51 protein-coding genes are annotated in these 53,906 nt (G+C 43.6%); 31 read left to right on the forward strand and 20 right to left on the reverse strand.

The features are described from left to right. Positions 1-41: 41 nt before the first annotated feature. Entirely contained in the window at positions 42-2,657 is a 2,616-nt protein-coding gene (gene acnD / locus LOZ91_RS13305; RefSeq protein WP_244783384.1) for a Fe/S-dependent 2-methylisocitrate dehydratase AcnD, read from the reverse strand. Between the two features lie 783 nt (positions 2,658-3,440). Here acnD and LOZ91_RS13310 point away from each other — a divergent pair. Together LOZ91_RS13310 and LOZ91_RS13315 are read left to right on the forward strand one after the other, a co-directional pair. Further along, the gene (locus tag LOZ91_RS13310; RefSeq protein WP_244783385.1) at positions 3,441-5,558 is read left to right on the forward strand and encodes a multicopper oxidase family protein; all 2,118 of its coding nucleotides are present in this window, start codon (positions 3,441-3,443) and stop codon (positions 5,556-5,558) included. Between the two features lie 116 nt (positions 5,559-5,674). Beyond that, positions 5,675-6,400, forward strand: coding sequence for a folate-binding Fe/S cluster repair protein (locus LOZ91_RS13315; RefSeq protein WP_100357960.1), 726 nt, complete (start codon positions 5,675-5,677; stop codon positions 6,398-6,400). A gap of 52 nt (positions 6,401-6,452) precedes the next feature. Here the strand turns inward: LOZ91_RS13315 and LOZ91_RS13320 are convergent, their stop codons facing one another. After that, positions 6,453-6,698, reverse strand: a complete 246-nt coding sequence (locus tag LOZ91_RS13320; RefSeq protein ID WP_074383483.1) for a hypothetical protein — start codon at positions 6,696-6,698, stop codon at positions 6,453-6,455. 427 nt (positions 6,699-7,125) lie between these two features. Here LOZ91_RS13320 and LOZ91_RS13325 point away from each other — a divergent pair, with 427 nt between their 5' ends. Continuing rightward, positions 7,126-7,923 carry a tetratricopeptide repeat protein gene (locus LOZ91_RS13325; protein ID WP_244783386.1) on the forward strand — a complete coding sequence of 266 codons (798 nt, stop codon included), beginning with the start codon at positions 7,126-7,128 and terminating at the stop codon, positions 7,921-7,923. A gap of 259 nt (positions 7,924-8,182) precedes the next feature. On the opposite strand, the gene LOZ91_RS13330 is transcribed toward LOZ91_RS13325, so the two are convergent. The 3 genes from LOZ91_RS13330 to LOZ91_RS13340 form a co-directional block, all read right to left on the reverse strand. Continuing rightward, positions 8,183-9,109 carry an AEC family transporter gene (locus LOZ91_RS13330; RefSeq protein WP_244783388.1) on the reverse strand — a complete coding sequence of 309 codons (927 nt, stop codon included), beginning with the start codon at positions 9,107-9,109 and terminating at the stop codon, positions 8,183-8,185. A gap of 62 nt (positions 9,110-9,171) precedes the next feature. Next, positions 9,172-10,281: an NADH:flavin oxidoreductase/NADH oxidase gene (locus LOZ91_RS13335; protein WP_244783389.1), complete on the reverse strand. Its 1,110-nt coding sequence runs from the start codon at positions 10,279-10,281 to the stop codon at positions 9,172-9,174. Positions 10,282-10,374: 93 nt separating this feature from the next. Then, entirely contained in the window at positions 10,375-11,640 is a 1,266-nt protein-coding gene (locus LOZ91_RS13340) for a carbohydrate porin (protein WP_244783391.1), read from the reverse strand. A gap of 397 nt (positions 11,641-12,037) precedes the next feature. On the opposite strand from LOZ91_RS13340, the gene mutM reads away from it, so the two are divergent. Both mutM and LOZ91_RS13350 read left to right on the forward strand, forming a co-directional pair. Next, entirely contained in the window at positions 12,038-12,898 is an 861-nt protein-coding gene (gene mutM, locus LOZ91_RS13345) for a bifunctional DNA-formamidopyrimidine glycosylase/DNA-(apurinic or apyrimidinic site) lyase (protein WP_244783393.1), read from the forward strand. Then, a complete protein-coding gene (locus LOZ91_RS13350) occupies positions 12,895-13,179 on the forward strand; it encodes a peptidylprolyl isomerase (RefSeq protein WP_004281718.1) in 285 nt (94 codons plus the stop codon). The genes mutM and LOZ91_RS13350 overlap by 4 nt, the downstream gene beginning before the upstream one ends. A gap of 100 nt (positions 13,180-13,279) precedes the next feature. On the opposite strand, the gene mscL is transcribed toward LOZ91_RS13350, so the two are convergent. Next, the gene (gene mscL, locus LOZ91_RS13355) at positions 13,280-13,720 is read right to left on the reverse strand and encodes a large conductance mechanosensitive channel protein MscL (RefSeq protein ID WP_074383487.1); all 441 of its coding nucleotides are present in this window, start codon (positions 13,718-13,720) and stop codon (positions 13,280-13,282) included. Between the two features lie 184 nt (positions 13,721-13,904). Then, positions 13,905-15,743, reverse strand: a complete 1,839-nt coding sequence (gene typA, locus LOZ91_RS13360; RefSeq protein ID WP_005097994.1) for a translational GTPase TypA — start codon at positions 15,741-15,743, stop codon at positions 13,905-13,907. A 174-nt stretch (positions 15,744-15,917) separates the two neighbouring features. Between typA and LOZ91_RS13365 the strand changes: the two genes are divergently transcribed. From LOZ91_RS13365 to LOZ91_RS13375, 3 genes are all read left to right on the forward strand, one after another. After that, positions 15,918-17,288 (forward strand): uracil-xanthine permease family protein, encoded by a 1,371-nt coding sequence (locus LOZ91_RS13365; RefSeq protein WP_005097996.1) that lies wholly within the window; start codon positions 15,918-15,920, stop codon positions 17,286-17,288. 66 nt (positions 17,289-17,354) lie between these two features. After that, the gene (locus LOZ91_RS13370) at positions 17,355-18,389 is read left to right on the forward strand and encodes a methyltransferase (RefSeq protein WP_074383488.1); all 1,035 of its coding nucleotides are present in this window, start codon (positions 17,355-17,357) and stop codon (positions 18,387-18,389) included. Beyond that, positions 18,389-19,852 (forward strand): amino acid permease, encoded by a 1,464-nt coding sequence (locus LOZ91_RS13375; RefSeq protein WP_005097999.1) that lies wholly within the window; start codon positions 18,389-18,391, stop codon positions 19,850-19,852. Before LOZ91_RS13370 ends, LOZ91_RS13375 begins: the two co-directional genes overlap by 1 nt. 52 nt (positions 19,853-19,904) lie before the next feature. Here LOZ91_RS13375 and LOZ91_RS13380 read toward each other — a convergent pair whose 3' ends face one another. Continuing rightward, on the reverse strand, positions 19,905-20,438 hold the full coding sequence (locus LOZ91_RS13380; RefSeq protein WP_074383489.1) for a peptidase C39: 534 nt from the start codon (positions 20,436-20,438) through the stop codon (positions 19,905-19,907). Positions 20,439-20,540: 102 nt separating this feature from the next. Further along, on the reverse strand, positions 20,541-21,599 hold the full coding sequence (gene omp38, locus LOZ91_RS13385) for an outer membrane protein Omp38 (RefSeq protein WP_244783394.1): 1,059 nt from the start codon (positions 21,597-21,599) through the stop codon (positions 20,541-20,543). 375 nt (positions 21,600-21,974) lie between these two features. Here omp38 and LOZ91_RS13390 point away from each other — a divergent pair, with 375 nt between their 5' ends. Then, a complete protein-coding gene (locus LOZ91_RS13390; protein ID WP_244783400.1) occupies positions 21,975-22,496 on the forward strand; it encodes a GspH/FimT family pseudopilin in 522 nt (173 codons plus the stop codon). Positions 22,497-22,606: 110 nt separating this feature from the next. Further along, the gene (locus tag LOZ91_RS13395) at positions 22,607-23,782 is read left to right on the forward strand and encodes a thiolase family protein (RefSeq protein ID WP_005098003.1); all 1,176 of its coding nucleotides are present in this window, start codon (positions 22,607-22,609) and stop codon (positions 23,780-23,782) included. 174 nt (positions 23,783-23,956) lie between these two features. Here the strand turns inward: LOZ91_RS13395 and LOZ91_RS13400 are convergent, their stop codons facing one another. The 4 genes from LOZ91_RS13400 to LOZ91_RS13415 form a co-directional block, all read right to left on the reverse strand. Further along, on the reverse strand, positions 23,957-24,943 hold the full coding sequence (locus tag LOZ91_RS13400; protein WP_005098004.1) for a diaminopimelate dehydrogenase: 987 nt from the start codon (positions 24,941-24,943) through the stop codon (positions 23,957-23,959). 287 nt (positions 24,944-25,230) lie between these two features. Then, positions 25,231-25,716 carry a DUF934 domain-containing protein gene (locus LOZ91_RS13405; protein ID WP_005098005.1) on the reverse strand — a complete coding sequence of 162 codons (486 nt, stop codon included), beginning with the start codon at positions 25,714-25,716 and terminating at the stop codon, positions 25,231-25,233. Further along, positions 25,709-27,352, reverse strand: coding sequence for a nitrite/sulfite reductase (locus LOZ91_RS13410; RefSeq protein ID WP_005098006.1), 1,644 nt, complete (start codon positions 27,350-27,352; stop codon positions 25,709-25,711). The genes LOZ91_RS13405 and LOZ91_RS13410 overlap by 8 nt, the downstream gene beginning before the upstream one ends. A 257-nt stretch (positions 27,353-27,609) precedes the next feature. Beyond that, positions 27,610-28,731: a CaiB/BaiF CoA-transferase family protein gene (locus LOZ91_RS13415; RefSeq protein ID WP_100354973.1), complete on the reverse strand. Its 1,122-nt coding sequence runs from the start codon at positions 28,729-28,731 to the stop codon at positions 27,610-27,612. A gap of 213 nt (positions 28,732-28,944) precedes the next feature. Between LOZ91_RS13415 and LOZ91_RS13420 the strand changes: the two genes are divergently transcribed. The 4 genes from LOZ91_RS13420 to LOZ91_RS13435 all read left to right on the forward strand — a co-directional run bounded on the left by LOZ91_RS13420 (position 28,945) and on the right by LOZ91_RS13435 (position 34,265). Next, on the forward strand, positions 28,945-29,955 hold the full coding sequence (locus LOZ91_RS13420; protein WP_005169495.1) for an AraC family transcriptional regulator: 1,011 nt from the start codon (positions 28,945-28,947) through the stop codon (positions 29,953-29,955). A 170-nt stretch (positions 29,956-30,125) separates the two neighbouring features. Further along, complete coding sequence (locus LOZ91_RS13425) at positions 30,126-31,331, forward strand: acetyl-CoA C-acetyltransferase (protein ID WP_244783401.1); 1,206 nt, start codon at positions 30,126-30,128, stop codon at positions 31,329-31,331. Between the two features lie 296 nt (positions 31,332-31,627). Beyond that, entirely contained in the window at positions 31,628-33,763 is a 2,136-nt protein-coding gene (locus tag LOZ91_RS13430) for a 3-hydroxyacyl-CoA dehydrogenase NAD-binding domain-containing protein (protein ID WP_244783402.1), read from the forward strand. Between the two features lie 160 nt (positions 33,764-33,923). Beyond that, positions 33,924-34,265, forward strand: a complete 342-nt coding sequence (locus tag LOZ91_RS13435; protein WP_034608399.1) for a hypothetical protein — start codon at positions 33,924-33,926, stop codon at positions 34,263-34,265. A 70-nt stretch (positions 34,266-34,335) separates the two neighbouring features. Here LOZ91_RS13435 and LOZ91_RS13440 read toward each other — a convergent pair whose 3' ends face one another. Together LOZ91_RS13440 and LOZ91_RS13445 are read right to left on the reverse strand one after the other, a co-directional pair. Further along, entirely contained in the window at positions 34,336-34,767 is a 432-nt protein-coding gene (locus LOZ91_RS13440; protein WP_100354772.1) for a GNAT family N-acetyltransferase, read from the reverse strand. Further along, positions 34,761-35,984: an SAM-dependent methyltransferase gene (locus LOZ91_RS13445; protein WP_244783403.1), complete on the reverse strand. Its 1,224-nt coding sequence runs from the start codon at positions 35,982-35,984 to the stop codon at positions 34,761-34,763. The genes LOZ91_RS13440 and LOZ91_RS13445 overlap by 7 nt, the downstream gene beginning before the upstream one ends. A gap of 103 nt (positions 35,985-36,087) precedes the next feature. Between LOZ91_RS13445 and LOZ91_RS13450 the strand changes: the two genes are divergently transcribed. The 3 genes from LOZ91_RS13450 to LOZ91_RS13460 all read left to right on the forward strand — a co-directional run bounded on the left by LOZ91_RS13450 (position 36,088) and on the right by LOZ91_RS13460 (position 38,714). Further along, positions 36,088-36,732 (forward strand): hemolysin III family protein, encoded by a 645-nt coding sequence (locus tag LOZ91_RS13450; RefSeq protein WP_074383498.1) that lies wholly within the window; start codon positions 36,088-36,090, stop codon positions 36,730-36,732. A 142-nt stretch (positions 36,733-36,874) separates the two neighbouring features. Further along, a complete protein-coding gene (locus LOZ91_RS13455; protein WP_074383499.1) occupies positions 36,875-38,182 on the forward strand; it encodes an MFS transporter in 1,308 nt (435 codons plus the stop codon). 130 nt (positions 38,183-38,312) lie between these two features. Then, a complete protein-coding gene (locus tag LOZ91_RS13460; protein WP_100357973.1) occupies positions 38,313-38,714 on the forward strand; it encodes a hypothetical protein in 402 nt (133 codons plus the stop codon). Between the two features lie 24 nt (positions 38,715-38,738). Here the strand turns inward: LOZ91_RS13460 and LOZ91_RS13465 are convergent, their stop codons facing one another. After that, on the reverse strand, positions 38,739-39,749 hold the full coding sequence (locus LOZ91_RS13465; RefSeq protein ID WP_159138925.1) for a metallophosphoesterase: 1,011 nt from the start codon (positions 39,747-39,749) through the stop codon (positions 38,739-38,741). A 101-nt stretch (positions 39,750-39,850) separates the two neighbouring features. Here LOZ91_RS13465 and LOZ91_RS13470 point away from each other — a divergent pair, with 101 nt between their 5' ends. Next, entirely contained in the window at positions 39,851-41,485 is a 1,635-nt protein-coding gene (locus LOZ91_RS13470; RefSeq protein ID WP_100535391.1) for a phospholipase D family protein, read from the forward strand. 294 nt (positions 41,486-41,779) lie between these two features. Here the strand turns inward: LOZ91_RS13470 and LOZ91_RS13475 are convergent, their stop codons facing one another. Further along, complete coding sequence (locus LOZ91_RS13475) at positions 41,780-42,586, reverse strand: lysophospholipid acyltransferase family protein (RefSeq protein WP_244783404.1); 807 nt, start codon at positions 42,584-42,586, stop codon at positions 41,780-41,782. 189 nt (positions 42,587-42,775) lie between these two features. Between LOZ91_RS13475 and LOZ91_RS14615 the strand changes: the two genes are divergently transcribed. The 8 genes from LOZ91_RS14615 (at position 42,776) to LOZ91_RS13510 (ending at position 47,688) form a co-directional block, all read left to right on the forward strand. Continuing rightward, on the forward strand, positions 42,776-42,907 hold the full coding sequence (locus tag LOZ91_RS14615) for a hypothetical protein (RefSeq protein WP_005098021.1): 132 nt from the start codon (positions 42,776-42,778) through the stop codon (positions 42,905-42,907). 77 nt (positions 42,908-42,984) lie between these two features. Then, complete coding sequence (gene hflX / locus LOZ91_RS13480) at positions 42,985-44,325, forward strand: ribosome rescue GTPase HflX (RefSeq protein ID WP_005098022.1); 1,341 nt, start codon at positions 42,985-42,987, stop codon at positions 44,323-44,325. A 35-nt stretch (positions 44,326-44,360) separates the two neighbouring features. Continuing rightward, on the forward strand, positions 44,361-44,732 hold the full coding sequence (locus LOZ91_RS13485) for a hypothetical protein (RefSeq protein WP_005098027.1): 372 nt from the start codon (positions 44,361-44,363) through the stop codon (positions 44,730-44,732). Between the two features lie 9 nt (positions 44,733-44,741). Further along, the gene (locus tag LOZ91_RS13490) at positions 44,742-45,416 is read left to right on the forward strand and encodes an LrgB family protein (RefSeq protein ID WP_005098028.1); all 675 of its coding nucleotides are present in this window, start codon (positions 44,742-44,744) and stop codon (positions 45,414-45,416) included. 86 nt (positions 45,417-45,502) lie between these two features. Then, positions 45,503-45,949: a DUF2147 domain-containing protein gene (locus LOZ91_RS13495; protein WP_005098029.1), complete on the forward strand. Its 447-nt coding sequence runs from the start codon at positions 45,503-45,505 to the stop codon at positions 45,947-45,949. Between the two features lie 183 nt (positions 45,950-46,132). Further along, positions 46,133-46,582, forward strand: a complete 450-nt coding sequence (locus tag LOZ91_RS13500; protein WP_005098031.1) for a DUF2147 domain-containing protein — start codon at positions 46,133-46,135, stop codon at positions 46,580-46,582. 61 nt (positions 46,583-46,643) lie between these two features. Further along, entirely contained in the window at positions 46,644-47,093 is a 450-nt protein-coding gene (locus LOZ91_RS13505) for a DUF2147 domain-containing protein (RefSeq protein WP_005098033.1), read from the forward strand. Between the two features lie 148 nt (positions 47,094-47,241). Continuing rightward, the gene (locus LOZ91_RS13510; RefSeq protein WP_005098035.1) at positions 47,242-47,688 is read left to right on the forward strand and encodes a DUF2147 domain-containing protein; all 447 of its coding nucleotides are present in this window, start codon (positions 47,242-47,244) and stop codon (positions 47,686-47,688) included. A gap of 52 nt (positions 47,689-47,740) precedes the next feature. Here the strand turns inward: LOZ91_RS13510 and LOZ91_RS13515 are convergent, their stop codons facing one another. From LOZ91_RS13515 to pdxA, 3 genes are read right to left on the reverse strand one after another with little or no spacing between them, the layout of a single operon-like run. After that, positions 47,741-48,586 carry a symmetrical bis(5'-nucleosyl)-tetraphosphatase gene (locus LOZ91_RS13515; protein WP_005169457.1) on the reverse strand — a complete coding sequence of 282 codons (846 nt, stop codon included), beginning with the start codon at positions 48,584-48,586 and terminating at the stop codon, positions 47,741-47,743. A gap of 6 nt (positions 48,587-48,592) precedes the next feature. After that, positions 48,593-49,405: a 16S rRNA (adenine(1518)-N(6)/adenine(1519)-N(6))-dimethyltransferase RsmA gene (gene rsmA / locus LOZ91_RS13520; RefSeq protein ID WP_005169455.1), complete on the reverse strand. Its 813-nt coding sequence runs from the start codon at positions 49,403-49,405 to the stop codon at positions 48,593-48,595. A 33-nt stretch (positions 49,406-49,438) separates the two neighbouring features. Next, a complete protein-coding gene (pdxA, locus tag LOZ91_RS13525; protein ID WP_180083418.1) occupies positions 49,439-50,407 on the reverse strand; it encodes a 4-hydroxythreonine-4-phosphate dehydrogenase PdxA in 969 nt (322 codons plus the stop codon). A 305-nt stretch (positions 50,408-50,712) separates the two neighbouring features. Between pdxA and rplM the strand changes: the two genes are divergently transcribed. The 5 genes from rplM (at position 50,713) to LOZ91_RS13550 (ending at position 53,637) form a co-directional block, all read left to right on the forward strand. Next, entirely contained in the window at positions 50,713-51,141 is a 429-nt protein-coding gene (gene rplM / locus LOZ91_RS13530; protein ID WP_004281682.1) for a 50S ribosomal protein L13, read from the forward strand. A 13-nt stretch (positions 51,142-51,154) separates the two neighbouring features. Beyond that, positions 51,155-51,541, forward strand: coding sequence for a 30S ribosomal protein S9 (gene rpsI / locus LOZ91_RS13535; protein WP_005007735.1), 387 nt, complete (start codon positions 51,155-51,157; stop codon positions 51,539-51,541). 337 nt (positions 51,542-51,878) lie between these two features. Next, on the forward strand, positions 51,879-52,532 hold the full coding sequence (locus tag LOZ91_RS13540; RefSeq protein WP_244783405.1) for a glutathione S-transferase N-terminal domain-containing protein: 654 nt from the start codon (positions 51,879-51,881) through the stop codon (positions 52,530-52,532). Positions 52,533-52,541: 9 nt separating this feature from the next. Further along, positions 52,542-52,970, forward strand: coding sequence for a ClpXP protease specificity-enhancing factor (locus LOZ91_RS13545; RefSeq protein ID WP_005098047.1), 429 nt, complete (start codon positions 52,542-52,544; stop codon positions 52,968-52,970). Between the two features lie 19 nt (positions 52,971-52,989). Next, the gene (locus LOZ91_RS13550) at positions 52,990-53,637 is read left to right on the forward strand and encodes a hypothetical protein (protein WP_005169443.1); all 648 of its coding nucleotides are present in this window, start codon (positions 52,990-52,992) and stop codon (positions 53,635-53,637) included. The last annotated feature ends 269 nt before the right edge of the window (positions 53,638-53,906 follow it).

Below are 53,906 nucleotides of genomic sequence, written 5' to 3' on the forward strand. Positions count from 1 at the left end.
GGGAGTTCCCCTCTTTATTAAAGAGGGGTTAGGGGAGATTCTTAAACATTCCCTTCTAAAAAGTCCTGTGCAAAGCGTTGCAACACCCCACCCGCTTCATACACATGCACTTCTTCTTCAGTATCCAGACGGCAAGTCACAGGCACTTCAATAATCTGGTTCTTACCATCATCGGTTGAACGCTCAATCACCAAAGTCAAAGTCGAACGTGGCGCGATATTACCAATCACACTATACAGCTCCGTACCATCAAGACCTAAAGTCTTACGATCCGTACCCGGCTTAAACTCAAGCGGCAATACCCCCATACCGACCAAGTTGGTACGGTGGATACGCTCAAAACCTTCTGCGACAATCGCTTCTACACCCGCCAGACGCACACCTTTCGCCGCCCAGTCACGACTCGAACCCTGACCATAGTCTTTACCTGCAATAATGATCAACGGCTGTTTACGGTTCATGTAGGTTTCAATCGCTTCCCACATCCGCATCACTTCGCCTTCAGGCTCCACACGTGCTTTCGAACCCTGCTTGATGCTGCCGTCTGAACGCACCACCATTTCATTAAACAGTTTCGGGTTGGCAAATGTTGCACGTTGTGTGGTCAGGTGATCACCACGATGCGTTGCATAAGAGTTAAAGTCTTCCTCAGGCACGCCCATTTTTTTCAGGTATTCGCCTGAAGCACTGTCGAGCACAATCGCATTGGATGGTGACAAATGATCGGTGGTGATGTTATCACCCAAGATCGCCAGTGGACGCATATTGGCTAAGGTACGTGGTGCAGCGAGAGCACCTTCCCAATACGGCGGACGGCGGATATAGGTACTTTGCGGACGCCAGTCATATAGCGGGCTTGCTGCCTTTTCATTCACACCCAAATCAAACATCGGAATATAGATTTGACGGAACTGTTCCGGCTTCACTGCTTCTTTCACCAGTGCATCAATTTCTTCATCCGATGGCCAGATGTCTTTTAGATAAATCGGGTTGCCATCTTTGTCATTACCAAGTGAATCCGTTTCGATATCAAAACGAATCGTACCGGCAATCGCATACGCCACCACCAGTGGTGGAGATGCCAGAAAAGCCTGCTTCGCATAAGGATGGATACGGCCATCGAAATTACGGTTGCCCGACAATACCGCTGTGGCATACAGGTCACGGTCAATAATTTCTTGCTGAATTTTTGGATCTAGTGCGCCCGACATGCCGTTACAAGTGGTGCAGGCATAAGCCACGATCCCAAAACCCAGTTTTTCTAAATCTTTGAGTACGCCAGCTTCTTCAAGATATAACGCTGCTGCTTTAGAACCCGGTGCAAAAGAAGATTTCACCCAAGGCTTACGGACTAAACCGAGTTCATTGGCCTTACGCGCCAGCAAACCTGCCGCCACGGTATTTCGCGGGTTTGAGGTATTGGTACAAGACGTAATCGCCGCGATAATCACCGCGCCATCTGGCATTAAACCTTCAGCTTCTTGCGCACGTGCAGCCTCTAGATCACCGGCAATGCCTTTTTCTTTTAAGTCAGATGTCGAGACACGAGCATGTGGATTGGATGGGCCAGCAATGTTACGGGTTACTGTTGAAAGATCAAAACGCAATACACGTGGATATTCTGCCTGAGTCATATCCGATGCCCACAGACCAATCTCTTTGGCATAAGTTTCAACCAGTTTGACTTGCTCTGCTTCACGACCAGTCAAAGTCAGATAATCAATGGTGTTCTGATCGATATAGAACATCGCAGCGGTTGCACCGTATTCCGGAGTCATGTTGGAAATCGTGGCACGATCACCCACTGACATGCTGTCGGCACCTTCACCGAAGAATTCTAAGTATGCCCCGACCACACGTTCTTTACGCAGGAATTCTGTCAGTGCGAGCACAATATCGGTTGCGGTAATGCCCGGCTGACGCTGACCAACAAACTCCACCCCAATAATATCTGGCAGACGCATCCAAGACGCACGCCCCAGCATCACGTTTTCGGCTTCGAGTCCACCAACACCAATCGAGATCACACCAAGCGCATCAGTATGTGGGGTATGTGAATCTGTACCGACACAGGTGTCCGGGAATGCCAGGCCATCACGGTTTTGAATCACCGGAGACATTTTCTCCAGGTTGATCTGGTGCATGATGCCATTACCGGCAGGAATCACATCGACATTTTCAAACGCGGTTTTGGTCCATTCAATAAAATGAAAACGGTCTTCATTACGACGGTCTTCAATCGCGCGGTTTTTCTCAAAAGCATCCGGATCAAAACCACCAAATTCCACTGCCAATGAATGATCGACAATCAGCTGGGTCGGTACCACTGGATTGACTTTAGCCGGGTCACCGCCCTGTTCTGCAATTGCATCACGTAAGCCGGCAAGATCGACCAAAGCCGTTTGTCCCAAGATGTCGTGACAGACCACACGTGCCGGATACCATGGAAAATCATGTTCCTGTTTACGCTCAATCAGCTGTCGCAAAGACTGTTCTAAAATGGCAGGATCACAACGACGAACCAGCTGCTCAGCAAGCACTTTGGAGGTATAAGGAAGTTTGGCATATGCGCCTGGCTGAATATCTTCTACGGCCTGACGCACGTCATAATATTCCAGCTGGGTGGATTGCAGCGGTTTACGGTAGTTGTTGTTCATAGCTTGCCTGCCCTCGTTTATTACTCTTTTTTGCACATCAAAATTTATTGATGACTTGTTTTTAATCAAGGCATTGTACGCTGCCGAAAGTCCATTTCCCAAATCTTATAATTTTCAATAGTTTAATTATAGAAATCGGTCTATTTTAATAAATTTGTTATCTGGCCTTTAGAATTTTGGCTCTAAACTTCTATTTTTTTGAAAAATCGTAGAAAATTCATCTCATTCTTTAGTATGAGACACTCACAACAGCATAAAAAACAATCAACATATAGGCGCAATAAACAGGCTTTATTCATATTCATGCAACTTTTATGAGCTGTATTTTAAGCAGCGAATAGACCCTATAACCGATTAAAAGCCAACTATTAAAAGCCAAATAAGTCTCTTCTCTTACATTTAGGTCTTTATATGCAAGCGGCTTGTTGATAAAAACTGGATATTAAGCATATCTTCAAAACATCCTTATACAATAATTCCGAAAATCATCGTATTTCAGCGATAGAACCATTTAAAAGCTGTGTCCTGATTCAATTCCATAATTTTCGTAAGACTTTCTTACAAATTTTACAACTATTTTAATATGTATAAATATTATCGAATAATTAAAGATTTACATAAAAATTAGCACATTCAACACCAAAGAAAAAATACTTTAGACATACCGTTTATCTGCCTCCCCCTAATTTGGTGATAACAGTTTTTCTCTCAATTAAGTAAATCTAAACAGTAATTACTTCACAACAACAATACTCATCACAAAAGTAGATAAAGGTGATTACGATGTTACAGCTTGCGATTATCGGTGTCATAGCAGCGGTCATAGCCGTACTGGCATCAAACTGGAATGGAGCTAAAAATCCTCCTAACCCCTATAACCCTTCAAATCCAAATAATCCTCCTAACCCCTATAACCCAAACAACCCGACTCAGCCACCACCTGCCCCAACTGCACCGGATTCTCTGATCAGTAATCCGCCATTGCTACAGAAAAATGCCAAAGGCAAATACGAACTGATCATCGCGTATAAAACGGATAAGTTGTATAACCCCAGAAAAGGAACATGGGATCAACTGGTGCTCCGTGGCTATGTGACCAAGCCCAGTTTATTTAATAAGAAAAAAGCAGGTGAATATGTCGAAGACCGGCTGGTCGGGCCCCAGATTCGGGTCAAACAGGGAGAAACCTTTTCTGTGCATTTGAATAACCAACTGCCCACGGAGTCCACAGCAACCTGCCCAGAACATATTCTCGATGCGAATGACCCACATTGTTTTAATACCACCAATCTGCACACTCATGGCCTCTGGGTCAGCCCGCAAGGCAATAGCGACAATGTTTTCCTGAAGTTCAAACCACAGGAAAAATTTGACTATCAATTCAAAATGGAACCAAATCATCCTGCGGGTACTTACTGGTATCACGCTCATCTACATGGTTCAACGGCTATTCAGGTCTCTAGCGGCATGGCTGGCCCATTAATCGTAGAAGGCAACCGTATTCCTCAAGTCAGGAATGGCAAAATCACATCGACGGGAGACATGGATATTCTGTGGAAAGATAAAGGCAAGAACAGCTATTCTAATGAAAATATCCTCCTGTTTCAGCAAATTCAGTATCGATGCACTCACCCGGCAGGTACAACCAATCTCAATAATTGTGATGCTGGTGAAGTCGGTATGCTGGAAGATTATCAAGGCCTGAATGCCTTTAATTCATGGGGAGCAAATCATTATTACACCTCGATTAATGGTAAAGTACATGGCGAGATTCAAGTTGAGCAAAACCAGTTTAAGCGCTGGCGTATGATTCATGGTGGTGTTCGCGACACCCTTGGTCTTATTATTAAGGAACTGCCAAAATCACAAAAATTTACCGCTGAACAAACCATTAAAGCTTGTTCTGAATTTCAGGAAGAAGACAAAAAAGCAGATTTTGATCAGCTCACCAGCTTGCCGGTCTATACCATTGCTCAGGATGGTTTAACCATGGATCATGTGCAGACACGTAGAATCTCGATATTTCAACCCGGTTACCGTCACGATGCGATGGTCGCCTTCCCAAGCACGAATAGATACTGTATTTTTGACACCAACTTGAACATTGATGATGAAATCAATACCATCCCTACATCCGGACAAATTACCCCTCAACTCGCTCCGGGTAATACGTTAAATGCCCAACTACTGGGATGGGTGAATGTCAAAGCGAGTAAATTAAAAGCGCAAACGCCAGCCCAGTTTTTACAAACTCAGGCACAGAAAATTGGCTTAAACAAAGAAATTCAGACCCAGCTCTCACAGTTAAAGCTTTCTGCCTTTATCGACCATCCATCGCTGATGACCACTGAAATTGAAAATCGCTTAAAAAACCGTCCACCACAACGCTCAACCTTCGATGCCAGCTTTGGTCCAAATGGTAAGTTTGGCTACCGTTACAGTGATATTGAGGGAATCTATAGTTTTGGTGACCTCTTTACTGGCGCGGATGCAGTAGAAGGTGCATATGTACGGAAACTGGAATTTGGGCAAATTGATGAATGGATTCTTAGCAGTAATAACCTGAATCATCCTTATCATATCCATGTGAACCCCTTCCAGATTGTAAAAGTACTGGATCCAACGGGTAAGGATGTCAGCGATATTCCGCTGGCAGTAGATCCAAATCCTAATCTGGAAGATATTCAATACCGCGGCTTAAAAGGACAGTTTAAAGATACAATCTTTGTTAAACAGGGGTATCAGGTAATTGTCCGCAGCCATTACAAGAAATTTGAAGGTGATTTTGTACAGCATTGTCATATTCTCGATCATGAAGATCAGGGCATGATGGAATATGTTCGGATTTGTGGCGGTAAATTCCCTTGTGATTCGCCATTACCGGCTAGCCATCACCACTAAATATTATCATTCCATAAAAGCCGATGATTTAGATTGTTGGCTTTTTTGTTTGCCTCTATTTGATGCTTGCTGCACAATAACTGCATTGATTTATAGTATTCAAACTGGGGCTTATCATGGCAACGTCTCCTGCTTTTACATTGTTTAGTCTGAATGGTGTTGATGCACAAAAATTCCTTCAAGGTCAGGTGACTTTGAATACTGAAACATTGGCTGAAAACCAGACACGTTATACCGCGATCTGTAGCTTGAAAGGCCGTATTCAATTTGGCTTATGGCTTAAAAAGCTCAGTCCGGAAAGCTTTGAAATTGTAAGTACTGACGATCAGGCCACTGAACTGGCGAATCATATTAAAAAATTTGGTGCCTTTTCAAAAATGAAACTGGAACTGGTCGGTGCGGTTTATCCTGTGATCAATGATATTCATACTGACTTTGTTGCGACTGAAACCGATGTGGCGACCTGGGAGCAGCAAGCCATTGAATCAGGTCAGGCCTGGATTCAGGCGGCCACTGCGACCCTGTTTCAACCACAGGAATTGCGCTTACATCAACGTGAAAGCATTCACTATGACAAAGGTTGTTACTTAGGTCAGGAAGTCATTGCACGCTTATGGTTTAAAGCCAAGCCAAAACATTGGCTGCATCTGATTCAAGCGACGGGTGAAGCACCTGTAGTCGGCACTCAGCTCAACAACAATGTTGAAGTCGTGAATAGCATCAGTCTGAAGGATGGCTATAAAGCCTTGGTCGTAGCCAAACCTGACGCATTGGCCGAGTTGGGTCTAGAGGTTCTGAAACTTCCTGAAGCTTTGAGCGGTGATGTAGCACGTCCGCAATAATTCCGGTTTAGGCCCTAAAAAAGCCAAGACTTAACTCTTGGCTTTTTTTGTTTTAGAAACCATGAAACAGCTTATTCATATCTTTCACCACATAATCTTTGAAGTGATAAGCACGAGCATGTTTGGCATCAAATTTTGTGGTTAATTCACCTTTTTGAAAGGTGTAGACCCGGTCTTCCTGACTAATCAAAAATTCTGCACCGAGCTTCATCAGCAGTGCGTCAATCTTGTCTTCATCCGCAATCGTGTCATCTACGTTAATTCTGTCATAGTGGCGTTTAATCGTTTTGACAAACATGGCTCAATCCTGGGAGGCTGATTTAAACCGAGATTTAACCAGAGAAGTTCCTTTAAGCAAAGTAATCCTTTCAATATCTGAATGATTGATAGGAAAGTTATCCAGATCAGTGATCTGGTTAAATCGGTATATCCTGATTTGATGATTTATTTTGAGTAAATCCCTTTCATAACTCAAGAAATGATAATTTTATTCATATTTAAATAGAGGTTGAACGTCCCTTCTCCCTCCGGGAGGAGGAGCATGCTGCGCAAGTCTCCGACAAGAAGATAGAATTTCATTTATAATAATTAAAAAATGATTTATGAAAGAACTCTAATGACAAATTGTATATTTACAAAGCACAAAATCCTTTTATGATGTAAGTGAAAATGATTAAAACCGCACCAAGGACTTAGGTGCCAGCAATAATAAGGTTATAGAAACCATGAAAAAGTTAATACTCGCTACCGTTCTTGCAGTTTCTGCGCAATTCACTCTGGCAAATACTGTAAAAGATCAGGCCGACCCCCAGTTTGTAAAAATTGAAGCCATGGTGAAAGCCAATAATTTCAAAGGCGCCTATGACGCTTTAAATCAATTGGCTAGTCAGGGAAATGCCCAAGCCATATATAACTTAGGCTATTTAACCCAGACCGGCCAGGGCACTGCCAAAGACGAGAAAAAAGCCATCCAGCTCTATGAACAGGCAGCCAGCAAAGGTTACCCTGTGGCCAATTATGTACTGGGCAAAAATTATGCGGCGGGTACATTAGGACTAAAGCAGGATTTAAGCAAAGCCAAACAGTATCTGGAACATGCCTCAGCAGCCAACTTTGATGATGCCAGTGTAGATCTAGCTGTGCTGTTATTTGCTGAAAATACCCCTGCCTCAAATAAAATCGGACTACAAAAGCTGCAACCATTAATCACAAAAGGTAATATGCAAGCGATTCACGCCAAAGCCTTATATGACATCAGCTCTGGTTTTAAAAACAAAGATGAAAAACCGATTCAGCAAGGTTTAAGCAGTATTCAGGATCTGGCTAAAAAAGGCTATATCCCTGCCCTGATGGCAGTCGGCAATATGTTTGCCAATGGCAGTATCATGCAGCAAAACTTGCCTGAAGCGAAAAAAATCTTTGCTGCATTGGCACAGCAAAATATTCCGCAGGCTAAAGAGTCTTTGGCAGCAGTAGACAAAATGATGGCGGAGCAGAAAAAAATACCTGCCAAAAAGAGTTAATTTGGTTTCGCCCCAATGAGAAGCGGAGCTTCGCAAGAAAGGTATCTTGCGGAGCCATACTCTCATCGCAAAACTCGTCAGCCAGCATCCACTGGTAAATTTGTCGCAAAAACAATCATTTTTAATCTTGCGGTGCAATACACCGCATTCCTCAAACAGTTGCGGCTGACTTTTCTACCTGTAAAATATAATCATGAATTTAAAAAAGAAAATGCCAATATGGGGCTTTTTATAAGGAGAGAATCAATCCTGGAATGAGCTATCCCCACCACAAGGCAATTAGGCCGCTGGTCACGATAAAACCAGTGATGGTGCTCATCAGCAGTGGTGTTAAGGCTCGATCATTTAAACCATAGGCCTGTCCCAACATACCGAAGATTGTTGGCATCGGTAAGGCAGCAATCAAAGTACCCGCATGAACCATTTCCTGACTTAAACTGGTCAATTGACTGAGGCCAAGATACATCAGCAGCGGCATCATAATGTTGTTAGAAAACACCAGATAGAAACTTTGCAGATTAACGTATTTCAGGCTCATTCCCACAATACCGCCACCAATTGCAAACAAGGCCAATGGCGATGCTGTCTGCCCGATCAAGGCAAAAACCTGATCGATATAGAGCGGAATTTTAATCTGGAAAATCGCACAGGCCATACCCAGTACGACCCCCATAAATAAGGGGTTTGTTACTAAAGTCAGCACCACACTTTTAAAAATGGAGCCAAGATTTTCCTGATGCTGTGTTCCCAGCGCAGCCATGACCAGTACCAAAGGAATCAGCAACATACTTTCAATGATGACCACCAGAGAAGTATAAGTCATGGCCTGCTGCCCGATTAACAGACTAAGCACGGCCGTACCAATAAGTCCGGTATTCGACATCGCGGCGCCCAGCGACAATACTGCACTCTGCGAATGCGTATTCTGAAAATAACGGCGCATCATCCAGAAACCGCTACCATAGAGCAGTAAAGTTACGCTGCTATACACCGCAAAGTATTCAAAATACCAGATTTCATGCAGGTCTTTAGAGGCGAGAGACTGGAAAAACAGCAGAGGCAACGCCACTTTAATGACAAAAGCACCGACTGTACCCACTTGCTCTTTGTCTAACACTTGACTTTTTACAGTCAGATAACCCAGTGCCAACAATAAAAAAATGGGCACAATGACCGCAAAAATCATAATGCAGCGTCCTCATTTGCAATGAGTGACTATTATACGACCTTCCTGCTTAGAAAAGATTGTTAAAAAGGCTCAAATAGATGGTTTAGACCATGCGGGGCACTGCGAAGATATTGGGGTGGAATCTTTAGTTTTTCTTCAAGTGCCGCAGCTGCATGCCAAGGCCAATGTGGATCGTAGAGAATCGCCCGTGCAATAGCGATAGCATCAGCCTGCCCTTTTTGCAGAATATGTTCTGCCTGTTCTGCTTCGGTAATTAAACCTACAGCAATCACCGGAATATTGACGGCTTTTTTGATGGTATCTGCAAAAGGTACTTGATAGTTCGGTTTCACATCAATGTTCTGTTTGACATGTAAACCGGCACTGGAAATATGAATATAAGCTGCACCCACCGCTTCGAGGGCTTTAGAGAGTTCAACCGAAGAATCAATATTCCAGCTATCCTCATGCTCCATCCAGTCACTTGCTGAAATACGCACTCCGATTGGATAATCTTCCGGAACTGCTGCCTTCATCGCTTGCAATACTTCCAGCGTCAGGCGAATCCGGTTTTCCAGTGAACCACCATATTTATCCTCACGTTTATTGGAAAGTGGCGACATAAACTGATGTAACAGATAACCATGTGCTGCATGTAGTTCAATCAGGTCAAAGCCTGCATCAACTGCGCGTTTGGCACTTTCTGCAAAGTTTGCAATGACCTGATCAATCTCTGCCTGATTCAGCGCTTTAGGAGGATGTTCGTCTGTCTGAAAAGGAAGATCACTGGCAGAAACAGTTTGCCAGCCATGTGCCTCATCCGGTTTAAACTGGCCTCTACCTGCCCATGGTTTATCTGTAGAGGCTTTACGTCCGGCATGTGCAAGCTGAATAGCAAATGGCATTGGCGATATAGATTTAACTTTGGCCAATAATGCTTTGATCTGGGCAGCTTGCTGATCATTCCACAATCCCAGGTCTGCATAACTGATACGACCTTCTGGTTGTACGGCAGTCGCCTCGACAATACAGAGTCCGGCGCCAGAGAGCGCATAATTCGCCCATTGCTGCTCATGCCAATACGTGATTTCACCCTCATCTGTGGCTGAATATTGACACATGGGTGCAATAATAATTTTATTGCTGAGTGATAATGAACCAAACTTTAGCGGTTGAAATAATAATGTCACGTGGCAATCCCTCTTTATTCATGTGAAGTATGATCGGGCAATAAAAAACAGGCTTTAAAAAGCCTGTTTAGTTATAACGTGAACGATCACTTTTTAGAAGATGATGCGGCTGGTTAAACCAAGTAGCAGTGCATTATCTACGTTGTTGGTTGCCCCTGGATTGACTACATATTGCAGGTTTGGACGTAGCATCAGCCACTTTGTTGCATTATAGCTATAGTTGAGTTCGATATTGTATTCTGCATCGGTATTGAAAGCTGGACGCGACTCTGCAAAGCGATTATTCACGTGCACACGGTTAACTGCCAGACCCAAAATATCATTCGGTTGACTGTCGAGCAGGCCAATATATTTCACCCCAAGCTGTTGTGAATGATCGACTTTATTGGTTACACGGTCATGCCAGGTGAAATTGGCAAATGAATGCAGGCCCTGACGCCCCTGACCTGTTGAAGTTAATTGCTGTTCGATGGCCAACCAGCCTGCAAAGGTACGATCTTCAGCTTGGCCAGTGACAATATCTTTTTGATTGATTGGATCATCCGCAGTATTGTACATCCCACCCACACGGTAGCTACCCGGCAAGTTATTGATGAGTGATTTGGGTGTCCATACAATTTCTGCTGGAATGGTCACGCCATCGGCATGCTTAGTATCCAAACTCCAGCCTTGACCTTCTTTAGCACCATTGCCATTGTCCGGATTAAACTCATAAACACCGACTTGTACTGCAAGTTCAGGGTTTAGCTGCTGCTTTATACGCGCACCCCATTGTGATACTGGCGTATTCATCCAGATATTGCCTTGCCATTTACCCATCTGCGCAGCACAAAATGCTGTACTGGCAAAGTCACAGGCCATCACATTAAAGTCCATGCCCAGACCCAAACGGCCAGCCTTAATACTCAGTCCTTGCTCTTTATAATTCTTTTCAATCGAAAGTTCACTCAGACGGCTATCCTGATTGCCACGCCCAAACGTACCTTGTGCATTGGCCATCTGTGGCGCTGATGGATCTTGCAAATCACGGATAGACGTACTTTGGCCTTGGCGCGCACTCATTGCAGCACGTACCGTGACACCGTTCCATCCTGCCAGTTTTTCCAGGTCCAGTTGAGTTCCCAACCATAACTGGGCAGAAGTTAATGGATCTGCGCCTGCATTCCGGCCACCATCCGCAAGATAGGCTGTATCAGTTAGCAGATTGGCTTCAAATTTAATCCCTTGCTGAGCCAGTTCTGTACGTTGACCATTCCAACCCCCTAGTAAATATTGACCTTGCGGATCAAATGCAGATTCTGCCTGCGCGGTTGTCATGGCAGCCATTAATGGCAATAAAGCGAAACCTAAATATTTCATGTAAAACCTAAACATTCGGAGAGAAAAACAAGCAAGGTTTTTAAAATTGCTATTAGGTGCATGAATTTACATAACTTTTCCTATAAATTCTTATTATTTTTTTTATTATTGATTAAACTTTTAGTTATGCCTTAATACAAAAAATATAATTTTATTTCAAAATAGTTAAATTATTTATATGTTTTTCAAAAACTTAGGATTTATTTATTTTTTCATTCCTTTTATTTCTTTAATTTTTGGTCTAAACATGCAAAAAAACAGCTTATTCTTTAAGCTCTTACACCTCCAATAAACATGAAATCCCCAGTCATTTTCTAATGGTTGCATCCCCATTAAGACTTGTAATCTCCGTAAATTCGCCCAATATTAGCTGCATCTCCCTCGCCTCTGATGTGTTATGCCTGAATTACCAGAAGTAGAAACCACCAAAACCAGTTTATTACCCTTGTTAGAACAACGTGTAAAACGGGTTGAAATCCGTCAGTCAAGTTTGCGCTGGCCCATTCCCGAAAATATACAAAAGCTGGTCGGGCAGAAATTACTCAACCTGTCGCGCCGTTCCAAATATATTCTGGCTGAGTTTGAGCACGACACCATGCTCTGGCATTTAGGCATGTCTGGCAGCTTTCGTTTGTGTGAAACAACTGAAGAATTACGCAAACATGATCATCTGATTATTCAGTTTGATGATATTGAATTGCGTTATCATGATCCGCGTCGTTTTGGCTGTATTTTATGGCTGGATGCGCAGTCACAAAGCAAACTGATTGATACGCTGGGACCAGAACCCCTGAGTGAAAATTTTAATTCTCAGTATTTATTTGAAAAATTGAAAAATAAAAATGTTGGCACCAAAGTTGCGATTATGGATAACCATGTGGTGGTAGGTGTCGGCAATATTTATGCAACCGAAAGTCTGTTCAATATGGGCATTCATCCAGCACAACCCGCCTCGACTTTAAGCTTGGCACAGATCGAAAAATTAGTGCTGGAAATCAAGCGCATATTAAAACAGGCCATTGATTTAGGCGGGTCGACATTACGGGATTACACCAACGCCATGGGGGAAAATGGCTATTTTCAGCAAACGCTGCTGGCCTATGGTCGTGCCGGGGAAATGTGCGTGAACTGTGAGACCACGCTTGAAAATATTAAACTGGGACAACGTGCTTCTGTGTTCTGTCCAGAATGTCAGCCTTTGAAAAAGATACAACTCCCTGTCAAAAAACTGGCAACTGTACGAGGGGAAAAGTCATGAAAACAGCCATTGTGCGTCATATTCTGGTTAAAGATAAAGAAACTGCCGAGCAGCTTAAAAAGAAGATTTTGAGTGGCGCTGACTTTAATAAAATCGCCAAACAATATTCAACCTGTAATTCTGCCAAGCGTGGCGGAGAACTGGGCGAAGTAAAAAAAGGCCAACTGGTGCCTGTCATTGATAAGCTGGTGTTTACGGCTGCTGAACGGGTCTTACATGGTCCGGTCAAAAGCCAGTTTGGTTTTCATTTGGTAGAAATTAAGTTCCGGATGGATTTTTAATCTTATAAATCTCTCCCCACCTCCCTTTAACAAAAGGGGGGATTTAGGAGGATTAAAAAAACGGCACAAGAGGCGCCGTTTTTTATTTGTGTCAGAACGCTTATGCTTCAGGACGTTTTTTCAATTCATCACGAATTTCACGCAATAATTCGATATCTTCAGGGGTGGCTTCAGGTGCAGGTGCTTCTTCTGCCTGTTTACGACGAAGTTTATTCATCATTTTCACCAGTAAGAATACCACCCATGCCAACAACAGGAAATTAATCAGAATCGTTAGGAAGTTACCATAAGCAAATACATTCAGGCCTTCAGCCTGTGCATTTGTCAAAGAAGTGACATTATTAGGATTATCACCCAGTACCAGGAACCAGTTAGAATAGTCAACATCACCACCTAAAATCCAGCTAACGATTGGCATGATGATATCTTTTACAAAAGAATCAATAATTTTACCAAATGCTCCACCAATAATAACACCGACCGCGAGGTCCATCACATTGCCTTTGACAGCAAACTCTTTAAATTCTTGAATAATACTCATTTTTTCTCCAATAATTCATTTTAAAGTTTGTGATGAATTATACATTAATTATAAGTGATTTCATTTTCACATAAGGTGATGTTTTTTATAAGATTTATCGTTCTAGTTAAAATTTTAATACAAAAAAAGCCGCAATCTTTGAAAAGATTGCGGCTTTAGGAATCTTAGATCAATAATCTACAGATTATTTACCTGAACGGTTACGTTTACGTTCGTTTTCAGTCAAATAACGCTTACGGATACGGATTGACTTCGGTGTTACTTCAACTAGTTCGTCATCTTCAATGAATTCAAGCGCTTGTTCAAGCGTATATTCAACTGCAGGAACAAGTGTTAATGCTTCATCAGTACCAGATGCACGTACGTTGGTTAACTGTTTTGCCTTAGTCGGGTTCACAGTCATGTCGTCAGAACGTGAGTTAATACCAATAATCATACCTTCGTAAACTTCTAACTGAGGCTTAGCGAATAGACGACCACGGTCTTGTAATGTGAACAATGCATAGCCCAGGCAAGTACCTTGAACCATAGAGATCAACACACCGTTTTGACGTTTCGCAACTTGGCCTTGTTTCATTGGACCATAATGCGAGAAGCTTGATGTCATGATACCCGTACCTGAAGTCATCGTCATGAATTCAGAACGGAAACCGATCAGGCCACGTGAAGGAACAGTTGCTTCAATACGGATACGGCCTTTACCGTCAACTTCCATATTGGTCATCTCGCCTTTACGGCTGCCCATTTGCTCCATTACAGAACCTTGGTGCTGTTCTTCAACGTCAAACGTCACGTTTTCGTACGGTTCTTGCATTTGACCGTCAATTTCTTTCAAGATGACTTGCGGACGAGATACACCCATCTCGAAGCCTTCACGGCGCATGTTCTCAATTAAAACTGAAAGGTGAAGTTCACCACGGCCAGACACTTTGAAACGGTCAGGACTGTCAGTGTCTTCAACACGTAATGCGACGTTGTGGATCAATTCGCGATCTAGACGCTCACGAATGTTACGTGAAGTTACGAATTTACCTTCTTTACCAGCAAACGGTGAGTTGTTTACCTGGAATGTCATTGTGACTGTAGGTTCATCTACAGAAAGCGGTGGAAGCGCTTCAACAGCTTTCGGATCACAAATCGTGTCAGAAATGTTCAATGCATCAATACCCGTTACGCAAACGATATCACCTGCATTGGCTTCTTCGATGTCCACACGGTCTAAACCATGATAACCCATGATTTTTAAGATACGACCGTTACGTGTTTTGCCTTCTTTATCGATTACAGTCACTTGTGTGTTCAATTTAACTGAACCACGTTGAATACGACCAACACCGATAACGCCTACGAAGCTGTTATAGTCAAGTGAAGACACTTGCATTTGGAATGGACCATCAACGTCAACTGCTGGCGGTTCAACGATGTCTACAATTGTTTGGAACAATGGCGTCATGTCGTCAGCAAGTTCTTCTGGAGAAGGACCCGCCACACCACGAAGACCAGATGCATAAACGACCGGGAAGTCTAACTGTTCGTCAGAACCACCCAAGTTATCGAACAAATCGAATACCTGGTCAATCACCCAGTCTGGACGTGCGCTTGGCTTATCAACTTTGTTAATAATTACGATTGGCTTCAAACCACGTGCGAACGCTTTTTGCGTTACGAAACGTGTTTGTGGCATCGGGCCTTCTTGTGAATCGACAAGAAGAAGTACGCAGTCAACCATCGACATTACACGTTCAACTTCACCACCGAAGTCGGCGTGTCCCGGGGTGTCCACGATGTTAATGCGATATTCAGTATTGGTACGTGCATCCGTCCATTTAATTGCAGTGTTTTTTGCAAGAATGGTAATACCACGTTCACTTTCGATAGCGCCAGAATCCATGACACGCTCAATCTCACCCGCGCGATCACCGAGAGCACCTGATTGTTGCAAAAGTTTGTCTACAAGAGTGGTTTTACCATGATCGACGTGCGCAATAATGGCGATGTTACGGAGAGTTTTAATATCTGACATGTAAATTCAATGCGTATGTAATTTGAGGGCAAATTATACAGAAAAATACAAAACTTTTATAGTCACTGTTACCACACTCCTCAACTTTTTTTAAGGAGATGGGCTTTTTTTGATTTTGTAAAGGCGTGTAACTCGATTAGAATAGCGCCACCCTGCCTTAATTTGCATTGACACATGTCTGATTTTAATCAATCTCCTCCTCCTAAAGATCAACTCGACCTGGTATATGGTCTGGATGATCGTCCAAAACCATTTATTGCTTTTTTAGCTGCATTCCAACATTTATTGGCAATTATTGTCCCGATCGTGACCCCTGGCTTGCTAATTTGTCTGGCACTGGGGGTATCCAAAGAAGACACCAACATGATTTTGTCCATGTCCCTGGTGATCTCAGGTATCGCGACTTTTTTACAGTCTAAAAAAGTCGGACCTTTTGGTGCCGGTCTGTTGATTGTTCAGGGAACCAGCTTTAACTTTATCGGCCCAATTATTGGTATTGGTTCAGCCATGGTTGCTGCCGGTACGCCAGTTGAGTCAGTCATGGCAGCAATTTTTGGTGTGGTGATTGCAGGTGCATTTATTGAAATGGGCGTGTCCCAGATTCTGCCTTGGATAAAAAAACTGATTACCCCTTTGGTGACCGGGATTGTCGTCCTTCTGATTGGTTTAACCTTAATTAAAGAAGGTCTAATCAGTATGGGCGGTGGTTATCAGGCCATGAGCGATAAAACTTTTGCCAATGCAGACAACCTGATCATGTCCTGCACAGTCTTGGCGCTGATCATTATCCTGAACCGTATCCGGATTACCTGGGTAAAAAGTTCTGCCATTTTGATTGCTTTGGTTTGTGGTTATATCCTGGCCGGCTTTATGGGCCATCTGGATTTTTCTGGCTTAAAAGATGCCCCACTGGTACAGATTCCAACTCCAATGCATTTCGGTTTAAGCTTCTCCTGGAGCCTGTTTATTCCGATGGCATTCATTTATCTGGTGACCTCTTTAGAAGCGATTGGCGATATCACGGCGACCTCAAAGCTTTCTAACCAGCCAGTCGATGGGCCAAAATGGATGCAACGCATTAAAGGCGGTGTATTGGTTAACGGTGCCAATTCATTCCTTGCCGGTATTTTTAACACCTTCCCAAGTTCGGTATTTGCACAAAATAACGGTGTGATTCAGTTGACGGGTGTAGCGAGCCGTTATGTCGGCATCTGGATTGCTGCTTTACTGATCATTCTGGGTTTGCTGCCTGCGGTTGCCGGGATTATCCAGGCGGTTCCGCAAGCGGTACTGGGTGGTGCAGTGATGGTGATGTTTGGTGCAGTAGCAGCTTCCGGCATTAATATTCTGTCTGGCGTACATCTGGATCGCCGTGCCCTGCTGATTATTGCGATTTCACTGGCACTGGGTTTAGGTGTTGCACAAGTTCCACAAATTCTTGAGCATCTTCCTGAGTTATTCCGTAATATCTTTAGCTCAGGCGTTGCCACTGGCGGTATTGCTGCCCTTATTCTGAATGTTGTACTTCCTGAAACAAAGAAGTAATTTCATGTCCAAAGAACACTGTCTAGGTCAGACTTAGGCAGTGTTCTTTATATTGGAGAGATACCTATGGATCCTAAAAGCGAAGTTTTATTAAGACAATATGATTTTTTGTCGGGTCGCATCTTACTCATTAATGCACCGACAGATGATCTACTCGCTGAATTCGATGCCTCTATCAATCCCGCTGTCTGGACATGGAATTTTAATGATTTTCAATATTTCCAGTCGCAACAAGCAGATGTCCACTTTGGCGCAGAGATGCCTGAAGCTGAGTTTGATCAGGCGGTTATTTTTGTACCCAAGTCTAAAGAACTGCTCAATTATTTACTGCATAATGTGGCAGCACAACTTAAACCGGGCAGCAGTATTTTCCTGGTTGGTGAAAAGAAAGGCGGGATAGAGCGTGCAGCCAAACAGTTGCAGCCTTATGGTAAAACCCTCAAACTGGATAGCGCACGTCATTGCCAGCTTTGGCAACTGGTTCTAGACCACACGGTCGAGAAAAAATCACTTGCAGACTGGGCACAGCGTTATAGCGTCTCGACCCCGAATGGTGACCTGAATATTTGTGCCCTGCCGGGCGTGTTTAGTCAAAACCGTTTAGATATTGGGACTGCCACCTTATTACCTTATTTGTCACAAGTTACCTCGGGTAAAATCGCTGACTTTGGTTGTGGCGCAGGTGTGATTAGTGCGTATCTGGCAAAGTTGAATCCGAAAAACCGGATTTTCGCCATGGATGTGGATGCCTTTGCGCTGGCCTCCACCCAAATGACCTTTGATGAAAACCAGCTTAGCCCTGAACAGATCGAAATTAAAGCGGTCACTGGCATTGCTGATGCACCCTTGTTCTTGCATGCCATTGTCAGTAATCCGCCTTTTCATATGGGAATCGAGACCGATTACACGGCCAGCGAAACCTTGTGTAAAACTTCGCGTCGTCATTTAAAATCAGGTGGCGAGCTTTGGATCGTGGCCAACCGTTTCTTAAACTACCCGACCCTGATTGAACAAAACTTTGGTCGCTGCACAGTGAAAGCGGATCAACAAGGCTTTAAAGTGCTGTTCGCTAGCACACAAAAAAATGTTAAGGAATCGTGATGAGCGAAACGCAAAATACGATGCAGCTGCAGCGTAAGCTGGGTGCTCGTCATCTGAATATGATCGCCATTGGCGGATCCATCGGTACAGGTCTATTCCTGGCCTCGGGTGCGACCATTGCCAATGCCGGGCCAGGCGGAGCACTACTTGCTTATGCACTGATTGGTGTCATGATTTATTTCTTGATGACCAGTTTGGGCGAACTCGCTACGCATAATCCTACCTCGGGTGCATTTTTCACTTATGGCACTAAATATGTCGAGGGCGGTTTTGGTTTCGCTTTGGGCTGGAACTACTGGTACAACTGGGCCATTACCGTAGCTTTTGAGCTGGTTGCCGTTCAGTTCATCATGAAATTCTGGTTTCCCGATATTCCTGGTGTTTATTGGAGTGCAATTTTCCTGGCCATTATTTTTGGGATTAATGCCCTGACAGTTAAAGGCTTTGGTGAATCTGAATTCTTCTTCTCTCTGGTGAAAGTTGTCGCGATTATTGCCTTTATCATTATCGGTATCTGGATGATCGTGAAGATTATGCTGACCCCAGGCGCAGAAGCATTTGCCAACTGGAGTATTGGTGACGCACCTTTTGTCGGTGGTTTCCAAGCCTTAATTGGCGTGGCGATGATTGCCGGATTCTCCTTTCAGGGAACCGAAATGGTCGGGGTGGCTGCGGGCGAATCGAAAGATCCAAAGAAAACCATTCCGGTGGCAATCAAGCAGATTTTCTGGCGTATCCTGTTATTTTATATCGTGTGTATTTTCATTATCGGCACATTAATTGCCTACAATGACCCACGCTTATTACAGGCGGCTGCGACCGACAATATTGCGCTTTCTCCTTTTACCCTGCTCTATGAAAAGGCCGGCTTTGCCTTTGCTGCGAGCATTATGAATGCGGTGATTTTGACAGCCATTCTGTCTGCGGGTAACTCAGGCATGTATTCATCTACACGCATGCTATTTGATATGGCACGTAAAGGTAGTGCGCCAAAACTGTTTGGCCGTCTGGATCCACGTGGTGTACCGATGAATGCCCTGTATGCCACCACTGCGATCGCAGCACTGTGTTTCCTGACCACCTTCTTCGGTGAACAGGAAGTCTTTAACTGGCTACTCAATATGTCGGGCATGTGCGGCTTTATTGTCTGGCTCGGGATTGCGATTTCACACTATCGCTTCCGCAAAGGTTACTTGGCTCAAGGCTACAAACTGGAAGATCTGGCTTATCGCGCCAAGTTCTTCCCCTTTGCTCCTTGGTTTGCTTTTATTCTCTGTGCGATTGTCGTCCTTGGTCAAAACTATCAGGATGTTCTGGCAGGTCAATGGATGGGGGTTCTCTCGACCTATATCAGTATTCCATTGTTCTTGGCAATCTGGTTCGGATACAAATGGAAGAAAAAATCCAAACTGGTGTCTTATCAAGAGATGGATGTACAACCTATGAAACTTGATCAGGAATAAACCATCATAAATTAAAAAATCAGTCTACGGGCTGATTTTTTAATTTCTTAGATTAGTTATGCCGCATGACAAAATTACGGTCATCAATCACAATCACTTGCTGACAGATCCCCTCTGCCTGACGCTGCTGCTCGAATACATCTGCCGGCATCGCATCAAAACTGTCAAAGAAACTGATCTCATGTTCATCTATTGCATAGATCAATGAATGATTACCGACCCCTTCTAAGGTATCGTAGAAAACAATCACGAAACGGCCTGCTTCCACCTGCTGCTGGATTTCTGCATAAGAGATCACACGCTCTTCAACAGGTATTTTAAGTGTCTGTGCTTGTTGATAAAAATCAAGCTCGACTGGCTGTTTATCTGCATCATATTCGCTAAAAAAAGCAACATCCAGTCCCAGCGTCTGCAAAGCCACTGCAAGGGCAATAGTTGAAGTTCCCATTTCCGGATTGTGACGACAGAGCTGAACCAAGTCCGGAATATGCAGGTCAATTCCATAATGATGGAAAATCATCCAGATCGAGAAAATTCCACTATTGGCTTCCAGATTCTGTAAATCTTCAGGAATTTCAACACCCATGTTATCACTCAATTACATCTTTAATGACTCAGTGTAGTCAAAATTCAAATATAAAAAAAGCGGCTCATAGGAGCCGCTTTTTTTTAACAATTCAATAATTAATTATTGAGCTTGTTGTTGACCTTCAACTAGTACAGTACGGCTACCAGTGATCGTCGCGAATACACGACGGTTCATAGCACGACCTTCTTTAGTGTTGTTGTCAGCAATCGGTTGATCCCAAGCGAAACCTTGAGTAGACAAGCGAGATGCATCTACGTTGTATTCATTCACAAGTGAAGATTTAACAGAGTTAGCACGAGCCAGAGACAAACGTTCGTTTAGTGCACGTGGACCAGTGTTATCAGTGTGACCTTCGATGCGAGCAGTAGCGTTTGGATATTCAACTAGCTTCTCAGCAACTTTCGCGATTTCAGGTTTGTATTGATCTTTGATGTTTGATTTGTTGGTATCAAAGAACACACGAAGTTCCATGTTCAGGTCTTCAGTCAACTCTTGTGGAGCTGGAGCAACCGGAGTTACAGGCTCAACTGGAGCAACTTCTACTACTGGAGCAGCTGGTTTCAGACGGCCACCTAGAACTACGTTAAGACCAGCAAGCGCTGTATAGTTCCAGAATTTTTCGTCAAAGTGGTAAGTACCACGAGCTTCAGTACGTAGTGCCAAGGCATCGTTGATGTGCCAGAATGCACCGACACCTGCGTTACCTAGAGTACCTTCTTCTTCATTACCACGAGTACCGCGATCTACACCTTCAAATTCGTATTTGTAGTGACCCGCACCCAAAAGCATATATGGCTTTACTTTGCTGTCATAGTTACCAGTGAATACATCAGAAGTTGCATAGAAGTTACCTGCAATATTCTGACCTTTGTATTCTGCACCAGGAGCTGCATAATCTACATCGCCTTTAACCTGGCTATATTCAGCTTCAAAACCTAACCATGGAGTTAATTCAACACCAATCGCAGCACCAACGAATAAATCGTCTTGCATTTCACCTTGATTAGAAACTAATAACTCACCATCGTTACCGCCATTGTTGTGCTGAGTGTCTTGGAATGTATAACCTAACATCAACGGAGTAACAGTTACGCCTGCATTTGCAGCAGCAAAAGGTGCAGCTACAAGCATAGCTAAAGCAATACGACTCATTTTCATGGATTTATCCTCCAGAGATAACAATTGTTGTTCAAGCTCAAGCCCGTAATAGGCCATCCTGAGATAGGCTTTTTATTACCCCAGTTTTATTCTTAAGCTATTCACATGGCATCATACAAACACTTTATTATTTTTCCAAGTGCTTGATTAATTTAATCAAGTAAATTATTGACAAAATTACTTACAATTTCCGTTGTAATTCAGTAATTTTTTACTCAATTTTTTATTCTGAATGACCTATTGTGATTGCCAATTATTTTTTAATCGCTTTCTTGAAATTTGAGCAACAACCAAATTACACACTCAACAAAGCATAAAAAACGCATAATTAATAACATGTTTCTTATAAAAATAATATATAAATCAGGTAACTCTATGTATAAAAAAATAACAAGAGCGTTCACTATTGTTGAGTTAATTATCTGTATTGCAGTGATTGCAATTTTAGCCAGTATTGCTTTACCTTACTTTCATGAGTATCGTTCCAAACAGGAAGCCAAACAGATTCCTATCAAATTATCTGCGCTTAACCGTTATGCACGTAGTCAGGCTGCCGTGTTTCACCAGAATATTGTGATCTGTCCCAGTCAGGATTCACTCAGCTGTCACCCCAATCAATGGAATAAAAATATACTGGTCTTTATTGATAAAAATAAAAACCGGCAAGTCGATGCAGGCGAACAAATTTTACACATTGATGCTCTAAATCTTAAATATGGCAACCTGAGTTGGCGAGGCGCATTAAGTTCACCAAGTGTCACTTATCAGGCACATACCGCCCTTCCGATTGGTTCGAATGGTAGTTTCTATTATTGTTCTGCTCAACTTTCCAGCCAGCAGCGTATTGTACTGAGTAAAATGGGACATATCCGGGTAGAAAGTCTCCCTTCTTGCTAACAGAACTATGCAGTTTATGATTGACTGCGATTAGCGCTTCAATCCTGAGTTTTTTTCAATATACTGCTTATGTTTGAAAAATTGATTAAAACTCATACGGAGATATAACAATGACTGATATCGTAATTGTCAATGGTGCACGCACAGCCATGGGTGGCTTTCAGGGTAGCCTTGCCAGTGTAACTGCACCTGAACTGGGTGCGGCTTCAATAAAAGAAGCGATTGCTCGCGCAGGCTTACAAGCAGCAGATATTGAAGAAGTCATTATGGGTTGTGTCCTTCCTGCGGGTTTGAAACAAGGTCCTGCCCGTCAAGCGATGCGTCAAGCCGGCCTTCTGGATTCAACGGGTGCTGTGACCATTAACAAACTCTGTGGTTCTGGCATGAAAGCGGTGATGCAAGCAGCCGATATGATTAAAGCCGGTTCTGCAAATATTGTGGTTGCAGGGGGGATGGAATCAATGACCAACGCGCCTTATGTATTGCCGAAAGCGCGCGGCGGCTTCCGCATGGGACATGGCGAAATTAAAGATCATATGTTCCTAGATGGTCTTGAAGATGCTGAGACAGGTCGTTTGATGGGTTCATTTGCCCAAGATATGGCAAATACCAAAGGCTATACTCGCGAACAGATGGATGATTTCGCCATTCGCTCATTGAAACGTGCACAAACTGCTGTGAATGAAGGCTATTTTTCTGATGAAATCGTAGCAGTTACGGTAAAAACACGCAAAGGTGATGTGGTTGTTGATAAAGATGAACAACCCTTCAATGCCAATATTGATAAAATTCCAACCCTGCGTCCAGCCTTTGCCAAAGACGGCACCATTACCGCTGCCAATGCCAGCTCAATTTCTGATGGTGCATCAGCTCTGGTGATTAGCTCAGCGGATCATGCCGCAGCAAAAGGTTTAAATCCTTTGGCCAAAATTGTTGCCTATGCTTCAAATTCACAGCATCCTTCTGAATTTACCATAGCGCCAGTGGGTGCAATTCAAAAGGTTCTCGATAAAGCAGGTTGGAATGCTCAAGATGTCGACCTCTGGGAAATCAATGAAGCCTTTGCCATGGTGACCATGTGTCCAATGGATGAATTCAAGCTTGATCCTGAAAAAGTCAATATTAATGGCGGTGCCTGTGCCCTGGGTCATCCTGTCGGTTCAACCGGTTCACGTATTATCCTGACTTTGATTCATGCGCTGAAACGTACCGGTGGTAAACGTGGTATTGCTGCACTTTGTATCGGTGGCGGTGAAGCGACTGCTGTGGCGATTGAGTTGCTTTAATTAAAAGCCTCCCTTTTAAAAAAGAGATTTAGAGGGATTTTATAAATCCTTCCCTCTTGCGGAACATCGTTCCTCATCCTTTAATAAAGGAGGGGGAATTTTAGAAATCAAAAAGCCTCCAATTGGAGGCTTTTTATCGTCAAATATTCAAAGCTGTACTTTAAATGATAAGACTTAAAGAATTTCTTTACGAAGTTGCTCAGGTGATTTCATTGACAACAAGCCCGGTGCCACATCAAATGCTGTTTTTGCACCATACTGCTGCATTTGATTTAAACGATAAGTTGCACGTGCATAAGCAACTAAAACGCTGGCTGTAAATTCTGGATTACTTTCTAGTTTTAATGAAAACTCAAGCACTTGTTTATGTGCATCACTGGTGTTTCCACTACGAATCACAAAACCACCATGCGGCATACGCTGGTGATCTTGTGCTAAAGTTGCTTCATCAATGAAATTCACAGTCGTGTCATAGTCGGCAAAATAATCCGGCATGGTCACAATCGCTTGCTTAACTGCTTCTGCATCTGCACCCTCTGCAAGCACCACATAACACTCACGGGTATGTTTTTCTTTGGTCGTTAATACTGGACGAACACCACTACGTACTTTCTCAATTGCTTCTGTTGAAGGAATGGTATATTGCACCCCTGCTTTCACACCTTCTACACGACGAATGGCATCTGAATGACCCTGGCTTAAGCCTTTGCCCCAGAAAGTATAGGTTTCACCGTCTGGCAGTAAAGCTTCACCAAATAAGCGATTGATCGAGAACATGCCTGGATCCCAACCAATGGAGATCATCGCAGTTTTCTTGCTGGCTGTTGCAGGTGCATCGACCGCTGCATAATATTCAGGAATACGTGCGTGGGTGTCAAAACTATCGACAATATTAAACTGGCTGGCCAAGATCGGACCTTGTTGCGGTAAGTCGTCTTTTGAACCGCCACATAAAATCAGCACATCAATTTTATCTTGGAAATCTGTCAGTGAGTCCATATGGAACACTTGGGTTGCTGCGAAACAAGGAGATACCGTTTCAGGCGCACGACGGGTAAAAATACCCACAAGTTGTAAATCTGGATTCTTTTGAATGGCGGTTTCAACGCCACGACCCAAGTTGCCATAACCAGCAATACCAATACGGATAGAATTTTGCATAAAGACAAGTCACTTCATCATGAAAAAATTAAAAAAATAAATCAGATGACGATCCCATTAAAATCGCCCTCTTGATTGATTTTGCATACTCGAAAATTAGCACTCTGCTCGCGTTACTCTCAGCATAAAGATACTTATGCTACAGCAATTCGCAGCAATTTAAAGCATTCAGGATAGTATAGAAACAATCATATCTATCGTCCAAAGCAAACAAAAAGCCTGCATTGCAGGCTTTTTGTTTATAAGAAAAACAGACTTATTTACAGACAAGCTTTTTAACTTTCAGGTTAGGCACCTGTTTGATAATTTGCCTGATTCACCGCGGTCGATGCTTGGTACGGATTTTTAAAATCATTTAAACCGGCAGCCGCCTCCTGAATGTCTTTACCTTCTTTAATCACGAAAGTATCGAAACCAGAACGCTTCATGTAGTTCAACACATCTTTGAATACATCACCAGTGGCACGAAGTTCGCCTTGGAAACCTTGACGGCGTAAAAGTGCCGCAAATGAATAGCCACGGCCATCATTAAAACCGGCGAATTCAATAAAGATTGCATCTAATTGAGCTAGCGGAAATTCATTGCTTTCAGGTGAAGCATCAACGGTTAAGTACAATGCTTTTTTACCTGAAACATGGCGAAGCTGATCTAACTGATCTACCGTCAGAACCACATCACCTTGTGGTAAAACACCCTCTTCACCGATGAGCTGGTAAGTATTTTCTGTCACTGTGCCATCTTTAGAGAGCACTGCGAGTGCGGTATTAAGCATATGCACGCTCCTTGAATGGTTGGATGCCAACACGGCGATAAGTATCGATAAACTCTTCAGCGTCCTGACGTAGATCAAGATAGGTATTTAGAATTTCTTCTACAATATCCGGCACCACATCTGCTGCAAATGACGGCCCAAGAATATCGCCAATTGAGGCATCATGGTCTGCATTACCGCCAAGCGTGATCTGGTAGAATTCAGCGCCTTTTTTATCAACACCCAAGATCCCGATATTACCGACATGATGATGACCACAGGCATTCATACAACCTGAGATGTTCAAGTCCAGTTTACCCAAGTTGTAAATGGTATCCAGATCATCAAAACGGCGTGAAATCGCTTCAGAAATCGGAATCGATTTTGCATTGGCCAATGAACAGAAATCACCGCCCGGGCAGCAGATGATGTCGGTCAAGAAACCGATATGCGCGCGTGCCAGATTGTTTTGTTCAAGGGTTTGCCATACAGCAAACAAATCTTTTTGCGGCACATCGACCAGCGAGATATTTTGTTCATGCGTGGTACGTAATTCACCGAAAGTGTACTGATCGGCAAGGTCTGCAATCAGGTTCATTTCTTCAGTGCTGACATCACCCGGTGCAATGCCGGCACGTTTCAGTGAAATCGTCACAATACGATAACCTTTCACTTTATGGGCATTGGTATTGATATTGAACCACTGTTTGAATTTTGGATATTGCGCAAACAATTCAGTAAAATCTTCATCTGCATAATCTTGATAATCAAATGGGGTGAAGTTTTCATCCATTTTTGCCAAGGTGTCTGCATCGATTTTCAAAGTCTTAACAGTATGCGCAAATTCAGCTTCAACTTTCTCAGCAAATACCGCTGGCGTTAAAGCTTTGACCAAAATTTTGATACGGGCTTTATATTTGTTGTCGCGACGACCATGCAAGTTATACACACGAAGCACTGCTTCAAGATAAGCAATCAAGTCTTCACGTGGCAGGAACTCACGGATAAAGCTGCCAATCACTGGAGTACGGCCAAGACCACCACCCACTTTGATTTTATAGCCCATTTCGCCGGCTTCATTACGCACAATATATACACCGATATCGTGAAATGCAGTGGCTGCACGGTCGGTTTCTTCAAGCGCAGAGACTGCAATCTTGAACTTACGTGGCAAGAAAGCAAATTCCGGATGGAAAGTTGACCATTGACGGATCAATTCACAGGTCGGACGCGGATCGGCAATTTCACCAGCCACTACACCGGCATACTGATCCGTCGTGGTATTACGGATACAGTTGCCTGAGGTCTGAATCGCATGCATTTGCACGGTCGCCAGTTCAGCCAGCATATCAGGTACGTTTTCCAGTGCCGGCCAGTTAAACTGGATGTTTTGACGGGTCGAAATATGCGCGTAACCACGGTCATATTCTTTAGCCAAATCAGCCACTTTACGCAGTTGCTTTGAATTCATCAAACCATAAGGCACTGCAATACGTAACATCGGTGCATAACGCTGTACATACAGACCATTTTGCAGACGAAGCGGACGATACTCATCTTCGGTGAGTTTACCGGCTAAATAACGTTCCGTTTGATCACGGAACTGTGCAACACGTTCATTAATCAGTTGCTGATCGAAATCAGTATATAAATACATGGCGTACAGCTGCTAGTAGTTTCTATTATATCGAACGCAAGGATAGCGAGATTAAACCTATCAATAAAATGCTTTTTATACATATTTCATAGCTGTTTTATTGATAAGCCTGCCAAAGTTTCACTGATATCACGGTTTAGCGCATTTAGTGTAGTTTTAAAGCAATAATGCTTTAATTCATCAATCATTAGCAGTTATTTTCATATAGTGATATTTCAATCTTTTACCCTTTTTTGTCTTTTAAATAATTAAAAATATTACCATTTTTCACTCTCACCCAAAAACTGACCGACAAAATCATAACGTATCTTTGAACGTGAAAATTTAATCGGACAGGCCAGTTGTGCTTCGGTCTGCTGACTATCGGGTTTTAATGGAACCTGTACTAGCCATTCTCGCTGTTGCGCTAAATCAGAATGTAAAGCTTCTTCAAGTTTTAGCACCGGCTCGACACAGACATCCAGCGCTGCGAATAGTGTTTGCCATTCCGCTAATGGTTTTGACTTTATTCTATTTTGAATTGCCTGTTTCACCGCAGCACGATCTTCTGGAGCAAAAGAATTGCCTTTTTCTAGAATAATCGGCAGTTCTAAAGCCTGTGCCAATCCCTGCATAAATTGAGGTTCCAGACTGCCAATCGACAGATAACGTCCATCCTGTGTTGCATAATAGTCATAGAAAGTCCCGCCATTCAGATAGCCAGACTCAGGTCGTTGATGCTGATTGCCAGCCAGACTGGCGGATGCGGCCAGATTATTCATGGTGACCACACAATCGGTCATGGAAATATCAATATATTGACCTTTACCGCTGCGCTGGCGTTCGATCACTGCCGCCAGAATTGCAATCACGGCATGCATAGAACCACCGGCTACATCGGCAACCTGAATGCCTAAAGCAGGTGGCCCACTTTCGATCCGGCCACTGTGTCCAGCAATACCGGACAAGGCCAGATAGTTAATATCATGTCCTGCTTTCGCTTTGTAAGTACCGGTTTGGCCATAGCCAGTGATGGAACAGTAAATTAATTTGGGGTTAATTTCGCTTAAGGTTGAGTAGTCCAGCCCAAGCCTTTGCATCACGCCGGGACGGAATTGCTCAATCACAATGTCATAATCTGCAACCTTGGATTTGACCAATTCGATATTGGTCGGATCTTTCAAATCCAGTGCTACCGATTGCTTGTTTCGGTTCAGATAACTCTGTGAAGTGGCCTGTCCATTGGCAAAGGGGGGCATTAATCGCAACAGGTCCGGGCGGGTCGGTGATTCAATATGCACAACCTCGGCGCCGAGATCAGCCAGATATAATGTCGCGAATGGGCCTGGTAATAATGTAGAAAAGTCTAGAATTTTCAATCCTTTTAAGGTATATGACATTGGAATATTTACTCTACTTATATTGCTTTTTTCAGCATCATAGAAACATAAATGCATAAAAACAATGTCATGTTCAGCCATTTACCTTGATAGTTTCGGCAATCTAATATGTAAGAAAATGGCAAAGGTGTTCTTGTAAATTGCCATTGTTTTATTATTTTTCGTCATTTAGGTCAAATATTAGTGAACATTAAAGAGACTGAAGGATTAAACATGAGTCGTGATACGATCAGTATCCATTTCGTCAATGCAGCCTTATCTGGCGTCAAGCGTCTAGGCATGGATGTCGATACTTTATTGTCTCACGTCGGAATTGAAGCAGAACTGCTGCATCAACCCAAAGCCCGTATTTCACCTGAACAATATACCCGCTTTATTAAAATGTTATGGATGGTGACTCAGGACGAGCATGTTGGCTTTGACAAACAGCAACGCCGATTGGGCACTTTTGCCATCATGTGTCAGCTCATCATTCATGCCAAAACCTTAGGTGATGCACTGGAACTTTCTTCGCAGTTCTATAAACTCTTCGGTGATGACTGGTCGGTGACCCTGGAACGTGACAAACACGAAGCACGTCTGGTGCCCCTCATTCCAAATGCGATGGATCCGGATCATTTTATTACCGAAAGTATGCTGATGATCTGGCATGGTCTGGCATCTTGGCTGATTGAACGTCGTTTACCGCTGGAACGTGTGCATTTTAGCTATCCACGTCCAGCCCATGCTGACGAATATGATGCCCTGTTCTTTGCGCCGGTAATGCAGTTCGACATGCCACGCACCGAAATCACTTTTGCTGCGGACTATCTGGACCTACCGATCCGTCAGAATGAAGAAACCTTAGAGGAATTCTTGAAAGCTGCGCCTGCTCAGCTCTTGGTGAAGTTTAAAAATACCAACTCGCTGACCTCAAGAATCCGTGATGTATTGAAGAGCCAGATTGGCGAAGAAATGCCGACATTGAATGATGTCGCGTCAATGCTGTATTTATCTCCTCAAACCTTGCGCCGCCGTCTGGCAGCCGAAGGTAAAAGCTATCAAGGTGTGAAAGATGCCTTGCGCCGTGATGCCGCGATTCATCTGTTATTGAATCCAGATCTAACCCTCGAAGATGTCGCGCAGCAGGTCGGTTTCAGTGAAACCAGTACCTTCCATCGTGCCTTCAAGAAATGGACCGGTGTAACCCCAGGTCTATATCGCCAGTTGCATGGTTATCATTAATTAAAATTCTCGATATCCTCTTCTCCAGCCCAGGTTTCCAGACCTGGGCTTTTTTTATTGGCAAAAATCATCAAATGATCTGGTCCGTTCTCGTCATTGCACTTCAAAATTTAAGTATTACACTCGAGTCATTAGAATAATTTTCAGCAAATTAATAAAAGGGACATGCTATGAGCGAGGCATATATTATCGACGCCATTCGCACGCCACGCGGAAAAGGTAAAAAAGATGGATCTTTACATCAAGTCAAACCCATTTCATTACTGACTGGCTTACTTAACGAACTTCAGGCACGTCATCAATTTGATACATCAAAAGTCGATGATATTGTGCTGGGTTGTGTCACTCCGATTGGTGATCAAGGCGCCGATATTGCCAAAACCGCGGCGATCGCAGCGGGTTGGGACAATGATGTCGCCGGTGTACAAATCAACCGTTTCTGTGCTTCCGGTCTGGAAGCTGTCAATCTGGCTGCACAAAAAATCCGTTCTGGCTGGGAAGATCTGGTCGTTGCAGGCGGCGTCGAATCCATGTCCCGCGTAGCGATGGGTTCCGATGGCGGTCCTTGGGCACTGGATCCTGAAACCAATATGGCCTGTGATTTTATTCCGCAAGGTATTGGCGCGGACTTGATTGCCACGATTGACGGTTATAGCCGCACCGACGTAGACCAGTTTGCCGAGCAATCCCAGAAGAAAGCCGCTGCCGCACAAGCCAATGGTTATTTCAACGCTTCTGTTATCCCGGTCAAAGACAAGGCCGGTGTGGTGATTCTGGACAAAGACGAATTTATCAAACCGACCACAACTGCTGAAGGCTTAGGCAAACTCAATCCTAGTTTCGCGACCATGGGACAGATGGGCTTTGATGCCATCGCCCTACAAAAATATCCTGAAGTTGGCACGGTGAATCATGTGCATCATGCCGGGAATTCTTCCGGAATCGTCGATGGTGCAGCCGTAGTTCTCATCGCATCAGAACAAGCGATCAAAGAACAAGGTTTAAAACCGCGTGCCAAAGTACTGGCCACGGCGCTGGTCGGGGCTGATCCTACCATTATGCTGACCGGCCCTGCCCCGGCAGCACGTAAAGCTTTGGCTAAAGCTGGCTTGACGATTGATGATATTGACCTGTTTGAAGTCAATGAAGCTTTTGCTGCGGTGGTGATGCGATTTATTAGCGAACTCAATGTTGATCCAGCGAAAGTGAATGTGAATGGTGGTGCAATCGCTATGGGTCATCCATTGGGCGCAACAGGCGCGATGATTCTGGGAACTTTACTGGATGAGTTAGAACGCCAAGGCAAAAAACGTGGACTAGCCACACTGTGTGTCGGTGGCGGTATGGGCATCGCCACCATTATTGAATTGGTTTAACTCAAATATTTAAAGTGTTTGATTCACGTTTTAGTCATATGCAACCTGAGCAAAACCAAAGCACTGCTTTGGTTTTAGCGCAAGATCATTGTTTTACAAAATTAATAGATTTTGCGTATGACAATGGTTTTGCCTACTTTTGCTAAATGAGAAATACATTTCGTAAGGCAGGTCGAACTGAAGCTTAAACCAAGAATTTAGATGAATTTGGAAAGGCTCCGGAATAAGGAAAATTTCTAAAATCTAATCAGGATATTAATTCCAAATTCATCCCATTATGATCTGGATAAAAATTTATGAGCGCAATTCAATATCAAAAAACTGAAGATAATATCGTCATTCTGACCTTTGATTCTCCAAACCAGTCTGCCAATACCATGAATGCAGATTTTCGTAGCGCTTTGGCTGAAACCGTAGAAAAACTCAAAGCTGATGAAAATATTACTGGCATCATTTTCCGGTCTGCGAAAAAAACCTTCTTTGCCGGTGGCGATCTGGATGAACTGATTCAAGCTACACCTGAACATGCGACTGAATTCTTCAACATGATTGAAGAGATGAAAGCACAGATGCGTTATATCGAAACCCGCGGCATTCCGGTTGTGGCTGCACTAAATGGCACAGCACTGGGCGGTGGCTGGGAGATTGCTCTGTGTGCCCATCATCGTATTGCCTTGAATGACCCTAAAAGCAAGTTTGGCCTGCCTGAAGTCACACTGGGTTTACTACCCGGTGGCGGTGGTATTGTCCGTAGCGTGCGCCTGCTCGGCCTGCAAAATGCCTTTCCCTTGTTGATGGAAGGCAAACAGTTGGGTGTAGAGAAAGCCCGATCTTTAGGGCTGATTCACGATGTGGCAGACAATACCGATGAACTCTTAGACAAAGCCATTGTCTGGATCAAAGCCAATCCGAAGTCACAACAGCCTTTTGATGTAAAAGGCTACAAAATTCCGGGTGGTAGCCCTTCAACGCCAGCAGTTGCACAGATGCTGGCGATTGCCCCAGCGATGCTGCGTGATAAAACCAAAGGTTGCTATCCTGCACCTGAAGCAATCATGTCGGCAGCGGTAGAAGGTGCTCAGGTCGATGTCGATACGGCGCTGACCATTGAATCGCGTTACTTTACTTATCTGGCCACCGGTCAGATTTCTAAAAATATGATCGCTACTTTTTGGCATGGATTGAATGCGATCAAATCCGGTGCCAGCCGTCCCCAAAAGGTTGCGAAATGGAAAGCCACTAAAGTTGGTATTCTGGGCGCAGGCATGATGGGTGCAGGCATTGCTTATGTGACTGCCAGCAAAGGCATTCAGGTTATTTTAAAAGACATTTCGATTGAAGCGGCTGAAAAAGGTAAAGCTTATAGCCAGAAACTGCTGGATAAAAAAGTAGCTCAAGGACGTTTATCTGCTGATCAACGAGATCAGGTTTTAAGCCTGATTCAAGCGACTGCATCCAATCAAGATCTGGCCGGTTGTGACCTGATCATTGAAGCGGTGTTTGAAAATCCCGCACTGAAAGCTCAAGTCACACAAGAAGCAGAACAGTATCTTGCCAGTCATGGCGTGATAGCATCGAATACTTCGACCCTGCCTATTATAGAGTTAGCCCAGGCTTCAAAAAATGATCAAAACTTTATCGGTCTGCATTTCTTTAGTCCGGTCGATAAAATGCAGCTGGTCGAAATCATCAAGGGGCAAAATACTTCAGCAGAAACACTGGCCAAAGCCTTTGACTTTGTCCAGCAGATTGGCAAATTACCGATTGTGGTAAATGACAGCCGTGGCTTCTTTACCAGTCGTGTCTTTGGTACGTTCGTTCAAGAAGGTTTGCGCCTGCTGGCAGAAGGCGTGCATCCGGCACGGATTGAAATGGCTGCACTCAAAGCCGGTATGCCAGTCGGGCCTTTGGCCATTCAGGATGAAGTGTCCTTGACCCTCTCCGAACATGTGGCCAATGAAAGATACAAAGCCTTAGAAGCACAAGGTCAGACCATCACCAAATCACCCGCAGATGAAGTCATTCACAGTATGATTCATGAGTTTAACCGTAAAGGTAAGGCTGCCGGTGCAGGTTTTTATGATTATCCAGAAAATGGTAAAAAGCAGCTCTGGACGGGTCTCAACCACTGGAAAAAAGAGGTTGATCTTTCTGAACAGGAAATGATGGATCGTTTGCTGTTTGTGCAGGCACTGGATACCGTGCGCTGTCTGGAAGAAGGCGTGCTGGAGTCTGTAGTCGATGCCAATGTCGGTTCCATTTTTGGCATTGGCTTTGCAGCCTGGACGGGTGGCGCGGTGCAATTCTTAAATCAGTATGGTCTGGCCAAGGCGCTGACCCGTGCCAAGGTACTCGAAAATAAGTATGGTGAACGCTTCAAAGCACCGCAACTCCTGAAAGACCGAGCAGCAGAAGGTCAGCCGATTCAATAATTTTGAGCTCTAAATAAAAAGAGGAACTGAGTTGCTCTTTTTATTTTCCGGATCTGGCTGAATCACTGGATACACTCGTCTAATGACAGATTTCGATCTGCTTTTTGATCAATTTATGTTATAAAGTTACATAAGTTTGATATCCACGTGGGTAAGACCTATGACTGATCACAGTTCACCTGAAAAATCCCCTTGGGGTTGGAAAGCACTTATTATCTTCTGTATTTTAGGTGGATTATTCATGTTTATTTTTTGGCTTGCGGTGACGAATGAACCGGATTACATGCCAAGCCAGCAAAATAAACAGACGACCCAGCAGCATGCTTTTAAAAATGCACCGACCATGTCTCCTGAAGCAATTGCGAAGGCTCAAGCAGATCGTGAGGCACGTGCGACTGCCAATACGGCTCATTCCGATACAACAGCGAATGAACATAATATGTCAACTGAAGAACATGCCAATATGGAGAGTGCCGAGCATAGCTCAGCGCATGGCCACTGATCTTGATTCAGTAAGGGCGTAAAAAAGCGAGGTCAATGCCTCGCTTTTTTGTATCTCAATAACTAAAAAATTAAAGCTTTAAATACATATCAATATGCGGGATGCCGCAATCCAGATAGTCTTCGCCCTGAACCTTAAAACCCAATGCCTGATAAAAACCGATGGCATGTACTTGCGAAGACAGTTTTAAATCTTTTCGATGATCTGCTTTGGCATAATCGATAATAGCCTGCATCAATTGCTGCCCGATCTTCAAGCCACGATGTGACTTTAACACTGCAACACGACCTACACTGTTATTCGCCAGCAATCTTGCAGTGGCTATCACATGACCCTTTTCATAGACCACAAAATGGATGGAAATGGCATCTTGCTCATCCCATTCCTCTTCAGCGGCGATATTCTGTTCTTGAATAAACACGGCTTCGCGAATGGTTTTGGCATGCTTCGCTAAATCCTCCCAACCACCCGAAACAATTTTAAGCTCTGAATCCTTTAGCATTTAGAACCAATCCCCTGCTGATTCCACTGATTATTCAATAACAATTCCAGTGAATGTTTTTGGATAGCGTACATTTCTTTCAAGTCCTGAATCTGTTTCAAGACCTCCTGATCGGGTTGTTGGTAATCTTTGCGTTTCGTCGCCAGAATCATTTTATTTTTACTGGTATGTTCCAGTGCCACAAACTCAAAAACTTTGGTTTCATAACCATAGGCTTTCAGCAATAACGCACGAATGGTATCGGTCAGCATTTCTGCCTGTTGACCGGCATGAATACCAAATTGCAGCATCGGACTCAGCACTTTTGGCGCCTGTAACTGTGGGCGCAATTCCTTATGGCAACATGGCGCACACATGAGCATCTGTGCATTCAGGCGAATACCGCTGTGAATCGCAAAATCCGTTGCCACATCACAGGCATGCAAAGCAATCATTACATCCAGACGTTTCGGTTCATAAGTACGCACATCGCCCTGAAAAAAGTCGAGCTGATCAAAGCCAGATTGTTGCGCGACCTTTTGGCAGAACTCGACCATTTTCGGATTCAGTTCCACCCCTGTAACCCACGGCGTCTCACCATGTTTTTGCATATAGTCATATAAAGCACAGGTCAGATAGCCTTTACCGGAGCCAAAATCCACCACACGCAGACCTTCGACTTGTGGCTTGAGCTGCGCCAATGCACCCGAAAAAATCTCGACAAATTTATTAATCTGTTTCCATTTACGCGCCATGCTCGGAATGATCTGCGCATTATGATCGCTAATGCCGAGATGCTGTAAAAAGATGCTGTCCTGATCAACATAACGTTGTTTAATCCGGTCATGGCCCTGTTCAGCGGACTTGGCCTGAAGCGTCGAGTTTTTGTTTTTAGTACGGGTCAACATGGCTTTTTTCTTGTTTTTTTTCAGCTGTAACTCTTCATCTAGCGTCATTAAATTGGCTTGCTTGCAACATGCTAATAATACTGTCACCTGTGCCAGTGCATCCGCTAAAGGATAGTTTTTGGTGACATCCTGAGTTTTATGGCGATACAGACAGCTCATTACTTTTTGCCCATTTAATGAAATGACTCGCAAGGTCATTTTCTCTAAATCCTGCAGTTCACCTTTATACTGGCTTAAGATCAGACGATCAAATTGATCACTTTCAACAGCTTGCTGAAATACATCTAAAAACTGCTGTTCTTGGTCTGAGAGAGTTGCCAACGTTGACATAGATAAAACCTGAAATGAATCGCCCCTCAAGTTTAAATCTTCTTAACCTAAAAGCAAAATTGAATTACTATACAAATGTATATTTTAAAGAAGAATGACAATCATGCAGAATGCGCCGCTGGTTCCAGATTATGATCACACTGAGGAACGAATTAATTATATCAGTCATGCTGTGGGTGCTGGATTATCGGTAATTGCTGGTATTCTTTTGATTATTAAAGGGTCTTATCTCAGTACTGGACAATGGATTGGACTTTGGGTCTACGCGCTGAGCATGATCTTGCTGTTCTCTGCGTCCATGCTCTATCACATGGCCACCGCAGCAGACCGTCGTTATTTTTATAAAAAAGTTGATCATACTGCAATTTATTATTTAATCGCCGGAACCTATACGCCTTTCCTGTCAATTGCCATTCCAACAGCCAAAGCCCAGTATTTATTGATTGCACTCTGGGTGATCGCCCTCATTGGTACACTGTTCAAGTTCGTTTTCATTCATCGTTTCCAGAAAATTTCTTTGGCGGCTTATCTGGTCATGGGCTGGCTGGCGCTACTGGTAATGGATGATATGCAACAATATCTCAGTGCTCAATCTTTGACCTTTCTGATCATTGGCGGATTGGCTTATACCGTAGGTGCATTGTTTTACGCTTTAAAAAGAGTAAGATATACCCACGCTATCTGGCACATATTTGTATTGATAGGCGCAGGATCACATTTTCTGTCTATCTATCTTTACGTGATTTAATCATCTTCTTTTTCATTTCAGTGACCCTGAGCGAGTTAAAGCGAGAAGATTGCAGTTGTTTTTTTAAAAAATTACGCCTTTTTTAAAAAGATTACGCTTTTAAAACTAAGCTTTTTTATTTTTAGTAAGTGTAAGGTTCTCCATGGCGTCGTCTAATTCTGCTGCTCAGCCAGCACAAAATTCAAAATTTCGCGTTTTAACCGCGAGCTTGGTCGGTACTACAATCGAGTTCTTCGATTTTTATATCTATGCCACTGCTGCTGTCATTATTTTTCCATATCTGTTCTTCCCTGCAAGTACAGATCCGATGACTGCCACCATTCAGTCGCTTGCCACTTTCGCCATTGCCTTTATTGCCCGCCCGATTGGTGCGGCACTCTTTGGTCATTTGGGTGACCGGATCGGGCGAAAAGCCACATTGGTCGCTGCCTTGCTGACCATGGGTATTTCCACCGTTGCGATTGGCCTCTTGCCCACTTATGCGCAAATCGGGATTGCTGCACCACTCTTGCTTGCACTCTGTCGTTTAGGTCAGGGCTTGGGGCTGGGTGGTGAATGGTCAGGTGCCGTACTTCTTGCCACCGAGAATGCACCTGAAGGTAAACGTGCCTGGTATGGCATGTTCCCGCAACTGGGTGCTCCAATCGGCTTTATTCTGGCAACAGGTTCTTTCCTGACGTTGGGCGCTTTCATGTCTGAGGCTGACTTTATGGCTTGGGGCTGGCGTATTCCATTTATCTCAAGTGCCTTGCTGGTGATTGTCGGTTTATGGATTCGTTTAAAACTGCATGAAACCCCGGCATTCCAAAAGGTGCTAGATAAACAAAAAGAAGTGAACATTCCATTTGTTCAAGTCTTCAAAAAACATTCTCGCATGCTGGTACTCGGCACCATCGCTGCAATTTGTACCTTCGTGGTGTTCTACCTCACCACAGTATTTGCATTGCAATGGGGTACTAAACAGCTAGGTTATTCTCGTGAAGAATTCCTGCAATTGCAGTTGGTTGCAACCCTATGTTTTGCTGCCTTTATTCCACTTTCTGCAGTATTGGCCGAGAAATTTGGCCGTAAAACCACCTCGATTGCAGTCTGTGTTATCTCTGCCATCTTCGGGATTTTCTTTGCAGATATGCTGGAATCTGGCAGCACGCTGGTGGTATTCCTGTTCTTGTGTATTGGTCTGGCGATCATGGGCTTAACCTATGGGCCAATCGGTACTGTATTGTCTGAAATATTCCCGACTTCAGTACGTTATACCGGTTCTGCATTGACCTTTAACCTGGCAGGCATCTTTGGTGCATCCTTTGCTCCGCTGATTGCCACCAAACTGGCAACAACTTATGGTCTGTCTGCAGTCGGTTATTACCTGACCGCAGCATCAATCCTGTCACTGATTGCATTTCTGTTGATTCGTGAAACCAAGAATGATGATGTAAATAATCAAATTTAAAGTCTTAGTTTGATTTAAAAGCCAGCATTCGATGCTGGCTTTTTTATGATTTCACAACAAAACTCTGCTACTTATCTCGTTAAATTTGCTCAACAATCAAATGGACTCAACCAGACAATGAGGCAAGGCAATGCAGGAACTTATTGAATCCCTAACCCAGGAACAGTTGGTCAATATTATTATTTTGCTGGAAGATGATAAAAAAATAGAGGCCGTTCGCTATATCACCGAGCACACGACCTTGGATGAAATCCAGGCGCTACAAGTGATTGAAGAGATTGTCCGTGAGCACGATGTGGTCATGAAAACTGAAAGCACAGGACCGCGCTTTAGTGATGATGCGGGTGAGATTGACTTGGTAACGCCTCCCCTTGAAATTCCGACCCATCCGAGCCTGAATACCCCCACAGAAGCTGAAATCACCGCACGACAATTACGCGAAGACGTCCCAACCCGAAAAATTGAAAATAAAATCTGGATTCTGGCAGCCATTGCAGTGCTGTTATTGATCCTGATCTGGATCATCAGTTAAAGCTGAACAGGACAATATCTCCATTTAGATCAGTTCAATAATATCAATGGTGGGTGGTACTCGAAAACGAAAAGGTACGCCGACCAAACCGGTGCCAACCGTGACAAACACATCTGCATGTTCATGACGGTACATGCCCTTCTTATGCCCCAAAATTGATACTTTTTTCATGACATAATCGGTCAGCCAAGGCAATTCCACCTGTCCGCCGTGGGTATGTCCAGCCAGCATGAGAGGACGTGTCGGCAATTTGGGAATCATATCCACCGTATCGGGATTATGCGACAAAATGACCCAAGGCTTGTCCTGAGGTAAATCTGGCAGACTGCGCATATCGGCTTTACCCGCCCAGAGATCGCCCACACCCAAGAGCCGAAATTCATCAAATTCGACAATTTGCCCTTCAATATCCATGACCTGATTGACTTGCAGTGCATAACGCAGCAGTTCCTGAATCGGTGGTCCCGGATATTGCTCGTCATGATTGCCATTGACGGAATAGACTGGGGCATGAATTTCTTTTAAAACTGCCAGTTCTTGTGCCAGTTTATTTTCCGGCTCATAAGTCCAGTCTCCGGCCACCACCACCAAATCGGGTTGAACATGATTTAACTTATGCACAATTTGTCGCAACTGCCGTTCATGACCAGAAAACAGACCGATATGTAAATCTGCAATCAGGGCAATCCGGACGGGTTGCTTTAAGCGTTTATCCGCATTGATCTGATATTGTGTCGTTTTCACTTGAATTAAATGCGGCTCGATAAAGCGTGCATAACTCAAGACGGCGCTGATGAAAAATACAAAAACAGCTTCATGCAAGGAATAATAACCGCTCCATCCGGCATAAATACTGAAGAACACCAGTGGAACCAGTAAATAGGACAGGTAAAAAGCCAACAAATGACAAAATGCTTTAAATGGATGAATGGTCTCGGTACGAGATTGACTCGACCATGCCTGGTACACAGCCCAGATGGCCAGAATGGCCATGCCTAAATAAAAATAAAAAAGTACGGAACTGGTATCCCACATAGATTTGCCTTGTCGAGTCGAGAAGCTGATTACTGGCTTTATATTTATCTTTTCATAGCTGGCAATTATACTCAATTCTAATTTTTCATTCTTCGACTTATATGGCCACTGCTCCCCACGTTCAAGCTCATTCAAAATCTCCCAGCTTTTCATCAATTTACCGCTATAAAGCTGGGATTTTACTGAGCTGTAGCATGATCTTGGGTCTTCCTGCATGCAGTACTTTGCCCAAGCAAACTGAGCAGCCTAGCCAGATGGCATTTGAAACAGATACCTCACAAACCAGTTTGGCGCAAATTGTTGAACCTTTACGTGAACAGAACATCGGCCTGACCGGTTATCGTGTGCTCTATGACCCACTCGAAGCACTGGGTGCGCGTATCCAGCTGATTAAGAAGGCCGAGCGTAGTCTGGATCTACAGTATTATATTTGGGACAACGACCGGATTGGCACCCTTGCCCTGCATGCGATTATTCAGGCGGCAGATCGTGGCGTAAAAGTGCGTCTGTTAATGGATGACAATAATGCCAAGAAAATGGAAGGCATTTATCTGGCCTTAAACCAGCATCAGAATATCGATGTCAAACTGTATAATCCCTACCGTTTTCGAAAATATCGTGCCATGGACATGGTGCTGGATTTAAAGCGTATTAATCGCCGCATGCATAATAAAAGTTTTATTGCCGACAACCAGATTGCCCTGATTGGTGGACGCAATATGAGTAACCAGTATTATAATGTCAGTGAAATTTATCAGTTTTCCGATGTCGATGTGATGCTGGTCGGTGCAGCATCGGATGAAATCATTCATTCCTTCGATGAATACTGGAATGATGATTATGCCTATCCGGTGCAACAGATTGTCAATCCGCGCCATCATGGCTTACGCTTTCCAAGCCTGAAACAACAACTGGAAAAGCACAGTCAGGATCAGGCCACACAGAATTATCTGGATCTGGCCAATCGTTCCAGAGCATTTGACCAATGGCTGGAACAAAACATTCAACTGGATTGGGTCGAAGCCGAAGTGGTCAAAGATCCTCCAAGCAAAATCAAGGCCAAGGCCAAAGCCGAAGAACATCTCAACTTCCAGTTATTACAACATCTGGAAAAACCTGAACAAAGTGTTGATATTGTCTCTGCCTATTTTGTTCCGGAAAAAATTGGCGCAGATCGTTTAAAGAAACTGGCGGATGAAAATATCGAGGTCCGTGTCTTGACCAATTCGTTTAAAGCCAATGATGTTGCCGTGGTACATGCCTTTTATGCCAAATATCGTCAGGATTTATTGGAAAATGATGTGCAGCTGTATGAGTTCCTTGCAGCGCCAGATGCCGATCATCTCAATGCCAATACAGCGGAAATTTCCAAAAAAGCCAAAGTCAGCCTGAAAGGTCTGAGCCGCTCCAGCCTGCATGCCAAGCTAATGGCAATCGATCAAAAACAGGTATTTATTGGTTCTTTTAACTTTGATCCACGTTCTGCCTATCTCAACACTGAAATTGGTGTATTACTGAATAGCCCCTCTTTAGCACAGGCAGTGCACCAAACCATGGATCAGAACTTAAGTAAATATGCCTATAAACTGGTGCTGGATGCCAACCAGAATATTAACTGGAAAATCAAGAAAGCCAATGGAGAGGTTAAAACCTTCACCAAAGAACCCGGAATAAGATGGTACCAAAAAGCTGGGCTCAAACTGGTGTCCTGGTTGCCGATCGAAGGGTTTATGTAAGTGACAAACAGCTTGAGTTGAACTATTTAAAATAGCCTCTTCTTTAACGCTGCCTTCTTCTCATGGATTTGCCCAAGTTTCAGAGATATGAGTGTGGCAAGGATGTCACATATTATCTATCACGACAGGACGTCGTGTATGGATAATAAAGACTTTTGCCTACTTTGGGTCTGTCAAAAGTAGAGTTTTGCCAACACAAAGCCATTTAAATGTTTAAAGCAAAGATGAGGCTATACACGTCTATTCCCAAGAATAGATATCAAATGCCTAAATTTCTCATCCAGTTGTTTTTTATTAAGTCTTTTCTAGTACACGCGATTGCAACTCCACCAAGCCAGCCTGCATGGTTTGCTGTACCACACGGGTCAGGCTTTCAACAGTGTGCCCCTCAGTCGCGATTGCAGGTAAAGCCACTAAATGTGCAATCACTTGTGGCATTTCCAGTACTTTTTTGACATGGGCTGCAAAACTGATGTCATTGATAAACGGCGCAACCACATCGAGGTCGCCCTGCTGATTCACATAACAAATCAGGCAAATTTGCACAGGACGCTGTGCCTCAATCGCAGCACCCAAAATCCGGCCGTGTACTTTTTTAATGGCTCGCCCATCTGAAGTGGTGGCTTCAGGAAAAAATAATACGGGAATATTCTGTTTTAAAAATCCGGTAATCTGTTCGCGGATACGCACCGAATCACCAGAACCACGTTTGATAAATAAAGTGCCGCCACCTTTGGCCAATTTACCCAGAATTGGCCAGTTTTCAATTTCTGCTTTGGCCAGAAAAAATACGCGTGCCCCTGAACCTAAAACTGCAATATCGAGCCAGGACACATGGTTACTCACCCATAAAGCGGGTTCGCGCGGAATTTCGCCGTGCACCTGGACTTCTATATTGAATACTTTGCACAACTGTCGACAAAAATGTTGCACATAACGGGTATTGGTTGGATTGTTCGGATTTTTGTATAAACCGTGACGGAAAACCAAATAGAACCCTTCACTGATAACAGCCAGTAAAGCTGTTACTTTTCGCATATAAAGCCAGAATTTTGCCAAGCCATGTCGGTGAGATGTTTGATCTTGTACAGTTGGGTTCATAAAAACGTCACTAAATCCTAAGCTAGATACAGGGAATATCCACGAATTAAACTCATTCTATACTGTTCATTCGCAACATGCATTGATAATAAAAACCGACCAATAAGATCTATATCTTCAATTTTAATTGGATTAATGAATCATTTATAATAAAAACATCGGAATATTGGATCAAAAAGGATCGCTGCCATGCCAGATCAAACCCAGCCTGCGAATGAAAAGCTTCAGCCTTTACAAGTGCTCAAATATATTTTGGGTGGTACCTGTATCTATGCCGCTGTACTGGTAACACTTGCACAACTGTTTGTCACCGCACTTTAAACCAAAGCCGCGCTAATTCAGTATCTGCCTCGCTCTTTTTCAACTACACTAAAGCTTTCAAGTGGAGATTGGCCTGAGTGGAATATTTAGAACAACATCGGGGGAAAGAACGCGTCATTCTGGTGAGTGTCAGCGTACAAATGCTGGATGACCTTGATGCTGAAGAGTTTAATCTGCTGGCACAATCTGCAGATGCCGAAATTCTGGAACATATTCATGCTCAACGCGTCAAACCGGATGCCAAATTTTTTATCGGGTCAGGCAAAGCAGAAGAAATCGCCGAACGCGTAAAAGAACTGGACGCCAATCTGGTCATTGTTGATCATGCCCTGACACCGGCCCAGGCCCGTAATCTGGAACAGGTCATCAAGTGCCGTGTGGTCGATCGTACCGAACTGATTTTAGATATTTTCGCCCAGCGTGCCCGTACCTATGAAGGCAAGCTGCAAGTCGAACTGGCACAACTGCAACATTTATCATCCCGCTTAATTCGCAGCCGTGGCAATCTCGACAGCCAAAAAGGCGGCATTGGCTTGCGTGGCCCGGGTGAAACCCTGCTTGAAACTGACCGTCGTTTACTGCGTATTCGCATGGGACAACTGAAAGCCAAAATTGATAAAGTCCGCCAGACCCGAATGCAAGGTCGTATTGCCCGTCAAAAAGCAGCTGTCCCCACTGTGTCTTTGGTCGGTTATACCAATGCCGGCAAATCGACCCTGTTTAACCTGCTGGCCAAGAGTGATGTCTATGCAGCCGATCAGCTTTTTGCCACCTTGGACCCGACTTTAAGACGTCTGGAATGGGATGGCATCGGTAATCTGGTATTGGCAGATACGGTGGGTTTTGTTCGCAATCTTTCCCACTCGCTGGTTGAATCCTTTAAGGCGACCCTGGAAGAAACCGTAGAAGCTACCCTGTTGCTGCATGTCATCGATTCAAGTAGTCCAGAAATGCTGGAGCAGATTGAAGCGGTTGAAAAAGTCCTGAAAGAAATTGGTGCCGATGTTCCGATCCTGCAGGTTTACAATAAAATTGACTGTAGCGGCGATGAGGCCAAAATTATTTATCGACGCCCGGGTGAGCCAGAACGTGTCTATGTTTCAGCACATAGTGGCGAAGGGATCGACCTGCTGCGTAAAGCGGTACATGAAGCCCTGATGGGACAATTGCAATCCTTTGACCTGATTCTGAAACCCGCCTACGGCAAGCTGCGCAACCAGCTTTATGGTTTAAATGTAATCCAGTCAGAACATTATGATGATGAAGGTCAGCTGCATTTACATATTCGGATTGCAGCACAAAAACTGGAGCAGCTGATTAAACAGGCGCATTTACCTTTAGATGAAATTTTGGGAAAACAGGCGCAGCAGTTTCAACGTCCACTGGAAGCGTTTGAAATCCGGTCAAAGATCGAGTAAAACTTGATAAGTAAACTTAATAATTGATCATACGAATGAACTGGATAAAACGAATAGACTGGCCAGCATGGATCGGCACCCTGTTACTTATTATTGTCTTTCGGGAAGCATCCGTCTGGCTCATGACCCAGCTGGATCATCCTGAATTGGGCAATCTGGTAGGGTTACTCAGCTTATTGATTGCCCTTTTTACCTGGCGCTATTTCGGTAAACTTCCCGCTCGTCTCGTAGACACCAATAACAAGCTGATGAAGGAAAGCGCCTTTGCTTTCCTGCCTGTCAGTGCAGGTGCACTGATGATGCTGGTCCATATGGGCCAGAAAATTCCGGCATTTTTGTTCATCATGTTTTTCAGCACCCTGATTCCTTTATGGATTTACGCCAAAATGGCCAAGCGCTGGTTATAGGAGTACCGCATGTTATCTATTTTATATGGCTTTGCGGTCACGCTGATGGCCTATCTGATTGCCAAACCCTGTAACCGGATCATCCCGCAAATTCCTGTCATCGTATTTAGCATGTTCTTTGTGCTTGCAATTTTATTTGTGCTCGGGATTCCTTATCAAAATTACATGGATCAAGTGAATCCGCTCTTCAATCATTTACTTGGCTATGTGACCGTCGCCCTGGCCATTCCACTGGCTGCAATGCGCTATGATGACTTACCACTAAAAGCGATTATCGGTATCTTGGTTTTTGCCAGTATCAGTGCTGTCGCCCTACCAATGGGACTTGCATATCTGCTGCATATGTCTTCCGCAGATATTATGGCTTTCGCGACTCGGGCGGTGACGACACCCATTGCGATTAATATCGCCACCTTGCTGGATGCTCCAATCAGTATGGTGATTCTGATTGTGATTCTTTCCGGAGTGATTGGCGCAGCATTTTCACCGTTTATCCTGCGGCATATCAATGATGAACGTGCTTCCGGACTGGCCTTAGGATTGGCAGCACATGCGATTGGTACAGCTCAGGCCTGGCAGCGTGGCAGTGTTGCAGGACGTTATGCCGCTTTCGGTATGGCAGTTAATGCGGTGTTTACTGCCATCTGGCTGCCTACTTTTATACTTTATTTGCAAAAAATGTGACTAGTGAATCATTTTAATTGTTTGTTTTGTGCTTTAATCGTTCCTAATATACAAACATAAAACAATTTTATTCAAGGAACAGAAATATGAAAAAGGTTCAATTATTCTCGGCTTTACTTTTAACCTCTTTCAGCCATCTGGCCTTAGCTTCGGATCTGTCAGGGACATGGCGCAATATCGATGATAAAACCGGTTCACCTAAAGCATTCCTGGAAATTCGCGAAACAGCTACAGGCACTTATACGGCCAAAATTACCAAAATCACGCCGCGCCCGGGCTATACCCCAAAAGAAAATTGTGTCTCTTGTCCTGCACCTTATACCAATAAACCGATTCTTGGACTGGATGTACTGACAGGCCTGAAGCACACCGGCAATAATAACTTTGCTCAAGGCAAACTACTCGATCCATTATCCGGGAATGTGTATAGCACCAAGGCAAAATTAAGCAGTAATGGTAAACGTCTGACTTTACGCGGCTATGTAGGCGTTTCGGCCCTGGGTCGCAGCCAGACCTGGATTAAACAGGATTAATTCATACTCTATTGAATAAAATGTGATGAGTTTAAAATTTAGCAGAGAGAAGCTTGCATTTTCATACATTAAGTTGTATGAATATTGAACATATGCTTTTCTCATGGATTATGAAAGTATAATAAGTAGAATTTACATAATATGTATCAAATGGAATTTGATGTGTTGTCATAAGGATATCGTATGCAGAAAATTGCAATTTTAGGTGTATTTACAGCCTCTATAGTCACCTGCTCCATGGCATTTGCGCAGGAGTTATCGGGTTTCTGGCAACAGATTGACGATAAAACCGGCTCACCTAAAGCACTGATTGAAATGAAAACTCAGGCAGATGGTTCTTATACTGGGAACATTCACAAAGTTACACCGCGACCAGGCTATACGCCACGGGAAAAATGTATAAAGTGCCCACCCCCATATACAGACAAACCGATTTTAGGACTAGAGATCATTAAAGGGCTGAAACCAACCAGCAAGAATAACTATGGACATGGTCAAATACTCGACCCTTTAACTGGCAAAATTTATGATTTAAAAGGGCGGATTTCTGCCAATGGGAAACGACTGACTCTACGTGGATACATTGGGATATCTGCCATCGGCCGTACACAAACCTGGATTCGCCAGGATTAATAAAGCAGCACATTTGTGTTGGAGATATTTTATTTCATCTATAAAAAAAGGGATAAATATAATGAAACAATCTAAATTAGGATTAATATTCATCGCTGCCATGATGACTGGCACTGCGTATGCACAGGACTTAACAGGCACCTGGCAACAAATTGATGACAAAACCGGTTCACCAAAAGCAGTGATTGAAATTCGCCAAAATGATAACGGTACGTTTGCCGGAAAAATTATCAAAGTTACGCCACGTCCGGGCTATACCCCACAGAAAACCTGTAATAAATGTCCTGCTCCCTATACCAATCAACCTATTCTGGGCATGGATGTACTGACTGGCTTAAAACATGTGGAAGGCACCAATAACTATGAAAAAGGCCGTGTGATCGACCCGTTGGCGGGTAAAATTTACGATGCCAGAGTACGTCTGAATGCCAATGGTAAACGTTTAACCTTGCGTGGTTATGTCGGCGTTTCTGCTTTAGGCCGCAGCCAGACCTGGATTCGTCAGGATTAGTATCCAATTCTCAATATTAATAAAAGCTGCCAACTTGGCAGCTTTTTTTAGTACATTAACTCTATAGTATTCAGATAATTATTGACTATTTAATCATAATTCCTAACATGAGGGCGCGATGACAAAAAACTCTCTGGAATGACTCTCTATGTTAAAAAAAATATTACTTGCCGCATTGACCACAGGGTTTAGCATGACCCTTTGGGCGGAAGATATTACTGGAACTTGGCAACAAATTGATGATAAAACGGGAGCTGCCAAAGCGATTATCGTAATTAGCCAAGAGCCTAACGACACTTACTCTGCTAAAATTGTGAAAGTTACCCCTCGTCCGGGCTATACACCACGTGAAAAATGTAATGCCTGCCCTGCTCCCTATACCAATCAGCCCATTTTAGGTATGACAATTATCAAGGGCTTAAAACATGTTAAAGGCACCAATAACTATGAAAAAGGTAAAGTGATTGATCCTTTGGCAGGTAAAATTTATGACGCAAAAATGCGTTTAAACAACACTGGCAAACGTTTAACCCTGCGCGCCAGTGTAGGTGTTTCAGTACTTGGTCGTAACCAGACCTGGATACGTGCAGACTAATAGATAGTTTAAAAAAGCCACGTGATCACGTGGCTTTTTTTATTGGATTTACTTAGATCACCGGATTATCAACCGCGAACATCTGCTGATCTTCCAGACGGAATGCCATGAGTTGATTGCCCCAGACACAGCCACCATCGACATTTTGAATTCGGTCCGAAATAGTTTTACCATTTAAGGCAGCCCAGTGACCAAACAGAATCTGATGGCTTTGCGCTGCTAATGACTCAAATTCAAACCAGGGTTTAAAGCCTTCCGGCATTGGATCATCTAGCGCATCTTTAAAGCTGTATTCCAGACGCCCCTCTGCATCAGTGAGACGCATCCGGGTCAAATAATTCACGATACAGCGAATACGCTCATGGCCCTTTAGCTGGTCTGACCACAGTGCGGGTTCTTTCCCAAACATCTCTTTCAAAAAATCATCCAGCACATCGAAGTCATCATTAGAAATGATGGCTTCAACTTCTTGTGCCAATTGAGCAGTTTTTTCTGCATTCCAGATATTCGGAATCCCTGCATGGGTCAGAATAGTCTGCTCATTTGGAAATAGACACAGCGGCTGTTTACGCAGCCAGTCAATCAGGTCATCGCTGTCGATGGCATCAATCACATCACGAACATTGTCTTTTTCTTTAATCGGCTTGATGCCGCGGGCATAGGCCAATAAAGTCAAATCATGATTACCCAAGACTGTTGCAGCCGATCCCTGTTCGGCCAGCTTCTTGATAAACCGCAGTGCAGCAATTGAGTTTTCACCTCGTGCCACCAAGTCTCCAGCAAACCAGATAAAGTCCTGATCTGCATCGAAGCGGATTTCTTTGAGCAGAGCTTTCAAGGCCTCAAAACAGCCTTGCACATCGCCAATTACATAATTATATCGAACAGTGCGGTTCATCGTTATTTAAGCCACCATTTGATCTGAAAGTGCAACAAACTGTTCAAGGGTCAGAGTTTCTGGACGTGCCATCGGGTCAACACCCGCTTTTTCAAAACCATCTTCAACCAGCATGCCTTTTAAGCTATTGCGCAAGGTTTTACGACGCTGGGTAAAGACATGAGATACCAGACGTGCCAGCGCTTTTTCATTTTTGGCCACAATCGGCTTGTCTGCATAAGGCTCTAAACGAAATACCGCCGAGGTTACTTTTGGTGGCGGATTGAAAGATCCCGGTGGTACTTCAAACAGGAAAGTCGGTTTGCAGAAATACTGGATCATGACTGACAAACGGCCATATTCCTTAGTATTTGGTAATGCGGTAATCCGATCAACCACTTCTTTTTGCAGCATGAAGTGCATGTCCTGCACTTTGCCACCAAATTCCAAAAGATGAAAAAGCAGGGGAGTAGAAATATTATAGGGCAAGTTACCAACCACGCGCAGCGGACGGCCTTCTTCAAATAATGTTGAATAATCAAAGCGCAGTGCATCGGCTTCAATAATGGTTAAACGTTCTGGATGTGGTACACGACCCGGCAGGCCCGCAGCCAAATCACGGTCAAGTTCGACCACAGTCAATGCATCACATTCACCAATCAAAGGTGAGGTCAATGCAGCCAGACCCGGCCCAATTTCCAGAATGTTCTGACCTGGACGTGGATTGACTGAGCGTACAATTTTGGCAATGACACGTTGGTCATGTAAGAAGTTTTGACCAAATCGTTTTCGAGCCTGATGCCCTTCTTCTTTTGGGTTTAAGGCATTAATTTGATACATAAAAACATTTCCAACGTGAGTGATGAACAATAATCAGTGGCGCGCCAGATCGAGGGCTAAATCGACAGCAACGTGCAGGCTGGAACTTTTCGCAAGTCCCGTACCCGCAAGGGAGAGTGCTGTGCCATGATCTACAGATGTACGAATAAAGGGTAAGCCGAGGGTAATATTAATGGCTTCACCAAAGCCCTGTGATTTTAACACAGGTAAGCCCTGATCGTGATACATCGCCAGAACCGCATCGGCATCTTTTAAGTTTTCCGGGGTAAATAAAGTATCTGCGGGCAAGCTTAAACTCATATTGATGCCTTGAGCACGGTAGCTTTCAAGTACCGGATTAATCACTTCAATTTCTTCCATACCCAAATAGCCACCCTCGCCTGCATGCGGATTGAGACCGCAGACCAAAATATGTGGATGTTCAATCTTAAATTTGGATTTCAGATCGTGAATCAGAATATCGATGACTTGATGCAAACGCTCTTTGCTAATCGCATCGGCAACGGCACGTAAAGGAAGATGCGTCGTTGCCAAAGCCACACGTAAAGTCTTGGTCGCCAGCATCATCACCACCCGCTCAACGCCTGCAAATTCTTGATAATATTCGGTATGACCGCTGAAATGGATGCCAGCTTCATTCATCACAGACTTTTGCACCGGTGCAGTTGCCACGCCGACACTTTTAGCTGACATGGCATAGTCCGCAGATCGTCGCAGTTGTTCTAATACATAAGCGGCATTGTTCGGGTTCAATTCACCTAATACCACAGGCCGATTGAGTGGCACATGTTCAACATACAGCTGACCTTTTTTTGAAGATGCGTCCTGTCCGGTATATTCAATCAACGCCACAGACAATTTCAATTGATCTGCACGGGCTTTCAGCATATTCAGATCGGCCAATACTACAATCGGACGTTCATCCACACGTTCTGCCAGACTCAGGCAAATATCAGGACCAATTCCGGCAGGTTCCCCGCTGGTGACATATAAAGGCAGCATCATCTTCTCAATTTGGCAAAGCTGAGAAATATTATAACCCGATCATATTCAGGCTGCAGCGATCATTGCAAAGCGTCCTTATAAATCAATATTTTGATACGATTGAAAGGATGGTTACAAATATAGTCATTGTTTTTGCGAGATATTCAGGTTTATGCCTTTCCTTATTTCAGGAGATTAGATAAAATACAGCGCTTGAAATTTCAATTTTCATTTGTGATTCTTCACGTATTCGTTTAGAATCGCGTCTCCTTTAGTTTGGACAGATTCCATAGTCCAAACCAACTATAATAGGTAGTGGTTTAATGAAAACTCTCAGCGCTAAGCCAGCTGAGGTTCAACACGACTGGTACGTTGTTGATGCTTCTGGCAAAACTTTAGGTCGCCTTGCGACTGAAATCGCTCGTCGTTTACGCGGTAAGCACAAGACTTCTTATACTCCTCACGTTGACACTGGCGATTATATCGTTGTAATCAATGCTGAAGAAATCACTGTGACTGGTAAAAAGTCACAAGATAAGAAATACTATCGCCACACTGGTTTCCCTGGTGGTATCCGTGAGACTAACTTTGAAAAGTTAATCGCTCACAAACCAGAAGCAGTTCTAGAAAAAGCTGTTAAAGGTATGTTACCTAAAGGTCCTCTTGGTTATGCAATGATCAAGAAAATGAAAGTGTATGCAGGTACTGAGCATCCACACGCTGCTCAACAGCCACAAGTTTTGGACATCTAAGGGATAACAGCACATGGCTACTAATTATGGTACAGGTCGCCGTAAGACCGCAACTGCACGTGTTTTCCTATCAGCTGGTACTGGTAAACTCGTAATTAACAACCGTACTCTTGAACAGTATTTCGGTCGTGAAACTGCTCGTATGGTGGTTAACCAACCTCTTGAGCTGCTTGAAGCAACTGAGAAATATGACCTTTACATCACTGTTGCTGGTGGTGGTATCGGTGGTCAAGCAGGCGCAATCCGTCACGGTATTACTCGTGCATTGATCGCTTCTGACGAGACTTTAAAACCTGCTCTTCGTCAAGCTGGTTTCGTTACTCGTGATGCTCGTGAAGTTGAACGTAAGAAACTTGGTTTACGTAAAGCTCGTAAACGTCCTCAGTTCTCTAAACGTTAATTCGTTTACCGAACCGGACAAAAAAGCCTTGGATTATTCCAAGGCTTTTTTTATAAGTATTCATTGTCAATATTGAAGGATATTTCTGCGGTTATTGTTCATGTATATCTTTACCCCAGCCCCCGTCATGGCACCAAAATGATTTACTCAGATAATAATTTGCTACGCCAATAACAATAAATAGCAGGATGATGAGCAGTTTAATAAGCATGCTGTTTTTCTCCAGATATTTTTCTTATAATCTACCTTGGCTCAAGCCGATTGATCTTTGATGCTTGGTGCTTTTTAGGTTGAATTTTAGTATCCTAGTCTATTCATTAGAACTTCATCAGGATTTATGTCAGTCGAAAGCGCGCCTCTTCAAGGAATTACCTTATATAGTCATGCCGATGACTTCCGTTCCCATTGGATTCGCTATGTGCTTACCGAGAAGCAAATTAAATACAACCTGATTCTGGTAGATACAGATGACGAGGATCTGGCCAGTCTCAATCCTTATAATCAGTTGCCGATGCTAATCGAAAATGAACTCAAATTATTCAATACTTCAATTATTTCTGAATATGTAGATGATCGCTATCGTCAGAATAAACTGTATGCCGATGCGCCGATGCCGCGCGCGGAGCAACGTCAATACATCTGGCGCTTTGAAAATGACTGGCTACAACTGGCCGATATCATGTTACGTCATCCAGACACCCTAGATAAAAAAGCCAAAAACCAGGCACAGAAGCAGTTACAAGATATCCTGACCTCATTGATGCCACTATTCCAGCATTTTCCCTATTTTATGTCTGAACAATTCAGTATTCTGGATTGCATGTTGGCACCAATTTTTATCCGCCTGAAACAGATGGGCATAGAATTACCGCAGCAGCAATGCCGTCCATTTTATTTATATTGCCAGCGAATTTTCAGTCGTCCTGCCTTTGTAAAATCTATGACATTGCAGGAAAAAAACCGTTATTCAGCACAAATCAAGAACCTGTAGAGAAACATCATGTCCGAACAAGAATTCAACCTTAGCCCTACTCGTCCCTATATGGCACGCGCAATCTATGAGTGGGTTTGCGATAACAATATGACGCCCTACTTGCTGGTCGATGCGACACGTCCAAATACCATGGTTCCTGAGCAGTTTATTAAAGATGGGCAGATTGTGCTGAATATTGTGCCTCATGCGGTACATGCGCTACATATGAGCAATGATGCAATTAGCTTCTCTGCTCGCTTTGGTGGTGTCTCTCGTGATATCTATGTCCCTATGGCAGCCGTACTCGGTATTTACGCACGTGAAAACGGCCAAGGTTTATTCTTTGATCCAAGTGAATATGAACATACACAAACCGATGAAGATGCTTTAAAATCAAGCACTGAAGAAAAACCTGAACAGCCAAAGAAAAAACCAACTTTAAGGTTATTAGATTAAAAAATAATGGAGCAAGTGAATGGCTTTTGATTTAGTACAATATTTTGTTGAACAGATAGAAACTCAAAAGCCTGAGCTTCTAAAAGACCATACGAAAGAAGAAAGACGAAAATATATAACTGAAATTAATGCCTTAACTTTAGGCAAACTGATTACCGAGTGGCGCAACAATCCACAAAAAATTTATAACGAAATTAATCATCCTGATGAATTATATATACTGGAAGTCGTGCGTCATCTGGCCACCCATTCGGAAAACCAGTCAGCTCTGGATCGAACTCAACTAGAACAAAGCACCTCGGAAATTTTCCATTTACAGCTCACTGAATTAAAACAGTTACATGATACCGGCAATCATAATCTTAACAGCATTCAAGAACTGCTCACCGGCCAGATTGAACATTTATCCGGTCAAGCAGATGATTGGGTTTGGACAACAAACAACCTAACAGAACTCAAAGGCTCTAAACCAATTGTACAAGAAGAGCTATCATTGGAGGCATCAATGAAGGAGTTTAATCAAATGGTAAGCCAGAATCATCAGCATCAAGATGTTGAAGACGTCGTTCTTGTAGAAACCCCAACATGGGCAAAGATTGTTGAACCCATCATCGCCATTGCAATTCTTTGGGTATTAATCGCAGCCGTAATGCGCGTATTTGGTTAAAATGAACTGCAATCAAAAACCAGCATTTTGCTGGTTTTTTTATTTGCCAAGATTTATAAGATCGGCCTATCAATTATTTTAGAGCAAGCCCAAGATTCAAGATCTCCTATCACTGCTATAAGAACAACCCTCCTAAGAAAGTTTTGATCAGCTTTGAAATATAAATATATTTAAGCACTTCAATAAGTTTGAGAAGCTCTAGTAGTTTCAATATTGCTTATTAAAAGTTCTTAAAAATCCCGCACACAAAAAAACACCCCCTGCTAATT

It is taken from the genome of Acinetobacter sp. F-1, from assembly GCF_022869025.1.
Taxonomy (GTDB): domain Bacteria; phylum Pseudomonadota; class Gammaproteobacteria; order Pseudomonadales; family Moraxellaceae; genus Acinetobacter; species Acinetobacter pseudolwoffii.

Coding starts and splice junctions, on each gene's coding strand:
- acnD (WP_244783384.1), bottom strand. CDS start 2,657: ATGAACAACAACTACCGTAAACCGCTGCAATCCACCCAGCTGGAATAT.
- LOZ91_RS13310 (WP_244783385.1), top strand. CDS start 3,441: ATGTTACAGCTTGCGATTATCGGTGTCATAGCAGCGGTCATAGCCGTA.
- LOZ91_RS13315 (WP_100357960.1), top strand. CDS start 5,675: ATGGCAACGTCTCCTGCTTTTACATTGTTTAGTCTGAATGGTGTTGAT.
- LOZ91_RS13320 (WP_074383483.1), bottom strand. CDS start 6,698: ATGTTTGTCAAAACGATTAAACGCCACTATGACAGAATTAACGTAGAT.
- LOZ91_RS13325 (WP_244783386.1), top strand. CDS start 7,126: ATGAAAAAGTTAATACTCGCTACCGTTCTTGCAGTTTCTGCGCAATTC.
- LOZ91_RS13330 (WP_244783388.1), bottom strand. CDS start 9,109: ATGATTTTTGCGGTCATTGTGCCCATTTTTTTATTGTTGGCACTGGGT.
- LOZ91_RS13340 (WP_244783391.1), bottom strand. CDS start 11,640: ATGAAATATTTAGGTTTCGCTTTATTGCCATTAATGGCTGCCATGACA.
- mutM (WP_244783393.1), top strand. CDS start 12,038: ATGCCTGAATTACCAGAAGTAGAAACCACCAAAACCAGTTTATTACCC.
- LOZ91_RS13350 (WP_004281718.1), top strand. CDS start 12,895: ATGAAAACAGCCATTGTGCGTCATATTCTGGTTAAAGATAAAGAAACT.
- mscL (WP_074383487.1), bottom strand. CDS start 13,720: ATGAGTATTATTCAAGAATTTAAAGAGTTTGCTGTCAAAGGCAATGTG.
- typA (WP_005097994.1), bottom strand. CDS start 15,743: ATGTCAGATATTAAAACTCTCCGTAACATCGCCATTATTGCGCACGTC.
- LOZ91_RS13365 (WP_005097996.1), top strand. CDS start 15,918: ATGTCTGATTTTAATCAATCTCCTCCTCCTAAAGATCAACTCGACCTG.
- LOZ91_RS13370 (WP_074383488.1), top strand. CDS start 17,355: ATGGATCCTAAAAGCGAAGTTTTATTAAGACAATATGATTTTTTGTCG.
- LOZ91_RS13375 (WP_005097999.1), top strand. CDS start 18,389: ATGAGCGAAACGCAAAATACGATGCAGCTGCAGCGTAAGCTGGGTGCT.
- LOZ91_RS13380 (WP_074383489.1), bottom strand. CDS start 20,438: ATGGGTGTTGAAATTCCTGAAGATTTACAGAATCTGGAAGCCAATAGT.
- omp38 (WP_244783394.1), bottom strand. CDS start 21,599: ATGAAAATGAGTCGTATTGCTTTAGCTATGCTTGTAGCTGCACCTTTT.
- LOZ91_RS13390 (WP_244783400.1), top strand. CDS start 21,975: ATGTATAAAAAAATAACAAGAGCGTTCACTATTGTTGAGTTAATTATC.
- LOZ91_RS13395 (WP_005098003.1), top strand. CDS start 22,607: ATGACTGATATCGTAATTGTCAATGGTGCACGCACAGCCATGGGTGGC.
- LOZ91_RS13400 (WP_005098004.1), bottom strand. CDS start 24,943: ATGCAAAATTCTATCCGTATTGGTATTGCTGGTTATGGCAACTTGGGT.
- LOZ91_RS13405 (WP_005098005.1), bottom strand. CDS start 25,716: ATGCTTAATACCGCACTCGCAGTGCTCTCTAAAGATGGCACAGTGACA.
- LOZ91_RS13410 (WP_005098006.1), bottom strand. CDS start 27,352: ATGTATTTATATACTGATTTCGATCAGCAACTGATTAATGAACGTGTT.
- LOZ91_RS13415 (WP_100354973.1), bottom strand. CDS start 28,731: ATGTCATATACCTTAAAAGGATTGAAAATTCTAGACTTTTCTACATTA.
- LOZ91_RS13420 (WP_005169495.1), top strand. CDS start 28,945: ATGAGTCGTGATACGATCAGTATCCATTTCGTCAATGCAGCCTTATCT.
- LOZ91_RS13425 (WP_244783401.1), top strand. CDS start 30,126: ATGAGCGAGGCATATATTATCGACGCCATTCGCACGCCACGCGGAAAA.
- LOZ91_RS13430 (WP_244783402.1), top strand. CDS start 31,628: ATGAGCGCAATTCAATATCAAAAAACTGAAGATAATATCGTCATTCTG.
- LOZ91_RS13435 (WP_034608399.1), top strand. CDS start 33,924: ATGACTGATCACAGTTCACCTGAAAAATCCCCTTGGGGTTGGAAAGCA.
- LOZ91_RS13440 (WP_100354772.1), bottom strand. CDS start 34,767: ATGCTAAAGGATTCAGAGCTTAAAATTGTTTCGGGTGGTTGGGAGGAT.
- LOZ91_RS13445 (WP_244783403.1), bottom strand. CDS start 35,984: ATGTCAACGTTGGCAACTCTCTCAGACCAAGAACAGCAGTTTTTAGAT.
- LOZ91_RS13450 (WP_074383498.1), top strand. CDS start 36,088: ATGCAGAATGCGCCGCTGGTTCCAGATTATGATCACACTGAGGAACGA.
- LOZ91_RS13455 (WP_074383499.1), top strand. CDS start 36,875: ATGGCGTCGTCTAATTCTGCTGCTCAGCCAGCACAAAATTCAAAATTT.
- LOZ91_RS13460 (WP_100357973.1), top strand. CDS start 38,313: ATGCAGGAACTTATTGAATCCCTAACCCAGGAACAGTTGGTCAATATT.
- LOZ91_RS13465 (WP_159138925.1), bottom strand. CDS start 39,749: ATGTGGGATACCAGTTCCGTACTTTTTTATTTTTATTTAGGCATGGCC.
- LOZ91_RS13470 (WP_100535391.1), top strand. CDS start 39,851: ATGGCCACTGCTCCCCACGTTCAAGCTCATTCAAAATCTCCCAGCTTT.
- LOZ91_RS13475 (WP_244783404.1), bottom strand. CDS start 42,586: ATGAACCCAACTGTACAAGATCAAACATCTCACCGACATGGCTTGGCA.
- LOZ91_RS14615 (WP_005098021.1), top strand. CDS start 42,776: ATGCCAGATCAAACCCAGCCTGCGAATGAAAAGCTTCAGCCTTTACAA.
- LOZ91_RS13485 (WP_005098027.1), top strand. CDS start 44,361: ATGAACTGGATAAAACGAATAGACTGGCCAGCATGGATCGGCACCCTG.
- LOZ91_RS13490 (WP_005098028.1), top strand. CDS start 44,742: ATGTTATCTATTTTATATGGCTTTGCGGTCACGCTGATGGCCTATCTG.
- LOZ91_RS13495 (WP_005098029.1), top strand. CDS start 45,503: ATGAAAAAGGTTCAATTATTCTCGGCTTTACTTTTAACCTCTTTCAGC.
- LOZ91_RS13500 (WP_005098031.1), top strand. CDS start 46,133: ATGCAGAAAATTGCAATTTTAGGTGTATTTACAGCCTCTATAGTCACC.
- LOZ91_RS13505 (WP_005098033.1), top strand. CDS start 46,644: ATGAAACAATCTAAATTAGGATTAATATTCATCGCTGCCATGATGACT.
- LOZ91_RS13510 (WP_005098035.1), top strand. CDS start 47,242: ATGTTAAAAAAAATATTACTTGCCGCATTGACCACAGGGTTTAGCATG.
- LOZ91_RS13515 (WP_005169457.1), bottom strand. CDS start 48,586: ATGAACCGCACTGTTCGATATAATTATGTAATTGGCGATGTGCAAGGC.
- rsmA (WP_005169455.1), bottom strand. CDS start 49,405: ATGTATCAAATTAATGCCTTAAACCCAAAAGAAGAAGGGCATCAGGCT.
- pdxA (WP_180083418.1), bottom strand. CDS start 50,407: ATGCTGCCTTTATATGTCACCAGCGGGGAACCTGCCGGAATTGGTCCT.
- rplM (WP_004281682.1), top strand. CDS start 50,713: ATGAAAACTCTCAGCGCTAAGCCAGCTGAGGTTCAACACGACTGGTAC.
- rpsI (WP_005007735.1), top strand. CDS start 51,155: ATGGCTACTAATTATGGTACAGGTCGCCGTAAGACCGCAACTGCACGT.
- LOZ91_RS13540 (WP_244783405.1), top strand. CDS start 51,879: ATGTCAGTCGAAAGCGCGCCTCTTCAAGGAATTACCTTATATAGTCAT.
- LOZ91_RS13545 (WP_005098047.1), top strand. CDS start 52,542: ATGTCCGAACAAGAATTCAACCTTAGCCCTACTCGTCCCTATATGGCA.
- LOZ91_RS13550 (WP_005169443.1), top strand. CDS start 52,990: ATGGCTTTTGATTTAGTACAATATTTTGTTGAACAGATAGAAACTCAA.